Raw genomic sequence first — 48,889 nt, forward strand, 5'->3', positions numbered from 1 at the left:
CGTGCTTGGATGGCTCCGACAGACCAACCCCACGAAAACTTCATCTTCCCTGAAGAAGTTCTGCCTCGCGGTAACGCTCTGTAATCAGCGCGAAATATCAAAATTTCCAACATTTTAAAAGGGTAAGATAAAGCAGTTTAGGCTTTACCCTTAATGCTTAAAAAGCTCCTGTCTTGTGGCGGGAGCTTTTTGTTTCCAGAATTCGATCGAATTAGCGCCCTAAAAAAAGTTGATTTTGTACAAAAACAAACTCTGCCTGCGGCTAGAACAACTCGTGTTTCTATATCTGGTGAAGTCTCCTATCTGGCAAGAAATTGATCGACCTTTCCCCGCCGCCAGAGTTGCCATGCGCCTAATAACCGCACAGCCCGTATTCTGAAGAAAATATAAACAAATGGCGGAAACTGCGATCGTCCGCTTGCTGTAGAGATCGATCGAAGACCTTGCTGCTGCAGTAATTTCCCCTGATCTCACAAAAATTTCAATTTGCATCCCCCCACTTCTAATTCCTTGTGTTATTCTAATAATTGTGACTACTGGAATGATACTCAGAACGCAAGTTCTTTCGGTAACGCTGGCAAGGGCTAGCGCACAAATCATCACCTTAAATCTTGTATTTAGGTGATGTGCGTTCCAATATTAAGCCATTTAGCTAAACCTGGAGGTGATGCCCATGATAGAAAGTAGTAAACGCATGGGTCATCAGATTGGAAACTACCGGCTGTGCGCCGGGGCCGCTCACTAGCAGTCAGCCGTCGTCTCCAACGGGAAACGACTTCCACGGGGAACCAGGCTGAGCTAGGGATTCTCCCGGCAGTCAGGTTCTAATCTGAAGACCCGCTAGACCGCTCTCACCTCAAATAGTGTTAAATCTTAAGTATTAAAACTTGAGACTAAACGCTATTGGTGAGAGCGGATAGTTTTTGGTCAGGGTTTCTACATATGGGCAGTTAATCTGCCATTGCTAATCCCAAAGAAAAAATATGGCTGAGCTACTTAACAATACTGAAATTCAAGAGCGCGCCAGTCAATTGTTAGGCTGGACGGTTGAAGGCAAACAACTGCGCTGTACCCGTTTATTTAAAGATTTTATCGAAGCGATCGCCTTTGTGAATAAGTTGGTCGCCCCCTCAGAAGCCGCAGCACATCACCCCGACATAGAAATTTCCTATAACAAAGTTACACTTAACTTGACAACTCATGATGCCGGAGGCTTAACTGAGAAAGACTTTGCGCTAGCCCAAGAGATTTCTTCTACGCTAGATTAAAAAAGTACCCGCTGGCCCAACAAGAGTCCCCGCTAGAGAAAAGCTCGCAAATAAAAAATCGACTTGGGGTTAGAATCGGGTGCTAAAAAGTCGAGAGGCCAAACGTTCAATGTATAAAAGGCTATTCCCCATCATCCGACCATGATCGTATTTGAAAAGCCAGAGTTCAAGAACGAGTCTGCTGCCGAAAAAACCGATCTGATAGAAAAGCTTTTAGATATTGGCGCGGCTCTGTCGAGCGCCCAAGATTTGGGCGACTTGTTACACTTAATTTTATCCAAAAGTAGAGAAATTACCTACAGCGATGCTGGCAGTGTTTACTTAGTAGATCACAGCGACGAAACACCTAAGCTGCTCTTCAAGGTAGCGCAAAACGGTTCTAAACCCAGCCTGTCGTTTAAGGAGTTTGCCCTGCCACTGACAGACAAAAGCTTGGCGGGATACGTGGCAATTACAGGTCAAAGTTTGAACCTGTCTGATGCCTACAACTTACCCCCCGGCGTACCCTACCGGCTAGATACCAGTTTTGACAGGGATATTGATTACCGCACTTGCTCGGTAATGGTACTGCCGATGCAAAACCGACAGGGAGAGACAATAGGTGTACTGCAATTGATCAACCGCAAAACAAAGGCAGATACGGTGCTGACAGCAGACAATGCCTGGGAATCGACGCAGCAGTATTCGGAGTGGGAAGAAAGGATAGTTCGATCGCTCGCTTCTCAAGCAGCAATCTCGATCGAGCGGAATCAACTCCAAGACAGCATAGAACATTTGTTCGAGGGCTTCGTCAAAGCCTCGGTGCAAGTCATAGAAGCTAGAGACCCCTGTACCTACGGCCATTCAGAACGAGTAGCAGCCCTCACAGTACGCCTTTCAGAAGAAGTAAACACCGTCAGCAGCGGAGAACTGCGCTCTATTTACTTTAACAACCGCCAAATTCAAGAACTTCGCTACGCCGCCCTGCTGCACGATTTTGGCAAAATTGGAGTCCCCGAAGCAGTTTTGACCAAACAGAAAAAGCTCTACCCCGCACAGCTAGAAATCATTCGCCATCGCTTTGGCTTAGCTCAACGGACAATGGAAATGGAATGCGTCCAGTCTAAATATAAATACTTGCTGGAGCATTCAGCCTACCGAAAACACCCGACCCAGGAGCCAGAGTGCGCTCAGTGCCAGGAAATCGAACAGCTAGACACTAAGCTAGCAGAGGCAAAAACCAGATTAGCAGAATACTGGGAAGTGCTGCTAGAGGCAAACGAGCCTCACATTTTGGCAGCAGAACCCCTAGCTCAACTGCAAGAGATTGCTCGACAAACTTATAGAGATATAGATGGGGCAAGGAAACCCCTGCTGAACTCAGACGAGATCGTGCAATTGATGGTGTCGAGGGGCAACCTGACGCCGGAAGAACGATCGGAAATAGAATCTCATGTAATTCACACTTACGAGTTTCTCAAACAAATTCCTTGGACAAAGGATTTAAAAAATGTTCCAGACATTGCCTACGGACATCACGAAAAACTCGACGGTACAGGCTATCCGCGAGGTTTAAACAAGTCAGAAATTCCAATTCAAGCGCAATTGATGACGATCGCCGATATTTACGACGCCCTGACAGCAGGCGATCGCCCCTACAAGCGAGCTCTGCGAACAGAGGCAGCGATGAAAATTTTGCGGCAAGAAGCAGCTCACAACAAAATCAACGCTGATTTGTTAGAATTGTTCGATCATCGCCAAGTCTTTAGTGTCCTCGGGCACAGCTTGGAGGTTAAAGTCGAATCAGCCTAGACGAGTCGGGCGTGCTGTGCTAAAAAGTAAATAAGGCGATCGGGCGCTGTCTAGTGTCAGCAGTCAAATCAATCCACAGCCCAAGCCGGGTATGGTTTTGACGCCGTTGAGTAAAGGTTTAAAAACAGGCTTTATGCAGCCGTCAGTCACATCTATATACTCGGTCAGCCCAAAAGAATCCAAAGAAAAAGTGAATTTTAGGTCTCTTTTTAGAGTATGCTAGTTGAGCAACGACTGACCACATAGAAGACTAGAAAAGTTTCTCTGTAATCGGTGTGAGGATGAGAGTGAATATGTCGAAATTTTTGTGGAGTTACTTACTAATCAGCCCAGCAGTCTTAGGAGCTACCCTAGTAGTTTCTTCGAGCGCGATGGCAGCAGACGCTCAGCAGGCTGCTGATGCGGTCAATCCGGCTGTCGCAAACGCTGAAACCGCTGAAACCTCCGAAGCGAAACTAAATGCTTTAGCTGCTGTTTCCGAAACAACTGCAGCCTCCGAGCCAGTAGAAGAAATTTCCCAAGTCGCTGGCAGCGAAACCCACGCAGCGATTGAAGATTCGGCCACGGCTGCAACTGAAAGTGCGATCGTCGGAGCAAACACAGCCCCTGCTGAGGCAGAGCCCCAAGCGGCATCACAACCTACAAGTGAATCTTTAGCCGCAGTTGAGCCAACAGTAGCTCAACCAGTAGAAAATTCTGCCCCGGCAGCCCAACTAGAAATTCCAGCCCCGGCAGCTACCGCTCTCCCAGAGCAAATCGGTGCTGTTCAATTAGAAACTCCAGCCCCGGCAGTGGCAGAGTCGGCAGAACAAAGTTTGCCACAACCGGCTGAATCTTTAGCCCAAACTGCCGCACCACAAGAGCAAAACCCAGCCGCCACATTAGAACAGCTCAACGAGTACAGCAGCGAAGGTGCTGCCGGCGGCGAAACTCAAGGTCAAGTTACCTCTGTTTCCCAACTTTCCGACGTGCGGCCCACAGACTGGGCCTTCCAAGCACTGCAATCCCTAGTCGAGCGCTACGGCTGTATTGCCGGTTATCCCGACGGAACTTTCCGCGGCAACCGGGCAATGACTCGCTACGAATTCGCAGCCGGTTTAAATGCTTGCTTAGACAAAGTGAGCGAGCTAATTAGAGGCGGCACGGGCAACTTCGCTACGAGAGATGACTTGGCAGCCCTCCAACGGCTCCAAGAAGAATTTGCAGCGGAACTGGCAACCCTGCGCGGTCGCGTCGATGCTCTGGAAGCTCGGACATCCGAACTCGAAGCCAACCAATTCTCCACCACTACTAAGCTGACTGGGGAAGCAATTTTCGCTCTCAGCGATGACTTTGGTGGCAACGTTGGCTTGTTTGGCAGAGACGAAAGAAGATTAGGCAGCGACAACAACGAAGCTGTCTTCCAACAACGGGTGCGCCTGAATTTAAATACTAGCTTCACCGGCAGAGACTTACTGCTGACCAGGCTTCAAGTCGGCAACGGTCGCAACTTCAACCTTGGTGCTACAAGCGAAGGCACTCAAACTTGGAACGTAGTCGGCAGAACCGATAACGTTGTTGCCCTCGACACCTTGTTATACAAGTTCCCCGTCGGTCAGCGACTCAACGTTAGCCTGATAGCCAACGCTGGCGTTTGGGACGACATTATGCCGACTGTCAACCCTTACTTTGAAGACTTTGACGGCGGCAACGGAGCACTGAGCGCCTTTGGACAGCGTAACCCCATCTACCGTTTGGGCGGTGGCGCAGGTATTGGCTTTGACTATGCCTTTGGCGGCAGGGGCTTACTGGGCGGCGTGTTCGGCCCAACTTCTCTGTCATTTGGTTATTTGGCGTCAAATGCAGCCAGTCCGGTTAAGGGTGCTGGCTTGTTGAACGGCGACTACGCCGCGATGGGTCAGTTGACTTTTACTCCTGGACGCAACTTGCAAGTTGCTTTCAACTATAACCACGGTTACTTTAATCGAGGTAACTTTGGCTTTGACAACGGTTTGGGAAATGGAATCGACAACCTCGGCGGTTTCACCGGTACCGGCGTGGCTAATTCTCTCAACGGTTTGAGCGAGGGTTTTGACGGCTTCGGTGCTCGCAAAGTTGTCACCAACTCCTACGGCGCTCAGGCTTCGTTGCGACTGAGCCCGAGATTTATCCTTGGTGGCTGGGCCGGTTTAACCAATGCCCGCATTCTCGGCATCGGCGATGCGAAAATCTGGAACTACGCTGTCACCTTGGCTTTGCCTGATTTAGGGAAAGAAGGCAACTTGCTAGGGCTGGTGGTAGGTCGTGAGCCTTACTTGGATAAACTTGAAGCTTCGAGTAGTTTGCGAAGCTTCCGCAACGATGATTCCTATCACGTTGAAGGGTTCTACAAGTTTCAGCTTTCGGACAACATTTCTGTTACTCCGGGCGTGATTTGGGTGACTAATCCTAATCAAGATGACCGTAATGATGACATCATCATTGGTACTCTGAGAACTACTTTCACGTTCTAAGAGCGGGTTAGATGAGGCATGGGAGGGGGTCATACCCTCTCTGCTGACAACTCTAAATGCCCAGTTTAGCCCTGCCTACTGCAGGGCTTTTTTGTTTACGGGACAAAGGGCCGCCGAGAATCTATTAAAAATTAAAAATTATTAGTCATAGACGCAGAAACCCGGTTTCTTGAGGTAATGCCGTCGTGGAAGTGGAGAGAGAGTCAAAACTAGCAACTGGGTTTCACAGAAGCGAGAGTGCGGATCGTTCCAACGATGAAGTGATGAAAGTCGATTAAGTTCAGTGGAAAACCGGGGTATAATAAAAGGTAAAGTTAGGAGTTAGAATTGGGAACTCAACATTGAGGAGAATTTTAACATCTGACTTCGGAGTTGATAATTCTGGTATTGGAAGCAATTATGGTAGAACTCTCCTGTAAAAGCGAATACGCAATCTTAGCTTTGCTGGAGCTTGCCGATTGCTACGAAGAAGGTGAGCCTCTGCAAATTCGCCAGATAGCGGCTCAGCAAAATATTCCCGATCGATATTTAGAGCAGTTGCTCGCTACTATGAGACGCTGCGGGCTGATTCGCAGCCAGCGAGGAGCTAAGGGAGGTTATATATTGGCGAGGGAACCCTGGAAAATTACCCTCCTAGAAATTATCAACTGTCTCGAGGGCTCAGAGTTCGATCGCTCTGAAAAAGACTCGCCTGCTCAAACTGTAGAAAGTGCGGTGATTTGGGAAGTTTGGCAAGAAGCTCGATCGATTGCCAACTCAGTTTTGCAAAAATATACGCTACAGGATCTGTGCGAAAAGCGCAATGGCAGACGGCAGCTCGATATCATGTATTACATCTAGTTAAAATATTACCAACTAGGAATTAAGATTTACTTTCAACCACAAACTGACAAAGATTATGCGTATTGCTGGCGACATTACAGAATTGGTAGGGCGGACGCCCCTGGTGCAACTCAACCGCATTCCCCAAGCTGAAGGCTGCTTGGCTCGGATTGTGGTAAAACTCGAAGGCATGAATCCGGCAGCATCGGTGAAAGACCGCATCGGTGTCAATATGGTTAATCAAGCAGAGGCCGAAGGGCTGATTAGTCCAGGTAAAACTGTTTTAGTGGAACCGACTTCTGGCAATACCGGAATTGCTCTGGCAATGGTGGCGGCGGCTAAGGGCTACCAGTTGATTTTGACGATGCCGGATACGATGAGCACGGAACGCCGATCAATGTTGCGCGCTTACGGGGCGCAACTAGAACTGACTCCGGGAATTGAGGGCATGAGTGGCTGCATCCGCCGCGCTCAAGAGATTGTGGACAAAACTCCCAATGCGTATATGTTACAGCAGTTTCGGAATCCAGCGAACCCGCAGGTTCACCGTTCGACAACGGCTGAGGAAATTTGGGAAGATACAGACGGCGAGGTGGATTTCCTGATTTCGGGAGTCGGCACTGGCGGTACGATTACGGGCGTGGCAGAGGTGATTAAGTCCCGGAAACCCGAGTTTAAGGCGATCGCCGTTGAGCCGGCCAACAGTCAGATACTGTCGGGCGGAAAGCCCGGGCCTCACAAAATTCAAGGTATCGGTGCTGGTTTTGTGCCGCCGGTGCTGAATGTGGATTCGATAGACGAAATTATAGTTGTTACGGATGATGACGCGATCGCCTATGGCCGTCGCTTAGCCAGAGAAGAAGGACTTTTGTCGGGTATTTCCAGCGGTGCGGCACTATGTGCGGCGGTGAAAGTCGGCAAGCGTCCCGAAAATGCAGGGAAATTGATTGTGATGATTCAGCCTAGCTTCGGCGAACGCTATCTCAGCACTCCCTTGTTCCAAGATCCAGAACTCAATCTGGCGATGGCCATCAACTAGGCTAACCTCCAGCCCAAGTCGCAGAAACACAAAGCTGGGCGTAGACTTTACGCTCTGCTTTGCTTTTTAGTAGATTAAAGAATGGCGATAGATTGTAGCTTTCTCGATCGCGAAAGATGCCGAATTTTTGAATGCGCTTTTTTTGAACCGCTTTGGGCGTGTTAACGAAGCGGGGGCTGAGCGCTGTTGTGGCAAGGGAAGATACAAGAAAAGAAGGAGCTAACGGTTGGCGGGAGGAGCGCTATAGGAGTCCTCAATGTCGATCGGCTTACCACTTCCAAAGCCTCAATGTTTTTCTAAAATAGATTTATGATAAGTTTAAAACTGACGTTTTTTACTGACAATTTTTGACATTTATATCAGATAAATTATTAAAATAATAGCAAATCATGATATTTTTGTCAAGCACTTTTTCACAGATTATCTAGAGTTCAAGGAAATAAGAGCGTGTCTTCCGTTACCAATCACTACAAAACCCTAAAAATTAGCCCAACCGCAACACAAGCCGAGATTAAACAAGCATACCGCCGTTTAGTCAAATTATTTCACCCCGACAGCCGCAGCGACACAGCGGGTCACGAAGAAATTGTCCGCCTCAATGCAGCCTATGAAATATTAGGAGACACCCAGCACAGACAATCTTACGATCGCCAACTTTCCCAGGAAACTCAACAGCAATCACCCAGCGCACCAAACGTCAGCCGCCAGCAAAAACAAACAGCTAGGGACGCTGATGAACAAATGGAACAGTGGTTGATTAAAGTATACAAACCAGTTAATAAAATGCTCAACAGCATCTTGAAGCCACTTAAAAAAGAAATAGACGAATTGTCAGCAGATCCGTTTGATGACGAACTGATAGAAAAGTTTCAACTTTATATCGAAACCAGCCGCGAGTTCCTCAAAAAAGCTCATAACTTTCTTACATCAATGCCCAATCCATCTAATGTAGCCGGAGTTGCGGCCCATCTCTACTACTGCATCAATCAAGTCGGAGACGGAATAGAAGAATTGCAGCTATTTACCCTCAATTATGACGATCGCCACTTGCACACTGGTCAAGAACTGTTTAGAATTGCCGCTAGACTGCGGCGGGAAGCGCAGGATGAATTAAAAATTAAAAGTTAAAAAAGCAGATTGTTCCCTCTTCCCTCTTCCTTCTTCCTGACATCCGTTACATATTGTACATTGCTCGTTGCCGAACTTCCTTCTTTCAAATTCCAAAAAGAACTTGAATTCGCTTGCGAATTTTAATAAAAGGAGTTTGTTCCAGAGAGTCGCCATCTAACAATCCCAAATCTCTCAAAGCTTGCTGGCGTTCCGACAATTTTTGAGCAATCTGATCTGCTAAATTGGGTTGTTCTCTTAAAAGTTTTTGCAAGTCGTGGCGTTCCACCACAAACAAAATTGCATCTTCGCTAGTTTTAACAGTCGCCGTTCTCGGAGTTCCCAACAGCAAAGATATTTCCCCAAAAAACTCGCCCTCGTGAAGCGTAGCAATATACTGACCGGCTTTTTGAGAAAGAACTTCTACAGTCCCCGAAAGAATAATATAAAAAGAATCGCCAGGGTCATTCTCTTTACATACAACCTGTCCTGCTGGAAACAGTTGTCGGTAGCCGTATTCAATCAACTGTCGCAGTTCTAAATCCGTACACTGTTCAAAATAAGTTACTCGCCTCAACAAATCTCGCAGCGTCCAATTGTTGGGGGATTTAGGCGCTGGATTTTTAGGTTCAGAAAGGGTGGGATTAGATTGTAAATCTGCTGAATGTTTGGCATCTTGCGGAAAAATTTTTCCGTTGGAATTATCATCTTTGTTATTGTGAAAAAGTTGAGTTAACTCTTGCGGGTTTCGCAGCCACAAATCCCGTTGGGGAAAGGGAATTTCGATATTTCGGTGGCGCAATTCGTAATCTATTAAAAAATTTACCGCGCTTTTAATAGCATCGCTTTCCTGTGGCTGGTCAATCCAAACCAAAAGTTCAAAATTTAAAGCATTATCTCCAAAACCGTGAAACCATACTTTAGGAGAAGGATGGGACAGAACATTCGACTCCATCCGAGCCGCAATTAACAGCGCTTCCGTAACTATTACGGGGTCAGATCCGTAAGCAACGCCGATGGGAATGTGGAGGCGACATCTGGGGTCTCTGTAACTCCAGTTAATAATATTAGTTTCGACAAACTTAATATTTGGTATGATTACAAATAGACCGTCAATTGTTTTAATAATGGTAGAGCGGATAGAAATTGTTTCTACTGTTCCTAATAACTTGTCTATTTCAATAAAGTCTCCGACTCTAATTTGGTGCTCGAATAGCAGGGTGAGCCCGCTGATAAAGTTACTGGCGAGATTTTGCAAGCCGAAGCCGAAACCAATGCCGACAACCCCAGCTAAGACGGTGAGAGAAGTGAGGTTGATGCCGGAACCTTGCAGGACGAATATACAGCCAATAGTGGCTAAAATATAGCTAATGATCGTAGAAATTGCTTCTCGACTACCGCGATCCAATCTCATCCTAACTAGCACGCTGCGCTTGATTCCTTCACTGATAATCTTAGCTATAATCAAGGCAAATATAGCTAAGATTATCAGTTTGACGATCGCACTGATGGACAGATGAGTGTCCCCGATATAGAATAGCGGGGTTGTCATCGCACCCCAGAAATGTTCAAAAAAGCGATCGGCTCGTGCAGTAATCGAATTCATTAATATTGGGTAATGGGTAATTGGTGATTAGTTTTGAGAGCAACTGAACTGCCAACGGCTAACTATTGCAGAGCTTAGGCGAAAAACTCGAACTGTGGAGTCTCCTGTGTGGCAAAAAAATCGATTCCCTACCCTTCGGGAACGCTTCGCCAACGGAATAGCTCAGCTTCACCCACTCTCTCAAAGACTCGTAACTGATGGGTTAGTAACTGATGGCGAAAAACTATTTTGTAGCGGTATTTTCTGCCGGATATCTGTGTTGTGGCGTAAAATGGGCCCCGCAGCGCGATCGATCGGCGACTTGTTGCCAATATCTGGAAAATTGGTAGAAATTCATTGACAGCACCCTCAAATTATTGAAAAATTCCAGCAAAAATTAGTTTATCCTTAAGAAGCGAGTCCTTTACAGAACTTAACAAGCTTACCCTAATTGACTTTTATGCAGTGCATCATCAATCGTCGGGCACAGTTTTCGGCGAGTCACCGGTACTGGCTGCCGGAGTTAAGCGAAGCCGAGAACTTTGAGCGGTTTGGCCCAACTGCCCGCGCACCGGGACACGGGCACAATTACGTCATTTACGTTTCCATGATAGGCGAACTCGACGAGTACGGCATGGTGCTCAACCTGTCTGATGTCAAGCACGTCATCAAGCGGGAAGTTATCAAGGATCTCGATTTTTCCTTTCTCAACGAAGCGTGGCCGGAATTTGAGCAGACTCTGCCAACTACCGAAAACATAGCACGGCAAATTTGGCTGCGGCTAGCCCCTCATTTACCTCTGAGCAAAATTCAATTGTTTGAACATCCCGAACTTTGGGCTGAATATTTAGGAAACGGAATGGAAGCTTATTTAACTTTGTCCACTCATTTTAGTGCCGCCCATCGGTTGGCTCGTCCCGATTTGAGCTTTGAAGAAAACTCGGAAGTTTACGGCAAATGTGCTCGTCCCAACGGTCACGGTCACAATTATCATTTAGAGGTGACTGTTAAAGGGGAAATTGATGCGCGGACTGGCATGATTGCTGATTTGGGAGCTTTGCAAAAAGCTATTGACGATTATGTGGTTGAACCGTTCGATCACACTTTTTTAAATAAGGATATTGCTTATTTTGAGAATGTTGTGCCGACTGCGGAGAATATTGCTGTTCGGATCGGGCAATTATTGCGATCACCCGTTCGGGAATTGGGCGCAGAGTTGCACAAGATTAAGCTGATTGAAAGTCCGAATAATAGCTGTGAAATTTTCGGTGCTGATTTAGAGGAAGTGGCGGCTGAACGTCAGCAGCCAGAAGCAATTGTAGCTAGGGTTTAAAGCTAAAAATTGGGTCTGTTGGGGCGGGTTCACCCGGATATTGGGCTAATTGTGCAGATTGGTAAACCCGCCCCGATGATTTCGAGGGTTATTCAACCGGATTAGGTGCGAGAATATATTTTTGGACAAAAGTTCCACAGCCAGAATTATTGGCACTTTTCCTGAAAAGTCAGGCTGCGCGCGTATTTTGGAGATAGTAAGTCAGCATTCCTCATGTCAGCTATTCTAACTGCTGAGAGTATGAGGTCGATCGCCCGATCGCTGACAACCAAGCACCAATTTCTCCTAAATGAGTTGACGTTTATGCGCGTCTCTAATCTAGCTCTCTTGACTCTGGCCGCCCTCGCATCCCAGAATTTAACTGCTAATACTAGCACCAATCCTGCTGCACCTCCTATTTCTCCTCAGACACCGCAAGCTAGCAACTTTGTTGATGCTGTAAATAATACTGAATCGCGTCCGGCTGAGTCAATTAGTGAGCCTGAGACGATCGCCCACGAACAATTTTCCCCAAATACTACCGTATCCCGTCGGGCTGAGTCAATTAGCGAGCCTGAGACGATCGCTCACGAACAATTTTTCTCAAAAACTACCGCATCCCGTCGGGCTGAGTCAATTAGCGAGCCTGAGACGATCGCCTACGAACAATTTTCCCCGCGAATTGCTGTAAAATCGCCGACAGGTTTGCTGGTAGCGGCCGCTCAACCCGATGTATCTGGTAGTGCAAAAACCAAGGCGAATACTCCTGCTGCATCCGGCGATGAACTAACAAAATCTTTACAAGAAACCTGGCTGTCTAAATTAATCGAAACGGGGGTTGAAACCAATCCTCAAGTTCGCGATGTTTTCGCTTTTATTTCCCCGTCTGGTGGCAGTTCTGAATCTGGATATGGTTTTAATAGTACCCTAACTCTGCTCAATATTTTACTAATTCTTGGGACTGTATTTCCACCAGTAACAATTGCCTTTTTTTGGATGATGCGACGGCTGATCATCAAACACTTGGTTGCTGATGCCAATAAACGATTGCAAGGCATTGGTGTATTGGAATCAGAACTCATAAATTCTAGCCAACTGACTCAAAAGTTGAGGAATGAATTAGAAGCGCAAATGAGTGCGGCTAAACAATCTATTGATTTTTTAACTAGAGAAACTGAACTTTCCAAATCTTCCGTCGAGCAAATTGAGACTCTCAAATCTCAATTTATCATGCACTTGCAAGTTTTGCGGACAGAAGTTGACGAGAAAAAATCTCAAATTGTTGAAGAAATTGCCCAAGTTCCCGCAGTTGTTGCCAAAGAAGCTCTCAAAATCGCACCTCAACCGGCATTAAACAATTCCCAAAATTCGCAAACTGCACCTGCTAGCAACGAAAATTTGATTGCTGACGATTATATCAAGCAAGCCGAAGGGCTTTATTTTCAAGGCAATTATGATGAGGCATTAGTATGTTTGGAAAAAGCTGTTTTAGCGAATAAATTTTTGAATGAGGCTTGGTATTGGCGCGGAAATGTGTTAATAAAATTGCAGCGCCTGGAAGAAGCACTCGCCTGTTACGACCAAGCAATATCGATTAAACCGGATAACTACGAAGCATGGTATAATAAAGCGCATTTGCTGGCCAAATTGCAGCAGTACGAAGAGGCGATCGCCTGTTACGAGCGAGCAAGTTCGAGTGAATCCCGAAAATACGCTTGTTGGCACAGTATAGCGGCTTTGTTGGGTCAATTGCAGCATTACGAAGAAGCGATCGCCAGTTACGATCGCGCCCTCGCTATCAAAGCAACCGACAGTGAAATTTGGCACAACCGGGGTGCGATGCTGGCCAAAGTACAGCAGTACGCAACAGCAGTTGATTCTTACGATCGGGCTCTGGCTTTCAATCCCAACAGATACGAAACTTGGTACAATCGAGGCAATATGCTGTGGAGACTCCTCCGCTACAGCGATGCTATTGATTCTTACGATCGGGCGATCGGCATCCGGCCCGACAAACACGAAGTTTGGTACAATAGAGCCGCTGTGCTCGGAAAAATGCAGCGATATCAAGAATCGATCGAATCCTACGACAAAGCAATAGCGATTAAACCGCAGGATTTTGAAGTGTGGCACAACCGAGGTGCAGCTTTCGACAAACTGTCGCAGCACGAAGCAGCAATTGCCTCTTACGAATCCGCAATTACCCTTAATTCCGAGTGTTACGAAGCTTGGTTTTGTAAAGGCGAATCATTGGCAAAATTGCAGCGCAATGAAGAAGCGATCGCAGCTTATGAGAAAGCAATTGCTATTAAGCCAGACTCCTACGACGCTTGGCGTCATCTGGGGATAGTCTTGTCTGAATTAAAGCGGTACGAGGAAGCAATGGCAGCTTACGATCAAGCTATTGCCATCAAGCCTGATAATGCCGAAGCTTGGCGTGATCGAGGCGCACTTGTATCAGAATTAAAGCAGGATACAGAAGGATTTATTGCCGGGGAAAAAGATACTCACAAACAGCCACAATCCGATGAATCTTCGGACAGTTAGTTAGGTGTTACCTACACCGCTACGTACACACCCGAATTTTCTTGTTGGTAATGGTGCGCTGTGATGGGCAATCGCAGAAACCCCGCGATTGCCCATCACAGCGCACCATTATAGATGAAGATACCCGACATTCTATCAAGCTGACAGCGACAAGACAGGAGACTCCTGCCGAATCGGAATCTCAATAATAAACTCTGTTCCCCCGCCTGGTGCAGAAATACACCCCAAGCTTCCCCGGTGTTTTTCCACTACAATTTGCCAGCTAATCGACAACCCAATCCCTGTGCCCTTACCGGGGGGTTTTGTCGTAAAAAACGGGTTAAATACGTGGCGACGAACCTCTTCCGATATCCCTGGCCCATTGTCCACAATTCGGACAGCTACGTAATTGTTGCTGGTTATTTCTGTGCTAATCCGAATCACGCTAGGATTCGCTTTAATTTCTTCTAGCGCTCTCTGGGTGTTCCACTCGTCAATAGCATCGATCGCATTTGCAAGTACATTCATAAATACCTGATTCATTTCTCCCCCATAACAGTCCACTTCGGGCAGGTTTGGGCAATAGTCCCGCACCACTTCAATCGAGGGGCGGTCTGAGTTAAATTTTAGCCGGCTCTGTAAAATCATCAGCGTGCTGTCCATGCCTTCGTGAAGGTTAACCGCTCTCATTTCATATCCTTCTTGCCGTGCGAAGAGGCGCAAAGATAAAACGATTTCGCGGATGCGATCGGCTCCTAAGTACATAGATTTGAACAATTTAGGCAAGTCGTCTTTGAGATAATTTAGCTCGCTTGCCACGATTTCTGCTTGTATATCTTGAGGCGGATGAGGATAGTGCTTTTCGTAGAGGTCAAGGATAGTGACCAAAGCTTTTGAATATTCCAGAGCATAGGAAAGATTTCCATAAATAAAATTAATTGGATTATTGATTTCATGAGCTACGCCAGCCACGAGTTGGCCCAACCCTGACATTTTTTCGCTCTGAATGAGCTGGCTTTGCACGTGCTTGAGTTCGTGCAGGGAATTTTCGAGCTGTAGGGCTTTGTGCCGCTCTCGCGCTTCCGATGCTTGCAAAGCTGCTTCTGCAAGCTTGCGTTCAGCAGCCTCCTGCTTGAGGCGTTCATTCGTTTGGGAAAGTTCAGCGGTGCGCTGTTCTACTCGCGTCTCTAGCTCTTGTGCTAAAACTTGTAGGTCGGCTTGCGCTTGCTCGCGTTCGACAATTTGCGCCTGAAGCTTTTTAGTTAGATTTCGCAGATTCAGGTGCGTGATAGCCCGAGCTAAAACTTCTTCCTGTTGAATGGGCTTAGTGATATAATCAACTCCGCCCACATTAAAGCCTTGGACTTTGCTTTCTGTATCGTCCAGCGCGGTCATAAAAATGACTGGGATATCTTTAGTTAAGTCATTCGCTTTCAGATTTTGACAGGTTTTAAATCCGTCCATCTCTGGCATCAGAACATCCAACAAAATTAAATCAGGCTGGGAATATTGCACTTTTTTGAGAGCGCTAGACCCACTGCGAGCTACCCAAACAGTGAAGCCAGAGGCGCTCAAAAAATCCAATACTGAACCCAGATTAGTGGGCGTATCATCCACAATTAAAATGGTGCCTCTGTCTAAAGATTCGCTAGTCATTTTTAGTCCTCATCTAAACTGTTGAACAAATTCTACTAATTTGTCTTCTTCAAAGTTTTTGCTTAATTCAAGCAACTGATTGGCAAAAGGTGCATAACGCATATCTATTGCCTTCAGCTTGCTGGCTCGCTTCTCAATACTGAGTAGTTCACCTTTCATCGCTAAATCGAACAGGACTGCAACTTCTTCCGAAGGGGGAGCAATCAGTGGTTGGTCTTGGATTTGGGAAGGGAGTTCGGTGAAGATACCTTCTGAACTGAAAGTTGTTCGCTCTTCATAAATCCATTCTAAACCTAAATGGTTGCCCAAGCATTCTAATAACTTTTCTGCCCGAATTGGTTTGAGGAGAAAAGCGTTGCAACCAGCATGCAAAATGCTGTGGGGATCGCCGGATAAAATGCTAGCAGAAGTTCCGATCGCGATTACATCCTTCAATGGAGGGATTTTTCTGAGCCGCCTCACCGCTTCAAAGCCGTCCATCACTGGCATTACTAAGTCAATTATAATACAGTCAGGTTGAAATAACAGCGCTTTATTCACGCAGTCTTGACCGTCCGTTGCCTCCATTAATTCAAACCCAATGGGAGCTAAAAGATTAACTAGGACAGAGCGATTTTGCCAGCGATCGTCAACGACTAAAATTTTCCGCCGATCGCCTGAGAAACCCCTAATAATTTTTTCAGGTTCTTTTTGATACCCTTCCCAGCTTTCGGTAATAGGCAACTCTAACTCAAACCAGAAAATACTGCCTTTACCTAAAGAGCTTTGTACTTTCAGTTCGCCGCCCATCATCTCCACTAATTGGCGACTAATTGGCAGCCCTAATCCTGTCCCCTCTATCTGGCTAACTGAACCGCTGGCTTGCTCGAAGGGCAAAAATATTTTTGAGAGTTCGTCGGGCGCGATGCCAATGCCTGTATCTTCTACTTGGAAAATAAATTTCGCTGTTAGGGATTGGGGATTGGCGATTGGTGATGACAAAGATTGCTGAGTCTCCAGCCTGTCTACTTTAAAACTAACGCCTCCTTTTTCGGTAAATTTTATGGCATTGCCGAGTAAGTTGATGAGAATTTGCCGCAACCTTTTTTCATCGGCTCGGACGCAAGTGGGAAGTGGAGTTAGCGGTTCGTAAATCAAAGAGATTCCCTTCTGGTGGGCGCGAATCTGGCAGATTTCAGTAATGCCTTGGAGAAAGTCTGACAGGTGAAACTCGGTGAGGTAGAGTTCCATTTTTCCGGCTTCGATTTTGGAGAGGTCTAAAACGTCATTGATCAGAGTTAGGAGGTGTTCGCCACACTGATGAATGATATTAATACCAGAAATTTGCTGACTGCTTAAACCTGTATCTCGTTTGAGGATTTGGGTATAACCTAAAATACCGTTGAGCGGTGTGCGGAGTTCGTGGCTCATATTGGCGAGAAATTGGCTTTTGGCGCGGTTGGCGGCTTCGGCCGCTTGCTCGGCTTGCTGTCGCTCTTGAATTTCTACTTCTAGGCGCATATTTTTGGATTTTAATTCCTCGGTTCGCTCTTCTACTTTGACTTCTAAAGTGTGATAGAGGTTGGCATTTTCTAAGGCGATCGCAGCTTGTCCCGATAGCATCCGCAACACTTCAACCCGCTTCGGCGTGAAAGCGCCAGCAATCACGTTGTTTTCTAGGTACAGGATGGCACTTAACTTACCTTGATATAGGATAGGCGCACACAAAATTGATTTTGGTTTGTGTTGGGCAATGTAGGGGTCGGCGTTAAAGATTTCCTCGCGGCCCGAATCATTTAAAACGACATCTTTCTGAGTTCTGGTGACGTAATTAAGTACCGAGATAGGCACTTGCCCAGAAGTTGATACTGGTAAAGATTCTAGCACTCGGACTTGATCTTTAGTCCCCGCCGCTTCTATAACAAGTTGACCCTCTTTTGAGAGAATAAGCGATCCAGTTTCAGCACCTGCGTTTTCTATCAAAATTTTCATTAACTTGGTGAGCAAGTTAGGTAGAACAATTTCGCTAGAAATGGCACTAGATGCTTTCATTACAGTTGCCAAGTCGAGCAACTCTGTTTGACCGCCTGTAATGGTCAAAGGAGGAATTGTCCTCGTAGGGTCGAAAGGGGTTTCGGTGACCACAGGCGATCGCGCTATTAATTTCGGGTATTTTTCTTCTAGATGTTTAACTTTAGCTAAAGCTCCCCAGCGCATATAGGCATAATAAGCATCGGTCATGTAGGTGCGGGAAATCTTTTCTTTACCCCATGAAAAATAAAATTTAGCAGCGAGTTCGTGAGCTAGTGCTTCTTCGTTGACGTACTCGTTTTCTTTAGCAAGAGCGATCGCTTTGTCGTACATCTCGATCGCTTCTACTTTTTTGCCTAAAACACGATGCCGTTCTGCTTCTACTAAATAGAATTTATGCAGATGATTCATTGGTGCATAATGTGCCCAGTTTTGCAACTTTTCTTGATTAGCTTGTACTCGCTTAAGAATATCCTGTTGGTCGGAATGCGAACTTTCAGAATACACAGCTAGCCGTACTAAACAATCATAGAAATAGAAGATAACAACAGTTAGCTGCCCTGTAGATGATCCGAAAGAACTTTCTACTTGAGGGATGTTTTTTAAGGCTTCCTGGTAATTCTCAAACACATAGCAAAGCGCAAGTTTGTGCAAGTATAAGTAATGAATTGCTAGTTGGTTGTTGGTTTGCTGAAGTAGGGGCAGCATTTCCTCTTCGTCGTAGGCTTCCCCCTTTAACTGGTCTAGATTTTGGCTTCTTCCCACCATGTTTAAGACGGCTTGCCAACAGATTTTTGTATTATTAAGCGCTGTTTCTTGGCGGATTTTATCAAGGGCATCTGTGTAAGTTGCTATCTCTCGTTCGAGTTGCATTAGTTGCTTGCCAACAAAAAACGAGTAATGACTCCACACCATGACGGCATAACCAGCATATTCTAAATCTCCAGTTTCTAGCCCGCTAGAGAAAGCTGACAGGAAAGGTTCTAAGGTATTCCGGACGTGTTCTTTCCAATGTTGAACGGCTGCATACACTAAGTGGCAAGTCTTGACTTCGATTTCTTTGGCATTTAACTTTGACACTAGACGTAAAGCTAATTGGCCCAATTCATAGCCCCGCTCAATATCTCCTACCGCACCACAAAGAAGAAGACTATATACCGCATATGCAAAGGGAGACACAGAAGCATTGCCATATTGAACGGATAAATCGACCTGTTTGCACACTGTTAAAGGTACCAGTACGGGCATCCCAGAATAGCAAGCAGAAAATATACTTGACAAAATCCTGATCGCTGCTAATTGATAAGGATCTGTCATTTCAGGGAGATCGAGTAAGTCCTCAATTCGGATGCCACTCAAAATTGCCGCAGTTTCCCCCAGCGCCTGTCCAATATCAGATGGGTTTGGCGATTTGGGAAACTCTACCTCCAACCGCTGTAAGACTTGCAGCCCCGTATTTAATGCTTCGATCAGCTTGTTCTGCGCCATATAAGCTTGAATCTGGACTTCGTACACTTTTACTATTTCCAATAGCGTTTTGGCGCAGTTTTGTACTATCTCAACGAATGTCTGCATTCCGTCAAAATCACCACTCAAATATGCTGATTCTGCTGCTTCCTCATGCAGCCTTAATGTCAGTTCATACCGAGTCTCCCAGCTATCTACCGCTAGCAGAGATAAACCCACTTGCAAATATTTGACGGCGGAATCGTGGGCTGTAGCAGCTTTCGCTTTCTGACCTGCAATCAGATTCAATTGGGCGAGTTCATATTTTTGGGATTCAGTGGTAAGTAAGTCAGTACCATAATTGAGTTGGTTAACTAAAGCGAAAATATTTTCTTTTCGGTCTTCTGGCGTTGTACTTTGCAGCAGCAGTTGACCGATTTTTAAGTGAGTCTCTTTTTTCTGTTCATCGGGAATCAAAGAATAGGCAGCTTGCTGCACTCGGTCATGTAAAAACTTGTAGTCAACCTTCACATCAGTTAAGGTAAAACCGCCAGATTCTTCCTGACTAAATACGAGGGGAATTTTGTATTCATTGCTCAAAGGTAAAATCAACCCAGCTTGAAGAGCTTCCCACAATTGCGCCGCCGTGACTAAGGATGATTCCTGATTGACAATCGCCAAAACTTCTAAGTTAAAAGTGTTGCCAATACAAGCAGCAAGTTTTAATACTTTTTGTGTATATTCTGGCAATTTGCGTATGTTTCTAGCAATCAGTTCGACAACATTGTAATCGGTGATGCCGATTGCTTGAATTTGCTCGATATTCCATTGCCAACCCCCCTTTATCCCCCCTTGGTAAGGGGGAACTAGGGGGGTGAAGTTATAAGTCAACAAATCTTCTTGATAGAGAGTTTTGAGGAGTTGACTTAAGAAGAAAGGATTGCCCTGCGTTTTATTAAAAAGTAGAGACGCAAAATTTCGCGTCTTTACAGACAGGGATTCCGAACCGCCAGATTCATTTAAGGTATCCGCAATTAATTCTTCGACATGAACCAGGTGTAATGGTTGAAGGACAATATTATTCACCGTCGCACCAGTTTGGCGAATTTTGTCAATCGTTTGAATGGTTGGATGAGTTGGAGAAACTTCGTTATCTCGATACGCTCCAATCAGCAATAAATACTTGCTATCAGAATCAGTTATTAGCAATTCAATTAATTTCAACGATGCCGAATCCGCCCACTGCAAATCATCGAGGAAGATAACTAAGGGATGATCAATAGTTGTAAATACGCCAATGAATTGTTTAAACACGCGACTGAAACGATTTTGAGCTTCAGTTGCCCCTAATTCTGCTACGGGTGGCTGTTTGCCAATAATTAATTCGACTTCAGGGATAACATCTATGATGACTTGTCCGTTATCGCCTAAAGCGGATAACAGTTTTTCTTTCCAAGTTTGGATTTCTGCTTCGCCTTCGGTTAGAAGTTGCTGAATTAAGGATTGGAATGCTTGAATGAGGGAAGCATAAGGAATATTGCGTTTGAACTGGTCAAATTTCCCCGCAATAAAATAGCCTCGTTGCCGCACAATGGGTTTGTGAACTTCATTGACTAACACTGTTTTGCCTATCCCGGAATAACCGGAAACCAGCATTAATTCGGTGGTGCCACTGGCAACGCGATCGAAAGTTTCTAGAAGTTTTTCAATTTCTTGGTCGCGACCGTAGAGCTTTTGCGGTATATTTAATTGCCCTGCTTTATCCGCACTTCCAACAACAAAATTGGAAATATATCCGCTAGCCTGTAGCTTTATCAAGCAAGTTTCTAAGTCAAATTTTAGTCCCTCAGTGCTTTGGTAGCGGTCTTCAGCATTTTTAGCTAATAACTTCATCGCAATCGCTGAAATTTGTGGTGGGATTTCAGGATTTAGCTGGTGAGGGGGAATGGGAGTTTTGGCAATATGGCTGTGTACCAATTCCAGCGGGTCTGTGGAATTAAAGGGCAACTCGCCTGTGAGCATTTCATAGAAAGTAACGCCTAGTGAATAAAAATCAGTGCGGTAGTCAATTGACCTATTCATTCTGCCCGTTTGTTCTGGCGACATATAAGCCAGGGTACCTTCGAGCAAGTCTGGATGGCTGAGTGTCGAATTTTCTCGCTCCAAGCGCGAAGCGATGCTGAAGTCAATAATTTTAACTTTTTCAGTGGCTGGGTTGATGATAATATTTTGTGGCTTTACATCTTTATGAATAATGTTATGTTTGTGGAGTTCTGCTAAGGCAGAGACAAGCTGGAGACCCAAAGAAATAAATTGAATGATTGTGAGTTCTTGACCCTTCATCCAATTGTTTAGAGACTCGGAGCCGGAATCTTCTAATATCAGTGCTAAACCGTTTTTATAGCTTTCTAAACTAATGGCTTTGACAATCGATTCTACGTTCAAGCTCTGCAGAATTTGATATTCGTGCCGCAAGCGGGTGATGTCTGAAAGAGTGGGATACTCAGCCTTTAGCGTTTTGACGATCGCGCTGGAAAGGTCCGAATCCTTCCGAGCGCGATCGACTGAAGTTCTTATCCCGCTGTGGAGGGTTTCAACGAATTGATAGCCAGCTAAGTTGATAGTCATTGTTATTCTAGGGAGCGCAAGGGAATTGAGCGTGAGGTTAAAGCCGGTTTTAAAACTTAATTATTATTGGAGCTGATTGTAACATAGTAATTTACTCAACAAAAGTTAGCCCTGTTTTTGCCGGGACTTTTCTACAAAGCGCAGAGGAGCCAAGGGCAGCGAGTCAGAAATGCTTTTTCTACAGCCAAAAGTTTAGCGCGTTAGAAAGGCTATGCTTGCTTTTAGCGAACTATGCCGATATCTAGGATGCACTAAAAATATTAAAACATATTAAAAGTTAATAAAGTGTAATTTATTTATTTATTGGCTTTTACTCTCGTTGGCTCCATCGGATTGTGTTCAAACGAATTTCATTTAATTATATTCTTGTATCAATCAGCAAAGAAAATTTAATAATGTTAAAATAATATAAGAATAAATCCACAAAAATTAAAATAAGTTTCAGCAATTATACCAATTTTCTAAAAAACTGCTAGATTTAGTAGATGTCCTTTTTGTGAGTTACTACCCCAATATTAAGAGCGAAAAGGTCAGGAGTTGTCAAGATTGAAATGGGGAAACAGAATCTGAACTGAAAGCTCTTATCGCTCAGAGTTAAAGATGCTCACCGACAAGAACAACAGCAATCTCTGCATTGGCCCAAAACCCAAACGGTACAAACTGTATCGTCTTCTTCTGTGCGCGTCGGGAAACATCGTACCTAGCCTGCAATGACAGATGATTGTCTAGCTATCGTCAAGGGGGAATGGAAGAATTATTATCCGAAAAACCCGGTTCGGGGAAACCCAGAATAATCAATAGTGAAACTGTAGAGAAATTAGAGAAGGAATTGCCATAACCAGCAGGATTCAGTAGCTACAAGGAAGTAGATCATCTGTTTGGGGCGGTTTTTTTTATGGTAAATTTAGGTAAGCTGCAAACAAGGAGAATAGTTATATGTCTGTTCAGCTTCAAAAACGCTTATTTACAGTAAAAGAATATCATTTGATGACTGAGGCGGGTATTCTCTTGGAGGACGATCGGGTAGAACTAATAGAAGGAGAGATTGTTAAAATGGCTGCAATTGGTACTCGTCACGCAAGTTGTGTGCGACGACTGATCCGCAGTTTTAGCGTGATTCCACAAAATCTTGCTATTTTGGGTGTCCAAGACCCTATCCAGTTGACTGAGCGCACTGAACCTCAACCGGATGTTGTATTGCTGCAACCTTGCGCTGATTACTACGCCACAGCCCATCCAATACCGTCTGAAGTTTTGCTGCTAGTGGAGGTTTCAGATAGTACGGTTGATTATGACAGAGATGTGAAAGTATCCATTTACGCGCGATCGCTCATTCAGGAAGTTTGGCTGGTAGATTTAGTTGAAAATTGTTTGGAAGTCTACCGTCAGCCAGGCCCGAACGGTTATAGTTTAATGCTCAAGTTTTGGCGCGGTCAAGAAGTTGCGCCGCTGGCTTTTCCCGATTTAGAAGTGAGCGTTGATTTTATATTGGGTTAGTATGAATAAGTAATGGCAGTTTACGATCGAGCGATCGCCATTAAGCCTGAGAATGCGGAAGCTTGGCGCGATCGCGGCGCAGTTGTATCCGAATTAAAACAGGATACAGACAAAATTTAATCGGGTGAAAAAGAGACTTAAATTCCGCTATACTGACTTAGGGGCAAATAAGGTGAGCGCGATCGCGATCGGCACGGGTGACTCTGGTGAGACTAACTTGTGGGTAGGAACGCCCTGCAGCTTGAGTTGTTACAGCTTTTGCTTTTGAAACAAAATATAATATGCTTATATATAAAGAAGGAAGTTAAGATGCTAAAACGAGTTCAGCGTAAAAAGTGGCAAAGATTTTTCCCCATCACAAATCAACTGCTTGCAGGAATTTTTACACTGATTCTGACATTGCTGCTTGGCTGGGCTGGAACATTACCCACTTTTTCTCAGACTCCAACACCTCATTCCACTCAGCAATCAACTCCGACTTCCAAGAAGGAACTGATTGCCAAAATTAAGGAAAAACTTAATGAAGATTTAGCGTTTCGGATTGAGAACAAGCTTTCTCCCGATCTAAAAGAAGTCGATAAAAAGGTTGAGCAGTACAAAAAGAAGCTGACTTCTCAAGAGATAGAAGAGATAGAAAGTTTTTATAAAAACGAATATACCCGGCTTAAGAAGGCTAAGGATTCCGATTTATGGGAGAAAGTCAACGATGGACTACTCGATGGTCTGGGTTGGCTCGCAGCGTTTGTTTTTCTAATACTATGTATATGTAAGGAAGCCTTACAAAAGGTAGTTAGCAGCTTTTTCAACGCGGTAGGTACTTGGATATATAACAGGTGTGCTGGAACTCGACTTTTACGTGGAATTGCTCTACGACATTATCGAAAGGGACTAATTGAAAAGTGTCAGGAGTTGAAAATCCCATTTCGACCAGATCGACCCCTGAAGATTCGCGAGATCTACGTTCCTCTCAAAGTTACAGGTACTAGGGATAATGAACAGCTCGATGCCTACAGTGCTGTGAGCAAGTATCGCCGACTTATGGTTAAAGGCGCACCTGGTTCTGGTAAATCAATGCTGCTCAAGTATCTTGCTCTTAGCTACGCGGAAGGTAGGTTGAATCTACCAGATCAACCTGTACCAGTTTTATTAGAGCTCCATCGGCTAAGCAAATCAGACAAGTCATTAGAACAGCACTTTGTAGAGGCATTAGATCGAGATGATTTTCCTCATTCTCAGCTCTTTATAGAGCATAGTTTAGCTCAAGGTACACTAATGTTGCTGCTAGATGGTCTTGATGAAGTCAACAGCGATAATCGCTGGCAAGTCGTGGCACAAATTAAGGACTTATTGGACAAGCACCCAAATTGTCGTGTCGTTATTACTTGCCGTACAGCAGTCTACAAAGGTGAATTTGACGATCTGAACCATCTTGAGACTCTGGAAGTTGTTGAATTCATCGACCAACAGATTCGAGACTTTTTGAAGGTGTGGAAACAATATATGCCACCAGGAAAGTCGATTGAGCAACTCATGCAGACGTTGCACGACAGACCTCGAATCATGGCGTTAGCACGCAATCCGCTCATGTTAACTATCATTGCCTACCTCTATGCTGATACCCCATTGGTACTGCCTCGCTCACGCGCTGAGTTCTATCGGAAATCTACAGATATTTTGCTAGATAAATGGCATCATGAACACAATCAGTTTCAGGCACGGGAGAAGCGGTTTGTACTCCAGGATTTAGCTATTTACAACCAAGATATTACTAAGCAGCAACAGCAAGATAGCGCTAGCATCAAATTCAAGACGGTTTTGCAGCAGATAAAGCTGTTACTTCCTGAGCTTAATCTTCAGCCTGACCAAGACGCTTTGCCTCTACTAAATGAAATTGTAGAACGTAGCAGCTTACTCATCAAAATAGATGGAGGTGAGAAATATCAGTTTGCTCATCTTACTTTGCAAGAGTTTTTCGCTGCGTCTAAGTTAATAGATGATAAGGATGGTCTACTCACTCGTTTCAAAGCTGATAATGACGCTTGGCGTGAGACAGTAAAACTCTGGTGTGGACTTGCTGGGGATAGTACCGATTTGATCCGGGAAGTACGCAGGATTTCGGAGATTACTGCTTTTGAGTGTTTAGCTGATGCTCAGAGGGTAGATTTAGCGTTGGCAGACGAAATTATCAATAGGTTCAAAGATCAACTAGGAAAAGGTAGTAACGACGAGGTGGTAAATCGTGCCTTTGCCTCTGTAGCTGCGGACGACCGGAGAGGCACTGAGGTATTCAACTTCTTGAAAGATACGCTTGAAAATATTGGAGAAATAGATGCCCGCCGCGAGGCAGCAGCGAATGCTCTGTCAATGACTAACTTAGCTGAAGCTGCTGATGTGCTGGCTCGTCAGTATGCAGATAGAGCTGAACTGCGTCCTGTACTACATTCTGCTTTGGTACGAATGGGAGATTTAGCTGTGTCAAAAATCTCATATTGGGTGGAAGCTGGAGTGATCGAATCATCTCTGGTGGAATCTAGCTCTGTCGAGTTGATGGACATTCTAGTTGATATAGGAACTCCGACAGCTACACAAATGCTAGTTTCTTGGATTTGGCATAGCAATCAGAGCTTAGCAAGTAGTGCTGCATTGCTCTTAGCACATTTGCTGCGACACTCCGAGCAAGAAAAAGTAATTGAGAGTTACAAACTTACAGAAGACCAGAAGAGAGTAAAAGAGCGATTGGACTGGATTTGGAAGCCTTTTGAAACATCCACTAACTCTAATTTGAGCATTATTGCTGGTCGGGTGGCTTATCTTATAAGTCGAGTTCCGCTTGAGATAGCTAACTCTGTGCGAGTGCTTTCGTTAGATCCTCGACTAATTATACCCATCTGTTCAATAGAGCTGTACGATCAGAAAACTAACTTAGTGCAAATCAAGTGGAAGCATTTACTTGTTTCAATTAAGAAGGGTATTGAGATAGCAAAAGAAAAGGAGTCCAGAAAAATTTCTATAGAAAGATATGACAACGAAATGCGCAAGCTTCTTGATGAAACAGAAACACTATGGGATTTTCTTTTCTTGAAGATAGAGCCTAGCCTACAAATTATATTACTCTATCAATACGTATCCTATCCCCGCCTAAGACAGGAATATTGGTATGATAGTATAATAAAAATAGAGAAGGAAAAGAGAACAAAACTGTCCGCCCAACAATTACAGGCAGTTATGTTTTCAACAATGTCTGCTACTATTGTTTCTGGAGTAATTACAGGATTGTTTTTCTTCGCAATTACTGAGTTGAGAAAGCTAATTAACTTAATGCCAAGCAACTTTTACTTTTTAATTCAAAATACTTTATTTATTTGTATTCCGATTAGTCTCTTTATATGGGTTGAATATGGTATTTTGGAATACCGAAAATATATGGAATATAATTATTGGTTTGTGTATTGGAATTTTTTAGAAATCGTAAGAAGTCGAGTACGAGGAGAAACGAGGATTAGAATGATCTATTGGGAGTGGCGGGTTGAAGAAAGAACGTTAAGAGGCGTGGTAAACATGGGTATGTGGATTGAGCGGGTTGAAGGATTTTTAGAAAAGGAGATAGGAGAGGAGTTAGGGATGGAGATGGACGCAGAGTGGCAAAAGACCAAGGATGCAGTGTAAGCGAAAGGTGCATCAGCTACTACCCATTTATTGGGCATAATCCGGTTATACATCTTGTCTGTCCCATAAGAACTAAACCAAACATTAACTTGCAACTTAGACGCACAACGATCGCACCCACTGAAAATCACCCTCATTCAGCGCTGGTATAGACTACACTGAATAATCGAGCGCCAAATCTAAAGCTCCCTCCTAATAAACTTCTCCCAAAACCTCAGATAAATTTACAACAGGTTCTTCATCTCCTGACATATCTTTAACTTTATCGTCTGGAAAAAGCTTCAAAAGAAAAACAACGCACCGATCGCCTAGCAGCAAAATTGCGTGAAGTGGGGATTAATCCTGATGACGTGTGATTGTTTTTAGGTTGTTAAATCGGGTGTGATTCCCTTCGGGATAGCTTCGCTCGCTTGTACTTTTTAAACAGCAGAAATATCAGAAGCCCCAAAAGGCCGATCGCACTTTCGATCTCCTCACCCCATTGTTTATATTAAGATTTCCTTAATTGCTTTCATCTGGTACAGAAATCGGTGATACAATCAACAGCTTAGCTAGGGGTGCCCGAATATCTGGGCTGAGAAAACACCCTTAGAACCTGAGTCTGGGTAATACCAGCGGAGGGAAGCTGTTTATCAAGGAAATTAAATATGCGTACCGAATGGATCGCTAAGCGTCAGGGGCACACCAATGTATCTCAAATGCACTACGCCCGCCAAGGTGTAATTACTGAGGAAATGCACTTTGTTGCGAAGCGAGAAAATCTCCCGCCAGAACTGATCCGCGCGGAAGTAGCACGGGGACGGATGATTATTCCGGCTAATATCAATCACACGAATTTAGAACCGATGGCGATCGGCATTGCGTCTAAATGCAAAGTCAATGCTAATATCGGTGCATCTCCCAACTCTTCCAATATGGAAGAAGAAGTTGACAAGCTTAAATTAGCAGTGAAATACGGCGCTGATACCGTGATGGACTTGTCCACTGGCGGCGGTAATTTGGATGAAATTCGCACTACAATTATCAAAGCTTCACCGGTGCCGATCGGTACTGTACCAATTTACCAAGCACTAGAAAGCGTTCATGGTAATATGGAAAGTCTGACGCCCAATGACTTTCTTCACATCATTGACAAACACGCTCAACAAGGTGTTGATTACCAAACTATTCACGCCGGAATTTTGATTGAGCATTTGCCGTTGGTAAAAAATAGACTCACTGGGATTGTCTCTCGTGGCGGCGGCATTTTGGCGCGGTGGATGCTGCATCACCACAAACAAAATCCCCTCTATACTCACTTTAACGACATCATTGAAATCTTCAAAAAATACGATGTTTCGTTTAGTTTGGGAGATTCTCTGCGCCCCGGTTGCACTCACGATGCGTCGGATGATGCTCAATTAGCGGAACTCAAAACTTTGGGACAATTAACTCGCAAAGCTTGGGAACATGACGTGCAGGTAATGGTGGAAGGCCCGGGCCACGTGCCGATGGATCAAATTGAGTTTAATGTCAAAAAACAAATGGAGGAGTGTTCGGAAGCTCCTTTCTATGTTTTGGGGCCGTTGGTGACAGATATTGCGCCTGGATACGACCACATTACCTCAGCAATTGGGGCGGCGATGGCTGGTTGGTACGGTACTGCAATGCTGTGTTACGTGACGCCGAAGGAACACTTAGGATTGCCGAATGCTGAGGATGTCCGAAACGGGCTGATTGCTTACAAAATCGCGGCTCACGCTGCAGATATTGCACGGGGCCGTCCGGGTGCGCGCGATCGCGATGATGAACTCTCGAAAGCGCGTTACAACTTCGATTGGAACCGTCAATTTGAGCTGTCATTAGATCCAGAACGGGCAAAGGAATATCACGACGAAACTTTGCCGGCGGATATCTACAAAACTGCTGAATTCTGTTCGATGTGCGGGCCTAAGTTCTGTCCGATGCAGACTAAGGTTGATGCCGATGCTTTGACGGAATTAGAGAAGTTTTTGGCTAAGGAACCTGTAGCCCAAAGCTAATTGGATTAAGTAAGGTGCTGATAGCGCATCTTACTTAATCCTAAATCTGTTTCGTTTCTTGTGGGGCGGGCATCCTGCCCGCTCAAAAGTAGGGTTCTGATGGCGCACATTACTTAAGGTTATATTAAAAGCAGTTTCCCAAAAGGGAAAATAGCGATGTTCCCTTGCAGGTACTTTTTTGTTACCAAGGAATCCAGAATTTTATCGAGATTAGGATGAGCAAAAAAAGTAGCTATTTGCCCTTTAGTTAATAGTTTGCCATCTGCGTCATGCCCAAATTCTTTATTTCGCCTTTTCAAGATAAAGCTATTCAGCAACTCAATTTTGTCTCAACTGCACTCCCCCTCGCACACCCTGTTCGCAAGAATGAAGAGAATTGCCACTGCGATAGTCAATTAGCCGCCTACCCTGTACTGGTAAACTAACTGAGCGTCGGGATTAATTTCGCTGCTTAAGAGGCATTCCGTTTCCCGATTCAAGGAACCATCGGCGGCTTCACACCCTAATCTCATGGCGCCTATCCCTGAGAATAATTCAATAAAACGGATTTTTTTCAGGGCCATTAAGCCGGCGGTAAAAACTCATATTTTGTACTATTTTTTAATGGAGGCAGAGCCTCTATATCTTCATTACCAGGCTCTGCCTGGTAACGAGAAATTTTGAATTCGTAGGGTGAGTTTACGCAGCGCCAACCTCATGCACATTCGAGCTAAGTAAAAGATTTACCTGGATATGTTAGCTTGCGCTGTCTGTTGGCACGTTGAAAGAATGCGCCGATCGTTTGAGCTAATTGTGCGAATAGAATGCAGATTTGTTAGCTGAGTATTGATTTCAACTGTTTGAATTTTTCCGGCTGAGATTGCCTTCCCGGAAAGTATATTTCCCTGAATTTTACCAGTGAAGCACGCAAAGTCCGATCGCGGCGCGTAGATTGCACCAACCACCCGATCATCCTGGCGTTGAAACACTATATAGTTTTGAAGAACTTGGTTGGGCTTTGGCGAATCTCCGTACAGGTAAATACCATCTGGCAAAGCAGCAACATTAGTCTTAGATGGATTTTGTTGTGCTTGAAGCGGTTGTTGCTGAATGCCAACACCAATTAGTGTCAGAGGACAAATAAAGGCTGTTGCCAGTAGTTTCCATTTCCTTTTAATAGATGCAGGTAAAATCATTACTGCTTCTCCTTGGGCGTCATCTAACATCTTAAAACAGTCTTTTCTAGTTAATATCTCACTCAGGTTATAATTTCCCTCTGCTAAAATCAGCCGATTGGTAGAGATTCTGAACCTGAAAGCTGGCGCTTGTTTAGCACCGAAAAGTTTATTTTCTCTTGTCCTCCAAGTACCTGAGCTGATTTTGATAATAAAATTAGAGCGGGTAGCGTTTCTAATCCCACCCAATAAAACACCGATTTCCTCACTTCAAATGCAGGCAGCTCCTCTAGATATTCATTACCAGGCAGAGCCTGGTAACGAGAAAAAAATATCTTGAAAACTGTTGTGGAAGAAGCCCGAAAGCCGGTTCAGGAAAATGGTGATCTTCGGTCAGTTCGATCGCACTTTTGCCTATTTTTTGCTAGCCATCCACTTTTGAAGATCATTAATCGTAAAAACTGTTTCAAAGTCCAATCCAACAGAGCGATAAAACTCCGCACCACCTTGCTCCCTGTCAATCAGCGACAACACGCGATCGACTTTATAACCCGCACCGCGCAACCGTTCCACCGCCTGCATCGCCGACTTACCCGTCGTCACCACATCCTCCAGAACCGCCACATTCGTCCCCTCTGACAACAGCGGCCCCTCAATATAAGCCATTGTCCCGTGTCCCTTCGTCTCCTTTCTCACAATTAGCGCCGGAATCGATCGACCTTCGAGAGCCGAAACCACACTCACAGCAGTTACAATCGGGTCAGCACCCAAAGTCAAACCGCCCACAGCTTGCACCTCCGACGACAGCATCGACAACAGCAAACGTCCCGTTGCCAAAGCACCTTCAGCGTGCAGCGTCACCGGTTTACAGTTAATGTAATAAGAACTTTTCTGCCCCGAAGACAGCACAAAATCGCCTTCACGATAAGCAAACTCGCACAACAAATCTAGAAGTCGATCGCGCAACACCTTTAAATCCGCAGCATCCATAACTCACACCGTGTAAAAAACACAAATAATCCGTCGATAATCAGTTTATATTGGAATCGGAATTAATTAAGGAGGCCCAAATATATGAGTCAAAAGTTAAAAAGCCTGAGCGGCGCGTTGATTCTCGCTGTCGCCTCTGCCGCAATGTCATCCGTCAAACCAGCTCAAGCACAAACAGAGCGATTTCACCCGATTGCCGACGACTTCAACCGACAATTTTTTCAAGCTTCAGGAGACTTTTACCACAACGTCAGCTTGCAAGGTTACTTGGGCGACTATTTAGGCATCGGTTCCGCCAGCGGCGTCGTTGCCTTTCCCGAAAAAGAAATTGAGCGGGATGCTAGTCGCGTCAACGGCTTCTACCGACGAGTAATGCAGCGGCAAGTTTCCAGCGACCCGATTCTGCGCGTGCCAGATGCCGTCAATCCCTTCGATGCCTCAATCATGGCACTGCCTGCAGCTTGCCAGCTAGGACCTCAACCAAGCGCCTGTTTCCCCACTCCCGCCGGACTCCAAGATCAGTTTACACTTCCAACGCAGCAGCAAAATTCACCGAGTGATCCAGGGCCCGTTAGAGGACTTTATCAAATATCGCCCCCTGGCCAAAATTAATCGATCGACAGTTGTGAGTTTTGAGCCGAGGCGAGTTTACTCAATCTCGGCTTTGTTATATTCGAGAGAAAGCCTCAACCCGCCCCAAAAGCTCATGTTTTGGCAATCCTTTCGGTAAACCCGCAACTGGCTTTTTTTAACTATCGCCGTTATTTCACAGGACTAAATATTATCCAATATTTATCAAACAATGCTGCCATCAGGCATGATTGTTCCTTTCAAAATAGCTTCACCCAAATTAGCTCCCGCCAAGTTCGCTCCCCTGAGATTTGCCCCGGTCAAATTAGCCCCTCTCAAATCAGCTTTGCCAAGGTTTGTCCACCGGAAATCTGCCGCGATCAACTGTGCAAAACAGAGATTTGCCCGGAAAAGATATGCTCCAGTGAAGTGAGCTTCTCCGAGGTTAGCTTTAGAGAAATTAGCTGCATAGCAATGTGCTTCAATCAATTCGGCTTGAGTGAGATTAGCTTGACTGAGATTAGCACAGTTGAGGTTCGCGCCCATCGCATTAACTCCAGACATCACCGCACCGATTAAATTCGCATCACCGAAATCGGTTTGTTGGAGATTAGCAGCGGTGAGGTCAGCCCCAATTAAATTAGCACCGCTCAAATCAGATCCCCTGATGTCAGCCGCTTGCAGGTTGGTTCCCGTTAAATTAGCTTTAATTAAATTAGATTCCAGCAGTTGCGCTCCCGCAAGATTTGCTAAACTAAAATTAGATTCTGCCAGGTTTGCGGCAATTAATTTAGCCTTAAACAAATCTGTTTTAAAAAGGTTCGAGCGCCAAAGATGTGCACCTCTGAGATTTGCTTCCGCGAGGTTAGCTTCGCTGAGATCCGGTTCTATATTTGGGTTGAGACTTCTCCATTTAATCCAAGTGACTGCACCTTTTTTTAACAGCGCTAAATGCTGTGTATTTGCCATAATTGCATCTCCTTTAACGGCTATTCCTTGCGACCAAAAATTGCTGGATTTTCTCTACCCGTCACGCTTTCCACCGCCGCAATTGCTGCCTGGGAACCTGCTATAATATCTCGTTCTGCGCCGCCGAGGTAAAGCCGTCCGAAACTACCTACAGCCTGAACCTCTAAGATGTTAATAGATGCGCCTTTTTCTGCTTCATTAGCCGCCAGCGCTGCATAGGCCGCCGGTTCTACTTCCAAGACGTAAAGCGTTTGTCCCGCCAGCAGCAACTGTCCGCGCCGGGTGCGGTTGATTAATTGTGTTTGGTGGGCATCAATATTGCGAATAATTTGACTGGAAATCACTCGCGGTTTGATACATTCTTCTCTGCGGACTCCGATGAATTCTAGAATTGCTTTGCCTGCTGCCCGCGTTTCCCCCTGCTGACTCGAGTGTACTTCCAGAAGGCCGTACAAGCGTTCGACTATCTGCACCCCTGGGCGCACGGAGGCAGATTTGAGGGCGACATCGGTAATTCGGTTAATTTCGATACCGGGCGAGATTTCTATCCACAGCGACGCATCCCCTGGCAGCGGCAAGAATCCGGCGGCGACTGTGCCGATGTATGCTGCGTGCTGTGGCTGCAAGTTGTCTAGAAATACGTAGCTGCGTAACTCTATACCCAAAAGTTTTGATCTCCGTCGATCGAGTTCCAACACTTATCTGTGCAATATCTGAGTTTACCTTTTTTTGTAAACAACACCTTGTCTATTGTCGGGACTGCCGGAGTGCCTCATAACCGAGTGAGGTGCCAGACCCCCTATGTCTAGTACCGGAGTGCCTCCGCGAGCAATATTTCATTTTGTGTGCCTGCTAAAAATTGGATATCAATCTGTAGTTATAGGTGGAACATAACCATCTTTACTGCTAGAGATGGATTTAACTTTAAAAGCCCATTGATATAGTTTTGATAGTTAAAGATTTTAGCCAACAGAGAGCATTTGAATTATGAAACGTTCTGATTTATCCAAAGCAATCGGTGCAGGTATTATAGCTGCTGGTTTAGCCCTAGCACCAGCTCATCTCCCTGCTTCAGCTCAGACAGATACAACGGGCGGTACTACTTCCGGTACTAACAGCACTACAACCACCACAACTCCTCGTTCCGATGTCTACAATGCTGAGACCGATCGCGATTTTGATTGGGGATGGTTGGGATTGCTAGGCTTGTCTGGTTTGTTGGGTTTGATTCCCCGCAAACGCGAAGAAAATGTCCGCTATACAACTACAACGAGTGATCGCGAGCCAGCCGTGCGAAGTGACTACCGCTAAGAATCGAGTCTTAGGGCTGTGGGCATTATGCAGGGACAGGATGTTTTAACCTGTCCGACTAGCACCAAAAATAATCAAAAAACCTCCATCTGTGAGGTTTTTTTGTTTGAGATGATGCGCGAGCAAACGACAATAAAATTGGTTACATCTGGGATGTTACACCATTTTCAATAAGCTTTTTATGAACAGGCAAGATGCCTGTTCCACAAAAAGTTAATTTTATTGTGCGCCATTGCTCCTAGCCAGTCAATAAAACGCTGATTGAAAAGGGTGCAATATCTCAGATATAAGCGGAATTGAGATTATTAACTTCTTCCTATCTTCTTCCCTTCCTCCTACCCTTCGGGAACGGCTTCGCCGACCGCGTTCTTTGCATCTTCGCGGTTCGTTAAATAAAGACTTTTCCGACACAAAAACACTTTAAATAAGGTTTTTGCCCGATCGATCGAGTACCTCCCAAATCGCCTGCACCAACTTGTCGGGATCTAAAGGCTTAGAAATGTGGCGCTGGAACCCCGCAGCCAGCGCCTGCTGATAGTCAATTTCTCCAGCATAAGCCGTGAGGGCGATCGCCGGAATCCGTCCCCCTTTGTCGGGCGCCAGAGCCCGAACCTGTCGCATCAACATATAACCGTCCGTGTCGGGCATTCCAATATCGCTCAACAGCAAATCCGGCACAGACTCAGTTAAAACCGCCAAGGCATCGGCGGCGTTAGCAACTGCTGTAACACTTGCCCCACACTCCTCAAGCAGAAAAACCACTAAATCTAGCGCATCGGCCTCATCATCCACCGCTAATACCTTGACACCGCTCAAATTGAAGGATTGATCCGGCGACGCAGTTCCCGCAGGACTTGTCTGAGATTGGATCGGCATCAGAGGTATCCTGACAGTCAAGGTTGCACCTTGTCCTTCGCCGGGACTGTCAGATTTCACTGTACCGCCGTGGAGTTCGACGAGATGGCGGACGATCGCCAATCCTAAACCCAATCCGCCAAACTTGCGCGTCATCGAGCTGTCAGCTTGCCGGAAGTAGTCGAATACATAGGGCAGAAAATCAGGTTCTATACCTTTTCCCGTATCAGTTACAGTAATTTGGGCCAAGGTGTCCACCCGATCGAGAACGACTTCAATTTTGCCTCCGGGCGGGGTGAACTTGACGGCATTTGACAGCAAATTCCAGACTACCTGCTGAAGTCTGCCCGCATCGCCCAACACCGGGCCGAGATTCGGTGCAAATTGAGTGCGGATTTGAATCGACTTGACTTCCGCCGCCAGACGCATCGTTTCAATGGCGGCGCTGATTACCCCGGCTAAATCCACAGGTGCAATATTCAAGTTAACCTTACCTTGCAGAATCCCCGACACGTCGAGCAAATCTTCGATAAGCTGGGTTTGCAGTTTGGCGTTGCGCTCGATCGTCTCTAAGGCGTAACGCTGCTTTTCCGGTGTCAGAATGTTCGATTGAAGCAGCTTCGCCCAGCCCATAATCGGGTTTAAGGGAGTCCGCAATTCGTGGGACAAAACAGCCAAAAATTCGTCTTTGACGCGGTTAGCCTGTTCTGCCTCTTCCCGCGCTGCCTTTTCCCGTGCTAGAAGGCGTTCCCGTTCCGCTTCTGCAACTTTGCGATCGGTAATATCGGTGTTAGTGCCACACCAGCGCAGCACGTTGCCTTGATCGTCGCGAATCGCCACCGCGCGGGAGAGAAACCAGCGGTACGATCCGTCTTTGCCCCGCAAGGGGAAAGTATCTTCCCAGAGTTCCCCTGTTTCAATGCAACGCCTAAATTTTGCGACAACGCGCTCGAGGTGTTCCGGGTGCTGTACCTTTTGCCAGCCCCAGCCCTGCATTTCCTCTAGGGTGGTGCCCGTGTAGTCAAACCACCGCTGGTTATACCAAAAAATCGCCCCAGCAGCATCTGTCATCCAGGCCAACTGAGCGATGTTGTCAGCTAGAGCGCGGAACCTAGCCTCGCTTTCGTGCAGCTCATGCAGGGCTCGCGCGTGCAGGATCACCGTCCAGAGGCGAGCCACCACTTCTTGCATTAGCCAAACTTCATCGGGCCGCCAGTGCCGAACCACCTTTGATGCCACCAGCAAAAGAGCCACCCAGCGCCCTTCCTGAAGGCAGGGAACATCGACCAAAGCGCGAATGGACACGGCACCGTAGTTATCGACCAAATGGGCTGTATACGGGTGATTAGCGATATCTGAGATGACAAGGGTTTGACCTGCCCAAGAGAGAGTTTTCAGTTCTCGCGTCTTAAAGTCTGAGATTTGATAGATGCCGACGGTGCTGGCAAGGTCGGATTGGTGCCAGTCTTGCTGCACAATTGCCCGATCGGCTTCTACATCAATTTCGTGCCAGATGCAGCGATCGACCTTTAAATATTCTCCCAGACTGTTCATCGCTTCCGACAACATTTCTGCGGGGTTGAAGCGCTGCCGCAAGCGGGCTTCGAGATCAGAGAGAAACTGCTCGTTGAGTTGGGCTTGTTTGCGATCGTGAATATCGGTGTTTGTGCCGATCCACTCGACAATCTGGCCTCCTGCGTCGCGAATTGGCACGGCCCGGGACAAATGCCAGCGTTCCATTTGGTCTACTGCCCGCCGGAGGCGCAGCTCAACTTGATAAACTTCTCCTGTGATTAGACATTCTTCCCAACGGGCCCAAGATTCTGCCAAATCCGAGGGTGGGACTAGGGATTCCCAATTGCTTTGAACGGCTTCCTCGTAAGACATCCCCAGATATTCCAACCATTTTTGTTGATTGGTAAAGCGAATTTGTCCGCCGGAACTTACGTTCCAAATCAGGTGGGGCAGCGACTCAGCCAGGAAGCGGAAGCGGCGATCGCTTTCTGCTAAGCTTTCTTCGGCTCGTTTGCGATCGTCAATATCAATGCCGATACCAGCCCATTGCAACACCTTTCCCTTCCTGTCTTTGACTGGTACAAGTCGCGCTAGATGCCAGCGATAATTACCATCAAACCTGCGTACCCGACACTCGAATTCGTAGGCCTCCCCTGCTGCAATCGCAGGAGTGCGCGTGGCGACAACTGCTGGCAGATCATCAGGATGAAATAATTGCAGCACCGGCGCAAGCATCGGCAATTCTGGCATCATCCCGGTGTAGCTTTTCCAGTGTTGGTTGCAAAACTCTAACCTGCCGTCGGCGGTGTTGATCCACATTAATTCCGGGACACCATCGGCGAGGGTGCGATAGAGATTTTCGCTGTGCCGCAGTGCTTCTTCTATTTGCCGGCGCTCGGTTTTGTCCTGCATAATTTTCAGGAAACCTTGCACCTCGCCGTCTGCGTCGCGCAGGGGCCTCACCAGCCCGCTACCCCAAAAGCGGCTGCCGTCTTTGCGGACGTGCCAGCGCTCGTTTTCTCCTCTTCCCTGAGTCAGGGCGATGTGCATTTCTGCTTCCGGCATTCGGGCTGCTGAGTCTTCTGGAGTAAAGATGATGCGTCCGTGCTGCCCGACGATTTCAGTTTCGGAATAGCCCAGCAATCTCTGGGCCCCTGCGTTCCAACTGGTAACGTGTCCACCAATGTCGAGGGTGAAGATGGCGTAGTCTTTGGCGCTGTCGAGAATCAACTGCAGGTGGGTTTCACGATCGCACAGTGCTGCTTCTGCTTGTTTACGCTGGGTAATGTTGCTGGTGAAGCCGACTATTTTGGTTGCTTCACCTTGCTGGTTGCGGATCAAACAGCCGCGCTCCGAAACATCGATCCAGCGCCCGTCTTGGTGCTGGACTCGGTACTCGATTTCATAGCGATCCGGAATATTCAAGATTGATTGCCCCCCGGCTTGGATGCGTGCCAAATCGACAGGATGGATGCGTTCTCTCCACCACTCTGCTGTTGCCGGTGCATCCTCTGGGTAGACACCGACGATCGAGCACAGTCCCTCGGAACGGTAAACTGAGTTTGCTACCAAATCCCACTCAAACACCATCCCGTCGATCGCCCTTGTAGCTGATTGGAAACGGTTGTAGCTTTCTTGCAAGGCGAGTTCGGCCATTTTGCGAGCGGTAATTTCCTGTACCACCATATGAATTCCGACAATCTCTGGGCCCCTGTCTCTGAGCGGCCACCAATTCTGGAGCCAAGTGCGAACAACAGTGGGTTGATCCCTGGTTTCACCCGTGAGTTCAAAATTTCGGATCGGTTCTCCGGTGTCTAGAAGGTGGCCCAACAAAGGTTCGGCTGTGTCTGCCCAGTCGGGGACAATTTCGCGCAGGGTGCGGCCGATGTGCGCTTCGACGGCCAGGCCGTTCATTTGGGCAAACCGCTGGTTGATCCGCAGGAACCGCAAATCTGTGTCTAAAACGGCTAAACCCACGGGAGTTGTTTGGTAGAGCGACTCTATCTCTAGAAGTTGACGGCGCACGGTTTGTTCGCTTTCTTGTAGGGCGAGTTCGGCTTTTTTGCGATCGGTAGCATCAAATAATACTCCGATAAACCGCACTGCTTCGCCTGCCTCGTCGTAGAGATAGCGCCCGAACGCGCTCAACCAGCGGATTTCTCCGCTGTCGGCCCGGATGATGCGGTATTCGGGGGAGTAGAGCGATCGTGTTTGCCGAGCTGTTTCTATTTCCTGTAGGACTTGCTTTAAGTCGTCTGGATGCACGCTGTTTTCCCACACAACCGCGCTTGCTTCGCCACCGGGTACCGGTTCGCAGCCCAAAATGCTGAAATGGGTCGCCGACCAAATTACTCGATTTGTTCGCACGTCTAAATCCCAGGTTGCCATGCCTGAGCCTTCGATGGCGACGCTCAAACGTTCTTCGCTTTGTTTCAAAGCAATTTCAGTTTGTTTGCGCTCGCTGATATCTGTCACGGAACCCACAGCCCGCAAGGGATTGCCTGACTCGTCCCAAATTGCTCGCCCTCTGGCTAAAACCCATTTGTAGCGCCCGTCCCCACAACGGATGCGGTACTCGCAGCAGTAATGTGAGGTTTCTCGATCCAAGTGCTGCTGCCAATTGCTTTGCATTATCTCCAAATCATCGGGATGAATGTAGCTCAAAAATTGGCTGAATTCCTTGACTTCTTCAGGCCGACGTTCCAAAATCTCTAAACAGCGATCGCTCAGGATCTGGCAATTGGTTTGCAGGTTGTGATCCCAAATGCCATCGTTGTTGCCCTGCAAGGCTAGCTGCCACCGTTCTTCGCTTTCTCGCAAAGCTTCTTTGGTTTGATTGGCGCGATCGATTTGTACGGCGGCAACGGCAAAGTCTGCTAGGACGATCGCGATCCGCAAGTCTTCGGCATCGAATTGGCGATCGGAATCGTGAGATACAATCCATATTGACCCCAGCGGTTGATTTTCTGCTTCCAGTGGCACGACTAACGCTTCGGCGATCGGCAATTCTAGCTGCTGTAAGTCGGTAAAATATTGTTCGGGAGCGAAGTAAAGCTGAGGAGTTTGGCGATCGATCGGGGGGCCAGACAAACGCAATTTGCGGGGTGTGTTTGTATTTTCTGCTGCTTCCCACGCGCCCGCCAATGCCTCCCACCGAAAGATTTGTTCGGAACGGGCATTTTCTTCTAGTAAGCATACTCCGACACTTCCTGCACCGCACAAATCTTTTGCGATCGCCACCAGTGTTTTGAGCAGCCTGTGGGGTGAGGTTGCCAATTGTCGGGCAAGCGTTTGCAGCGCTCGGTTTTCTGCTTTGTGATCGTGTGATCTAGGGATGCGGCGCGACAGTTCATCGGCGATCGGAATGTCGGTTAAATTAGTTTGTGGGGTTTGCCAAGCTTCCATCAATTAGTGGTCTCTATGTCTTTCTGTCTGAGCAGGCGAGCGTACATCAGCGCCCTCTTAAAGCATCTGCTATAAATTATAGCATCTACGGAGAGACAGCATCATTTCTCTACTAGCTATCTAGGGAATTTATTTTTAGTTTTCAGGTTAATTGATTGCCTTGCTTACTTTTACTATTGTCGCCACAATATGCACAATTTTATTCCAGAATCGCGCTTTTTTCCCTATCTAACTTGGACCGAAATTCAGTCTATGCTGGATAAGGAAAACACGGTGATAATTCAGCCGCTAGGTGCGATCGAACAGCACGGCCCCCATTTGCCTTTAATTGTAGATGCGGCAATTAGCACAGCGGTGGCAGGCAAAGCCCTGGCAAAGTTAGAGGCAAATATTCCCGCCTATGCTTTGCCACCTTTGTACTATGGCAAGTCGAACGAACACTGCCATTTTCCCGGTACAATTATGCTCAGTGCTCAGACTGTTTTAGCAGTAATCAGTGAAATTGCGGACAGTATTTATCAAGCTGGATTTAGAAAATTAGTGTTAATGAATGGTCACGGCGGACAGCCACAGGTAATGGAAATTGCGGCGCGGGATATTCATCAGAAATATCAGGATTTTTCTGTTTTTCCGCTGTTTGTTTGGGGCGTTCCGAATGTGGCTGCTGAATTATTAACTGCGAAGGAATTGGAGTTTGGAATTCACGCGGGCGATGCAGAAACGAGTTTGATGTTGTCAATTTTGCCCGAACAGGTGAAAATGGAACTGGCTGTTTGCGAATACCCGCAGGGTTTACCAACAGACAGTTTGCTGAGTATGGAAGGGAATTTGCCTTTTGCTTGGCTGACGCGAGAGTTGACTGAAAGCGGTGTGTTGGGCGATGCGACGGTGGCGACGAAAGAAAAGGGATCTCGTATTCTCGAATCTCTCTCTGACGGCTGGGCACAAGTTATCAAAGATGTTTACAAATTTCGCCAGCCGCGTAGTAATTAAAAATTAAGAATTAAAAACCAAAAATTGTTCTAATTCGTGTCAAAATGAGTCTAAGAAATTTTTTGAGTTGGAAAACTAACGATGAGTGTAAATTCTAAATTGCAGCGCGCATTTGAGCAAGGTCGCGCCCTGAAAATTATCAGCGGTTTAAATAATTTTGATGCCGCCAACGTTGCGGCTGTCGTCAAAGCAGCGGATCTCGGCGGTGCTTCCTTTGTCGATATTGCTGCCGATCGCGATTTGGTATTGATGGCAAAACAGTTGACAAATTTGCCAATTTGTGTATCTGCTGTGGAACCGGAAAAGTTTGTGCCTGCGGTAGAAGCTGGCGCTGATTTGATTGAAATTGGTAACTTTGATGCTTTCTACGCAGTAGGCCGCCGCTTTGAAGCTGAGGAAGTTTTGCAGTTGACTCGCGAAACTCGATCGCTGTTTCCCAACATCACTCTTTCTGTAACAGTTCCCCACATTTTGGCACTCGACAAACAAGTGCAGTTAGCAATTGAATTAGTCAAAGCTGGCGCTAACATCATCCAAACCGAAGGTGGCACCAGCGCTCAACCAATTCACGCCGGCACATTGGGATTAATTGAAAAAGCAGCGCCTACTTTGGCTGCCGCCTTTGAAATTTCCCGCGCCGTATCCGTCCCCGTACTCTGCGCTTCCGGTATCTCCAGTGTCACCGCACCCCTCGCTATTGGAGCCGGTGCTGCGGGTGTTGGTGTCGGTTCTGCTGTCAGCCAACTCAATAGCGAAGTGGCGATGATTGCGGCTGTTCGCAGTTTGGTTGAAGCTTTGGCTTTGGTTTCGCGATCGCACTTGTCGGCTTCCATTTAATTAAGAAGGAAGAAGGAAGTTCGGCAACGGATTCTGTAACGGATGTACCGGATGTCAGGGAGAAGGAAGAAGGAAGTTCGGCAACGGATTCTGTAACGGATGTCAGGAAGAAGGAAGAAGGAAGATTTTTTCCATCCCCACTCTCCCCTTCTCCCACTCTTCCTCTCTTCCCATCCCCCACTCTTTCACTTTTCCACTCTTCCTTAATAATTGATAAACCACACGGCATAATCATCTAATAACTGATTGTTGCGGGAAATTACATCAACTGACTCTAACTCGAATAAAGGCAACATAAACTTTTGGCGATCGCTGACGCGCTGCACTTCCACAAATATGCCTTCTTCCTGAACCACCAAATCCTCCAACCGACTAATTGTGAATCTATCAGTATAAGAAGGTTGAGTTTTTTTGAGCCGTGCATATTCTTTTTTGCTGCCGGAACCCATTGTATATTCTTCTTCCCATTCAAACTCTTCTATGCCAGTAACGTGGCAGGGAAGTTGAATATTTTGCTTGATGTACTCTAGATATTTGACTGTATTTTTTAGAGTACAATCAATATTTTTAGAACCCAAAATCTTACTGATTTTAGTTTCCAATTGCTTGTTATTAAATGGCATATTTTTATCGAGATGCGCTAACGTTTCTGGATCGAACCCCGCTCTCAATTCGGATAATTCCTCCAGCAGGCTCTGAAAGTCGTTGACCGGTTTCGGTCTTCTGCCTGCTACAATGGTTTCATCAAGCTGAACTGGAGGAAGTTCGGATTGTGAAGGAAGGGATTGGCTTTGCTTTGGGCGATCGTCCACTTTAGACTTGTTAACTTTAGACTTGTTAACTTTAGACTTGTTAACTTTAGGCTGGTTAAGTTTAGGCTTGTTAAATTTAGGCATCGCTCGGTCTCGCTGGATCGGTTTATCAATAAAGTATATCTTGGCAGAAGTACATTCGTGTCTGATAGGAGGAAGCTGTAATGCAACTACTGAAATCACCTGATGAATCGCCAGTCTATCAAGGACAATTCGGCGAATTTACGATTACTCAAAACGATCGCACGGGAGTGTTGATTTACCGCGCTGGATTGGGGGTGGCGGCGCTGTGTTTTGCGATCGGCACTACTCTGGTGCTACAACAGGGCGACAACCCGATGGCAATCCAAGCTGTAACGCCTGTTTTTGCTTGTTTCTGGATAGCTTTAGGCGTCAGCTTGGCAACTATTCACATTTACATGATTGCGCTGCACCGAACACTACAGGCGTTTTGGGCGATCGGCGGCGCGGCAGCATTGTTTGTGGCCCTACAAAGCAGCCAACCTCTAGCTTTAGCAGTGTACGAACATCCCGCCACTTTGTGGGGAATTGGCTTTACTTTTGCTGCCTTAAATGGCATTTATTTTAAGGAAGCATTCTGCTTTAATCGCCTCGAAACTAAGTTTTTGACTCCGGGAGTTCCTTTGTTAATTTTAGGACATATTTTTGGATTTTTGTCAGCCGAAAATGAACAATTTTTGCTGGCAGTTTGGGCGGCTTTGTTTATTATCTTTGCTGTACGCAAGTTTTTTCAACCGATGCCGCAGGATATTGGGGATAAAAGCGTTTTTGAGTATCTTAAACACCAATAATTTGGGAATGGGGCATTGGGAATGGGGCATTGGGCATTGGGAAATTATATCACTTTCTCACTATTTCCCTCTTCCCCAGTCTCGCCGAATCTGCCTCCATACCTGAAAACATCTAGATCGAGTTAAAATGAGAATTCGTCTAATCCGTCGTCGAGAAATGTGGGTAATTACCAGGGAAGGTTGGGTAATTGCAAGCACGGGATTGATAATTTTAATGCTCTTAATTCTCACAAATATCCATCCGTTTTTGGCTGTAAATGCGCCGATTAAAGCAGATATCTTGGTTGTCGAAGGGTGGTTGCCGGATTATGCGATCGAAAGTGCGATCGCAGAATTCAAAAAAGGCGAATACCGCCAATTAATTACCACAGGAGTTCCTTTAAGTAAAGGCTTCTATCTTGCTGAATATAAAAATTATGCCGAACTAACTGCCGCGACTTTTATTGCGCTAGGATTTGATACAAACCAAGTAGTAGCAGTACCAGCAGCGAGTGTTGTCAAACACCGCACTGCTGCTTCGGCGATCGCACTTCGCGATTGGCTGGCTGCTTCTGCCATAAAAGTTGAATCAATTAATCTTTATTCTTTTGGCCCTCACGCCCGCAGAAGTTGGATTGTTTTCAAAGAAGTCCTGAATCCTGAAATTAAAGTCGGGATTATAGCTGCTGAATCGCAAGATTACAACCCACAAGAATGGTGGAAATCGAGCGAAGGTTTTCGGACTGTGATCGGAGAAATTATTGCTTATATTTACGCCCGTTTCGTTGACTGGAAAACCTAGCTAGTAATTGTCAAGTTCCCTTTTAATTCTCTTCGCTTTATTCGCGCCTTCGCGGTTCGTAAAAAAAGTATATAACAGTTTTAAATCTGTGGAAATACAGAACACAGCAGTGCCATTTCTTTACCCGGACATCTGTGAAAATACAGGCCACGGCAGTGCCATTTCCCTAGCCAAGGAATACAGGAAATGGCAGTGCCGTTTCCCTACTATATTCATTCCACCGAAGATGATAAAATTATTCTCAGATAAGTTGAGGGTAACTCGTTGCTAGAAGAACGCGCTTACTGGTTGGCATGGTCCCAAATTAACGGTATCGGGCCGATTTTGTTGCAAAGATTGCACCAAAATTTTAAGAGTTTGGCAGAAGCTTGGGCGGCAAAACCAGTAGATTTAATGCGAATCGAAGGGTTCGGCAAGCAGATAATTGAAACCATTGTGCAAGAACGCACTAAACTCAATCCCCAAGAATTTATCGAAAAACATCTTATAAAAAATCCCTGTTTCTGGACGCCAGCTGATCCAGATTATCCCCGCTTATTATTGGAAATTCCCAATCCGCCACCAGTGTTGTATTATCGCGGTTTAGTTGATGTAAAAGAGAATCAAGGAATTACGCCGACGGTGGCAATTGTTGGGACTCGCAGCCCTTCGGAATACGGTAGAAGGTGGACTCGCAAAATTAGTACGGCTTTGGCTAGAAGCGGTTTTACTGTGGTTTCGGGATTGGCGACGGGCATTGATACAGAGGCTCATACAGGCTGTTTGGAGGCGGGAGGAAGGACTTTCGCAGTAGTGGGGACGGGAGTAGATATTGTATATCCTAAACAAAATGAGAGGTTGTGCGATCGCATTTTGCAGCAGGGATTGGTAATTAGTGAATATCCGGCGGGTACTCAACCGAATAGAACTAATTTTCCGCGCCGAAATCGCATAATTGCTGGCTTAAGTCGCGCTACAATCGTGATAGAAGCTCCCCATAAATCGGGTGCTTTAATTACTGCTTATCAAGCGAATGATTTTTGCCGGGATGTGTATGTTTTGACGGGCAGATTGGATGATGAGCGTTCTTTTGGATGTTTGGAGTTGCTGAGTAAAGGTGCTCATCCGATTCTGCCGAGTAGCGATCGACTGTTAAGCGAAGACAGGTTGTTGGAAATGCTCGGAGCTATGCCAAAATTGGATAGAGCCGAGCAGTTGTCGCTATTTCCCGCAAATCCGACGGTTGAGAAGCAAGGGCCGCTGTTGGAGCCGGAATTGGCTAAGGTGTTAAGTGCGATCGTATCTGGGTCGATTTCTTTTGATACAATTGTCGAAGTGTCTGGATTAGAAGCAGGAACAGTTTCTAGTATACTTTTGCAGTTGGAATTGTTGGGATTAGTTTCGCAGTTACCAGGAATGCGATATCAGCGCTGCTGATGTGAAAGAAAACTGGGCGGTTGAAACCGCGTCTACACAGACAAAATCCGCCTGCGCGGATTGAAGATTATTCGGCGGTTTCAACCGCCGAGTGAATATGGCCAGGGGATAAGGGATTGCTCCCCCGGCGCATTCAATCTCAAATCAATCCGAAATTAACGGCACTGATACTGCTAGCCGAAACACCACTGAGAGAAGCTAAAATCTCCCCTGTTTGTGCAAACCGGATTAAAGTTGCACTGCTATCTTGAGCAACCGCCAATTGCGAGAAACTCAACCCGTTACCCAATACTAACAAGTCTTTACCGACTTCAAAATAGGTAATCGTGTCAGTACCGGAATTGGTAGAGAGTAGGAATTTATCTACTCCCATTCCTCCTACCAAGGTATCAATTCCTAAACCGCCATTGAGTAAATCATCTCCCTTACCTCCGTAAAGAATATCATTACCATCATCGCCGTTCAAAATGTCAGCACCACGGTTGCCAAACAAGACATCATCACCGCTACTTCCGAGGATTGTATCGCTACCTTTGCCACCGAAAATAGTGTCATTCCCCAGAACTCCATCGAGGTAATCATTGCCCCTCATGCCCATCAACACATTATTCCCGCTGTCGCCACTTAGGATATCGTCGCCATTGGTACCGAGAATTGCATTCGGGGAATTGCTGCCCAAATCTGCATCACCGCTGACAACAGGAGTGGCAATCCCAGTCGGCAATACTACAGCTTCAATTCTGCTATCTAAAGCAGTACCAGTATTGTCAGCAACTACCTGGGAAATTGGTTTATTTCCTGTACCAACTTCTTTGAATTCTTGAGTGGTTGGGCCCAAGGCTACTTGTTGGAGGCGGGCAAGTGATTCAGGAATTGATGTTCCTGTTGGGTTGGAGACAGCGGCATCAATGCGCTGATTGGCTGTTGCCATTACTGTCGCGCATTGCGATGTAATTTGGCTGATTTGTTGAGAGTTGAAACTGGGGTCAATTTGCTGGATTTTCGCGGCAGTTTGCTGAATGATTGGTTCTAAGGCTGCGGCATTGCTGAGGTTTAAGACTGTACCGGATTGAATTTGAGCGGTAATTGAACTGACAACAGCCTTGACAATATCAGTATTGACTGCACTGGAAGCACCGTCAATCAAAGCGCTGGTTTGGGTGATGAAGTTTTGGACTTTCACCATTGCGGCTAAGACTTCGACTCCGCCCGGTTGATTGTTGTTGGTCGCTAAGATTGGATCTAAGCTAGTTAGGTCAACATCGGCGGGGAGAGAAAGGGCGGCTTTGACTAAAGATTGGGCTTGTTCGGGTGCAATTCCTTTGTCGATTAAGTCGGCGATTAAGCTGGTTAGGAGGGTGACAACTGTGGAATCTGGGGGTGCGGTGAGTGGTGTTTCTAGCGGTAAGCCGGTGGCGGTGTCAGTGCCTCCTGTGACCACTAAGTTGCCTTCTGATGGGTCGATTTCTCCGTTTTTGTTGGTGTCGAAAATGTCGAAGGAGATGTTGAGATTGAACTCACCGTTGCTATCGGTGGTGGTGGATGGCTCGTTGGTGTCGAGTATGCCGTTTTTGTTGGCATCTAAGAACACAGTTGCACCGGAGATATAACCGTCAATTGCGATGCCCGAGAGGCTGTCGGCGCGGTACAGGTGGAAGAAGTCGCTGACGCTGGCACCAGCCTTGTCCGTTGCTGTCACCTTAATTGGCACATAGAATTGTGGGGGGACATTGCCAGCACTCAAATTCACGCTAAAAGTCAGCGTATTCGGGTCGAAATTAAGCCAATTGGGTGGAATGAAAGTGCCGGTATTGGGGTCGAAGGTCAGCCAATCGAGAGGGTTGGAACCGAAGGGTCCGACGTTGCCTTGGAACTCTGGAATTATTGAGTAGGAGTAAGTGAGGATGTCACCTGGATCGTAATCGGTAAAGGTGTTGGGAGCAAGAGTCAAATTGAAGTCGCGGCGGGGATTGGGACCACGTTGATTCGAGAGGGAATTAGTCACCACCGGCGGGTTGTTGTTGAGTGTAGATTCAGCATCGATAATTTTCAGACTGGCAGAGCTCTGGGTGCCGATATTGGCATTATCCCCATTGGCAATCCGAAACGCAATTTCTTCTGTTCCCTCAACTTGACCATCCGGTAAGATGTCAATTAAGAAACTTTTGCTATTTTCGCCTGGGTTAAAGGTGAGTTCAGGAGAGAAATTAGGGGTATTCCAATCAGTGCCAAAAGTCGCTGAACCAGTAGGAGGTTGTAGGTACACCCTGGAAGAGTTGTTGAGATTCCCTGTGCGAGTGAGGGTAATTTGTGTCTGACTGATTCTTGTACGACTTTCATTGACTTGGTAAGTAGCTGGGGAGAAATTAATTGTAGGAGGTCCCTGAGCATCCAAAATTTGCAAAGTAGCAGTGTTTTGGGTGCCAATAATGGCATTATCCCGATTGGTGATCCGAAACGCAATTTCTTCTGTTCCCTCTAATTGACCATCCGGAACAACGTTAATTGTGAAAGTTTTGCTATTTTCGCCTGGGTTAAATGTGAGTTCAGGAAAGAAATTGGGCGGAAGGTTCCAATCTGTTCCGAAAGTCGCTGAACCAGTAGGAGGTTCTAGGTACACCCTGGAAAAGTTGTTTAGATTCCCAGTGCGAGTGAGGGTAATTTGTTTCTGAACGCTTCCTGTGGGACTTTCATTGACTTGGTAAGTAGCTTGGGAAAAATTTACCGTGGGAGGCCCTTGAGCATCCAAAATTTGCAAGGTAGTAGTGTTGGCGGCGCTAATCATGGCATTATCCGCACGCTCAATCCGAAACGCAATTTCTTCTGTTCCCTCAAATTGACCATCCGGTAAAATGTCAATGGTGAAAGTTTTGCTGTTTTCGCCTGGGTTAAAGGTGAGTTGAGGAGAGAAATTGGGGGGAACTTTCCAATCTGTTCCCACAGTCGCTGAACCAGTAGGAGGTGCTAGGTACACCGTGGAAATGTTGCTTAGATCTCCAGTGCGAGTGAGGGTAATTTGTTTCTGAACGATTCCTGTGGGACTTTCATTAACTTGGTAAGTAGCTTGGGAAAAACTTACTGTGGCAATACCACCAAGAATCTGATTGTTGAGATCACCACCAGCAATCCGAGCGTTAGATGGCGGTATGGTGTTACCCCTGTTAACAACAGTGGCATCCGGTGCATTGAGGCCGTTGTAGTTATTATCCGCACTGACAGCAGGGGCAGTCACAATCTGATAAGTCTTATCGCCGTCAAATACTCGATCGTTCACACCCGTTACCGTAACAGTCTGCCACTGATTCCAATTAGCAGAATTGAAGGTAACAGTTTGCGGGGAATTTACTCCCTCTGCCTCATTGCTGGTACGCAAATCAATTCTCACATCAGCAGTAGGTTGGCTGTTTAGTCTGATGGTGAATTGGTCTGTGCCACCAGTTTCTGTAGTTACTAATCCCGATGCCGGACTAATAACAATGCCAGGACTTCCAACTATCGGTGTCGGCGTTGGTGTTGGAGTACCAGTTGTCGGCGTTGGTGTTGGAGTACCAGTTGTCGGCGTTGGTGTTGGAGTACCAGTTGTCGGCGTTGGTGTTGGAGTAC

At 46.1% G+C, this 48,889-nt stretch carries 30 protein-coding genes and 1 riboswitch; of the genes, 19 read left to right on the forward strand and 11 right to left on the reverse strand.

Features of this window, described 5'->3' with window-relative positions:
• The first annotated feature begins 983 nt into the window (after positions 1-983).
• The 6 genes from QUA24_RS12805 to QUA24_RS12830 all read left to right on the forward strand — a co-directional run bounded on the left by QUA24_RS12805 (position 984) and on the right by QUA24_RS12830 (position 8,540).
• Entirely contained in the window at positions 984-1,268 is a 285-nt protein-coding gene (locus QUA24_RS12805) for a 4a-hydroxytetrahydrobiopterin dehydratase (protein WP_333230115.1), read from the forward strand.
• Between the two features lie 141 nt (positions 1,269-1,409).
• Positions 1,410-3,059, forward strand: coding sequence for an HD domain-containing phosphohydrolase (locus tag QUA24_RS12810; protein ID WP_333230117.1), 1,650 nt, complete (start codon positions 1,410-1,412; stop codon positions 3,057-3,059).
• Positions 3,060-3,352: 293 nt separating this feature from the next.
• Positions 3,353-5,551, forward strand: coding sequence for an iron uptake porin (locus QUA24_RS12815; protein ID WP_333230119.1), 2,199 nt, complete (start codon positions 3,353-3,355; stop codon positions 5,549-5,551).
• Between the two features lie 399 nt (positions 5,552-5,950).
• Positions 5,951-6,391 carry an Rrf2 family transcriptional regulator gene (locus QUA24_RS12820; protein WP_242716025.1) on the forward strand — a complete coding sequence of 147 codons (441 nt, stop codon included), beginning with the start codon at positions 5,951-5,953 and terminating at the stop codon, positions 6,389-6,391.
• A gap of 58 nt (positions 6,392-6,449) precedes the next feature.
• Positions 6,450-7,412: a cysteine synthase A gene (cysK, locus tag QUA24_RS12825; protein WP_333230121.1), complete on the forward strand. Its 963-nt coding sequence runs from the start codon at positions 6,450-6,452 to the stop codon at positions 7,410-7,412.
• Positions 7,413-7,859: 447 nt separating this feature from the next.
• Positions 7,860-8,540, forward strand: a complete 681-nt coding sequence (locus QUA24_RS12830; RefSeq protein WP_333230123.1) for a J domain-containing protein — start codon at positions 7,860-7,862, stop codon at positions 8,538-8,540.
• Between the two features lie 85 nt (positions 8,541-8,625).
• On the opposite strand, the gene QUA24_RS12835 is transcribed toward QUA24_RS12830, so the two are convergent.
• A complete protein-coding gene (locus tag QUA24_RS12835; protein WP_333230125.1) occupies positions 8,626-10,125 on the reverse strand; it encodes a cyclic nucleotide-binding domain-containing protein in 1,500 nt (499 codons plus the stop codon).
• 106 nt (positions 10,126-10,231) lie between these two features.
• On the opposite strand from QUA24_RS12835, the gene QUA24_RS12840 reads away from it, so the two are divergent.
• The 3 genes from QUA24_RS12840 (at position 10,232) to QUA24_RS12850 (ending at position 13,963) form a co-directional block, all read left to right on the forward strand.
• The gene (locus tag QUA24_RS12840; protein WP_333230127.1) at positions 10,232-10,465 is read left to right on the forward strand and encodes a hypothetical protein; all 234 of its coding nucleotides are present in this window, start codon (positions 10,232-10,234) and stop codon (positions 10,463-10,465) included.
• 99 nt (positions 10,466-10,564) lie between these two features.
• Entirely contained in the window at positions 10,565-11,437 is an 873-nt protein-coding gene (locus QUA24_RS12845; RefSeq protein WP_333230129.1) for a 6-carboxytetrahydropterin synthase, read from the forward strand.
• Between the two features lie 213 nt (positions 11,438-11,650).
• Complete coding sequence (locus QUA24_RS12850; RefSeq protein ID WP_333230131.1) at positions 11,651-13,963, forward strand: tetratricopeptide repeat protein; 2,313 nt, start codon at positions 11,651-11,653, stop codon at positions 13,961-13,963.
• Between the two features lie 135 nt (positions 13,964-14,098).
• Here the strand turns inward: QUA24_RS12850 and QUA24_RS12855 are convergent, their stop codons facing one another.
• The gene (locus tag QUA24_RS12855) at positions 14,099-15,598 is read right to left on the reverse strand and encodes a response regulator (protein WP_333230133.1); all 1,500 of its coding nucleotides are present in this window, start codon (positions 15,596-15,598) and stop codon (positions 14,099-14,101) included.
• Between the two features lie 9 nt (positions 15,599-15,607).
• On the reverse strand, positions 15,608-21,682 hold the full coding sequence (locus tag QUA24_RS12860; protein WP_333230135.1) for an AAA family ATPase: 6,075 nt from the start codon (positions 21,680-21,682) through the stop codon (positions 15,608-15,610).
• A 936-nt stretch (positions 21,683-22,618) separates the two neighbouring features.
• On the opposite strand from QUA24_RS12860, the gene QUA24_RS12865 reads away from it, so the two are divergent.
• The 3 genes from QUA24_RS12865 to thiC all read left to right on the forward strand — a co-directional run bounded on the left by QUA24_RS12865 (position 22,619) and on the right by thiC (position 28,866).
• Positions 22,619-23,179: a Uma2 family endonuclease gene (locus tag QUA24_RS12865; RefSeq protein WP_333230137.1), complete on the forward strand. Its 561-nt coding sequence runs from the start codon at positions 22,619-22,621 to the stop codon at positions 23,177-23,179.
• Between the two features lie 309 nt (positions 23,180-23,488).
• Positions 23,489-26,845 carry an NACHT domain-containing protein gene (locus QUA24_RS12870; RefSeq protein ID WP_333230139.1) on the forward strand — a complete coding sequence of 1,119 codons (3,357 nt, stop codon included), beginning with the start codon at positions 23,489-23,491 and terminating at the stop codon, positions 26,843-26,845.
• Positions 26,846-27,388: 543 nt separating this feature from the next.
• Positions 27,389-27,485: riboswitch (TPP riboswitch) on the forward strand.
• Positions 27,486-27,492: 7 nt separating this feature from the next.
• On the forward strand, positions 27,493-28,866 hold the full coding sequence (thiC, locus tag QUA24_RS12875) for a phosphomethylpyrimidine synthase ThiC (protein ID WP_333201965.1): 1,374 nt from the start codon (positions 27,493-27,495) through the stop codon (positions 28,864-28,866).
• A gap of 395 nt (positions 28,867-29,261) precedes the next feature.
• Here thiC and QUA24_RS12880 read toward each other — a convergent pair whose 3' ends face one another.
• The 3 genes from QUA24_RS12880 to pyrE all read right to left on the reverse strand — a co-directional run bounded on the left by QUA24_RS12880 (position 29,262) and on the right by pyrE (position 31,010).
• Positions 29,262-29,378, reverse strand: coding sequence for a hypothetical protein (locus QUA24_RS12880; RefSeq protein WP_333230141.1), 117 nt, complete (start codon positions 29,376-29,378; stop codon positions 29,262-29,264).
• Between the two features lie 210 nt (positions 29,379-29,588).
• On the reverse strand, positions 29,589-30,071 hold the full coding sequence (locus QUA24_RS12885) for a hypothetical protein (RefSeq protein WP_333230143.1): 483 nt from the start codon (positions 30,069-30,071) through the stop codon (positions 29,589-29,591).
• Positions 30,072-30,434: 363 nt separating this feature from the next.
• Positions 30,435-31,010 (reverse strand): orotate phosphoribosyltransferase, encoded by a 576-nt coding sequence (gene pyrE / locus QUA24_RS12890; RefSeq protein ID WP_333230145.1) that lies wholly within the window; start codon positions 31,008-31,010, stop codon positions 30,435-30,437.
• 84 nt (positions 31,011-31,094) lie between these two features.
• On the opposite strand from pyrE, the gene QUA24_RS12895 reads away from it, so the two are divergent.
• The gene (locus QUA24_RS12895) at positions 31,095-31,622 is read left to right on the forward strand and encodes a hypothetical protein (protein ID WP_333230147.1); all 528 of its coding nucleotides are present in this window, start codon (positions 31,095-31,097) and stop codon (positions 31,620-31,622) included.
• Positions 31,623-31,805: 183 nt separating this feature from the next.
• On the opposite strand, the gene QUA24_RS12900 is transcribed toward QUA24_RS12895, so the two are convergent.
• Both QUA24_RS12900 and QUA24_RS12905 read right to left on the reverse strand, forming a co-directional pair.
• Positions 31,806-32,549, reverse strand: a complete 744-nt coding sequence (locus QUA24_RS12900; protein WP_333230148.1) for a pentapeptide repeat-containing protein — start codon at positions 32,547-32,549, stop codon at positions 31,806-31,808.
• Positions 32,550-32,569: 20 nt separating this feature from the next.
• Entirely contained in the window at positions 32,570-33,214 is a 645-nt protein-coding gene (locus QUA24_RS12905) for a hypothetical protein (protein ID WP_333084286.1), read from the reverse strand.
• Between the two features lie 322 nt (positions 33,215-33,536).
• Between QUA24_RS12905 and QUA24_RS12910 the strand changes: the two genes are divergently transcribed.
• Positions 33,537-33,860 carry a WGxxGxxG family protein gene (locus QUA24_RS12910; protein WP_333213733.1) on the forward strand — a complete coding sequence of 108 codons (324 nt, stop codon included), beginning with the start codon at positions 33,537-33,539 and terminating at the stop codon, positions 33,858-33,860.
• A 420-nt stretch (positions 33,861-34,280) separates the two neighbouring features.
• On the opposite strand, the gene QUA24_RS12915 is transcribed toward QUA24_RS12910, so the two are convergent.
• The gene (locus QUA24_RS12915; RefSeq protein ID WP_333230150.1) at positions 34,281-39,635 is read right to left on the reverse strand and encodes a PAS domain S-box protein; all 5,355 of its coding nucleotides are present in this window, start codon (positions 39,633-39,635) and stop codon (positions 34,281-34,283) included.
• Positions 39,636-39,824: 189 nt separating this feature from the next.
• Here QUA24_RS12915 and QUA24_RS12920 point away from each other — a divergent pair, with 189 nt between their 5' ends.
• Together QUA24_RS12920 and QUA24_RS12925 are read left to right on the forward strand one after the other, a co-directional pair.
• Entirely contained in the window at positions 39,825-40,628 is an 804-nt protein-coding gene (locus QUA24_RS12920) for a creatininase family protein (RefSeq protein WP_333230152.1), read from the forward strand.
• Between the two features lie 81 nt (positions 40,629-40,709).
• Entirely contained in the window at positions 40,710-41,465 is a 756-nt protein-coding gene (locus tag QUA24_RS12925; protein ID WP_333160931.1) for a DUF561 domain-containing protein, read from the forward strand.
• Positions 41,466-41,668: 203 nt separating this feature from the next.
• On the opposite strand, the gene QUA24_RS12930 is transcribed toward QUA24_RS12925, so the two are convergent.
• Positions 41,669-42,361, reverse strand: coding sequence for a calcium-binding protein (locus QUA24_RS12930; RefSeq protein ID WP_333230154.1), 693 nt, complete (start codon positions 42,359-42,361; stop codon positions 41,669-41,671).
• A gap of 80 nt (positions 42,362-42,441) precedes the next feature.
• On the opposite strand from QUA24_RS12930, the gene QUA24_RS12935 reads away from it, so the two are divergent.
• The 3 genes from QUA24_RS12935 (at position 42,442) to dprA (ending at position 45,286) form a co-directional block, all read left to right on the forward strand.
• On the forward strand, positions 42,442-43,089 hold the full coding sequence (locus QUA24_RS12935; RefSeq protein ID WP_333055172.1) for a DUF2301 domain-containing membrane protein: 648 nt from the start codon (positions 42,442-42,444) through the stop codon (positions 43,087-43,089).
• Positions 43,090-43,216: 127 nt separating this feature from the next.
• Positions 43,217-43,870 carry a YdcF family protein gene (locus QUA24_RS12940; RefSeq protein WP_333230155.1) on the forward strand — a complete coding sequence of 218 codons (654 nt, stop codon included), beginning with the start codon at positions 43,217-43,219 and terminating at the stop codon, positions 43,868-43,870.
• A gap of 264 nt (positions 43,871-44,134) precedes the next feature.
• On the forward strand, positions 44,135-45,286 hold the full coding sequence (gene dprA, locus QUA24_RS12945) for a DNA-processing protein DprA (RefSeq protein ID WP_333230157.1): 1,152 nt from the start codon (positions 44,135-44,137) through the stop codon (positions 45,284-45,286).
• Positions 45,287-45,425: 139 nt separating this feature from the next.
• On the opposite strand, the gene QUA24_RS12950 is transcribed toward dprA, so the two are convergent.
• A partial coding sequence (locus QUA24_RS12950) for a Calx-beta domain-containing protein (RefSeq protein ID WP_333230159.1) occupies positions 45,426-48,889 on the reverse strand: 3,464 nt, incomplete at its 5' end.

The organism is Microcoleus sp. Pol12B5, from assembly GCF_036701335.1.
Classification (GTDB): domain Bacteria; phylum Cyanobacteriota; class Cyanobacteriia; order Cyanobacteriales; family Microcoleaceae; genus Microcoleus.

Coding starts and splice junctions, on each gene's coding strand:
- QUA24_RS12805 (WP_333230115.1), top strand. CDS start 984: ATGGCTGAGCTACTTAACAATACTGAAATTCAAGAGCGCGCCAGTCAA.
- QUA24_RS12810 (WP_333230117.1), top strand. CDS start 1,410: ATGATCGTATTTGAAAAGCCAGAGTTCAAGAACGAGTCTGCTGCCGAA.
- QUA24_RS12815 (WP_333230119.1), top strand. CDS start 3,353: ATGTCGAAATTTTTGTGGAGTTACTTACTAATCAGCCCAGCAGTCTTA.
- QUA24_RS12820 (WP_242716025.1), top strand. CDS start 5,951: ATGGTAGAACTCTCCTGTAAAAGCGAATACGCAATCTTAGCTTTGCTG.
- cysK (WP_333230121.1), top strand. CDS start 6,450: ATGCGTATTGCTGGCGACATTACAGAATTGGTAGGGCGGACGCCCCTG.
- QUA24_RS12835 (WP_333230125.1), bottom strand. CDS start 10,125: ATGAATTCGATTACTGCACGAGCCGATCGCTTTTTTGAACATTTCTGG.
- QUA24_RS12845 (WP_333230129.1), top strand. CDS start 10,565: ATGCAGTGCATCATCAATCGTCGGGCACAGTTTTCGGCGAGTCACCGG.
- QUA24_RS12850 (WP_333230131.1), top strand. CDS start 11,651: ATGTCAGCTATTCTAACTGCTGAGAGTATGAGGTCGATCGCCCGATCG.
- QUA24_RS12855 (WP_333230133.1), bottom strand. CDS start 15,598: ATGACTAGCGAATCTTTAGACAGAGGCACCATTTTAATTGTGGATGAT.
- QUA24_RS12860 (WP_333230135.1), bottom strand. CDS start 21,682: ATGACTATCAACTTAGCTGGCTATCAATTCGTTGAAACCCTCCACAGC.
- QUA24_RS12865 (WP_333230137.1), top strand. CDS start 22,619: ATGTCTGTTCAGCTTCAAAAACGCTTATTTACAGTAAAAGAATATCAT.
- QUA24_RS12870 (WP_333230139.1), top strand. CDS start 23,489: ATGCTAAAACGAGTTCAGCGTAAAAAGTGGCAAAGATTTTTCCCCATC.
- thiC (WP_333201965.1), top strand. CDS start 27,493: ATGCGTACCGAATGGATCGCTAAGCGTCAGGGGCACACCAATGTATCT.
- QUA24_RS12880 (WP_333230141.1), bottom strand. CDS start 29,378: ATGAGATTAGGGTGTGAAGCCGCCGATGGTTCCTTGAATCGGGAAACG.
- QUA24_RS12885 (WP_333230143.1), bottom strand. CDS start 30,071: ATGTTAGATGACGCCCAAGGAGAAGCAGTAATGATTTTACCTGCATCT.
- pyrE (WP_333230145.1), bottom strand. CDS start 31,010: ATGGATGCTGCGGATTTAAAGGTGTTGCGCGATCGACTTCTAGATTTG.
- QUA24_RS12895 (WP_333230147.1), top strand. CDS start 31,095: ATGAGTCAAAAGTTAAAAAGCCTGAGCGGCGCGTTGATTCTCGCTGTC.
- QUA24_RS12900 (WP_333230148.1), bottom strand. CDS start 32,549: ATGGCAAATACACAGCATTTAGCGCTGTTAAAAAAAGGTGCAGTCACT.
- QUA24_RS12910 (WP_333213733.1), top strand. CDS start 33,537: ATGAAACGTTCTGATTTATCCAAAGCAATCGGTGCAGGTATTATAGCT.
- QUA24_RS12915 (WP_333230150.1), bottom strand. CDS start 39,635: ATGGAAGCTTGGCAAACCCCACAAACTAATTTAACCGACATTCCGATC.
- QUA24_RS12920 (WP_333230152.1), top strand. CDS start 39,825: ATGCACAATTTTATTCCAGAATCGCGCTTTTTTCCCTATCTAACTTGG.
- QUA24_RS12925 (WP_333160931.1), top strand. CDS start 40,710: ATGAGTGTAAATTCTAAATTGCAGCGCGCATTTGAGCAAGGTCGCGCC.
- QUA24_RS12930 (WP_333230154.1), bottom strand. CDS start 42,361: ATGCCTAAATTTAACAAGCCTAAACTTAACCAGCCTAAAGTTAACAAG.
- QUA24_RS12935 (WP_333055172.1), top strand. CDS start 42,442: ATGCAACTACTGAAATCACCTGATGAATCGCCAGTCTATCAAGGACAA.
- QUA24_RS12940 (WP_333230155.1), top strand. CDS start 43,217: ATGAGAATTCGTCTAATCCGTCGTCGAGAAATGTGGGTAATTACCAGG.